The following is a 57,671-nucleotide window of genomic DNA, read 5'->3' on the forward strand; positions in this document are numbered from 1 at the left end:
AGCTATCAGTTGACAGTTATCAGTTGACAGTTATCAATTATCAATTATCAATTATCAATTATCAATTATCAATTATCAATTATCAATTATCAATTATCAATTATCAAAGTAAATATTTAATTTTTATTAAATTCATAAAAAATTCATAAATTTTTTGTAGATAGAAGATAGATAAAATACCTAAACTAGGAAGGAATTATGTACAAAATATTAACTCTTGAAAACGATAAATTTCTGCTGGAAGTTTTATCGGAATGGCTTATGGAAATGGGTTTTTATACCGTAAAAGCTCATACAATTCAAGAAGGTTATGAACGGCTAAAAGAAGAAGATCCTGATCTCATTTTATGTAGTTACACCCTTCCTGATGGGAATGGATTGGAATTGCTCAAAAAAATTCGCAGTGATTTTAAGGATGAAAAAATGCCGTTTATTTTAACCACTGGATATGAATTAAAAACCACCGATAAATGGCAAACTAATTACTTACCCAATGCAATTTTATACAAACCATTCTGGCCGGAAATGTTGTTAGAAACTTTGCATTGTTATTTGCCGGATAAACCAAGATAAAGCTAGTTTATGCCTTTATTAAAGTTTGCTAAATTGCCAGATTAATCTTAGATGTAAATCATTAGCGTTATTCTTGAGTCCCTAATTAATCATCAAAACTATGTATTCCTACTCACAAGATTTTGAAATGACGATTAATATTGCTATTGCGTTACTGAAAGATCAGAACGTCAATAACCTTTCTATTCTGAAAAATTTTCTCAGCTTTATTCCTAATCCCAATCATATTAAACAAGTCTTGATCAAGGCTGTTCAAGCCGTCGTTAATACCTGTCCTCAAACAACTCTTTGGTTATTACAGCATCCCCACTGTTTAGAACCAGAAGTTAATGTTAGGGACGTGATTCATCAAGAAATCTCTAACAAACTTCTGTTTTTAGGATTAACCTTAGAAGATTTTACATTTGATTCCGAAGGTTATCTCGTCCTTGTTGATTCTTTAAAAGCAGAGTTATTAAAGTCTTCTAAATTTCCCCTTCCGAATGAAGATATCACGCTGATTCTTACCGTTCTCCGTCACTCAGATTTAGACCAGAAAGAGCATCAAGAATAAAAAACTATCGCCATTTTATCTAAAATATCGAAGCTTCAATTTGTCGAACAACGGTTAAAGCGGAATAAGAAACCCCTGCGGTTCCCTCACCCGGATGGGTAGAATCTCCCACTAACCAAAGGTGTTTAATGGGGGTACGATTCGCTAATCCAAACGGCCCAAAGGTGGAAAGTCGTTGACCCACTCCCCCAACCACTCCTTGATCACGAGCAGTATAGCGTTCAAAGGTGCGAGGGGTGGCGGCTTCTTGGTAAATAATTGTTTCTGGGGTTAAGTCAAAGTAAGACCTTAAACGGTTAATGGCGGTGTCTGTATACTGTTGTTTTAATTGTTGATAATCTGAACACTGCCACCATTGTTGAGTATCGGTAAAACTAGAAGCAATAATTGTGGCTTGTCCTTCAGGTGCTCGTCCGTCTCCGGGGTGGCTGACTGACACAAATAAAGAATTATTTTCGCCAATAACGCCTTGATAATCATAGAGAAATTGTAAATGGGGAGGACAATTAGCCGGAATCGCTTGTTGTTGCACTCCTAAATAAATCACAAATGCGCCAGATGCCGGAGGTAATTTTTCAATTCGTCGTTGATATAAAGGGAATGAAATCGATAAGGTCGGGCGGGATTTTTCAGGTTTTTCATCTAACAATTGAATTAAATTTTGTACCGTGACATTAGCAACAATTTGATCTGCTGTTTCTCGCCAAACTTCTCCGGTTTTTTGATTTCTAATTTTAACAGCTACGGCTTGACCGTTTTCTGTTTCAATTCCTTCAACGGTATGCCGCATTAAGAGTTTACCGCCATCTCGTTCTAAAGCTTCAACTAAGCGATCGCTTAACACCTGCATACTGCCTTGAAGATGGGATAATCCTTGAGGTTCCTGAGACACCCCTAACGCCGTTGCTGCGTACAATAAAGCCGTTTCTTCCGTATCAACTTGAGAATATAATTTCAGTTGTAAATCTAAAAAGGTTTTGAGGCGAAGATTGTCCTGTAAATTATACAACCGTAACGCATCAGCCACCGTCATCAAGGCAAAGGGTAAGGTGATTAAGGTATCGGGACGCACCGCTTGTATTAACTGTCCCAAATCCCATAAATTCCGAGGCGGTAACACGGGGTCACGGCTTTGAAACCGCCAACTCGCCTCAAATAACGTCGCCATTAACTGCCAAAACGGTTCACTCCCCGGAAATTGTCGTTGTCGTTCCTGTTGCCATTTTTGCGGGGCTCGCCACACTTGGATGGGTTCGGTTTCTCCGGGTAAAAACACCGCACAAGCGGGATCACAGGGAGTTGCGGCGGGCAATTCTATTCCTAACTCCGTGAAAATGCGGTGATGAATGCCACCCGGTTCGAGACCTGCTACCTGAGTCGCCCCGACATCAAAGGTAAACCCCCGACGTTGAAAAGTGGAAGCACATCCCCCCGGTACGATGGCTTGGTCTAAGATTAAAACGGAATATCCCCGATAAGCTAATAACGCCCCGGCGGTTAATCCCCCAATTCCCGCCCCGATCACAATCACCCGTCGTCCTGTGTTCACCCGTCCTGATCCTCAATGGCTTAACAGTTCTTAATATAGAGTAATCAAGAAACCGGGTTTTTATCCAGATTTTGATGCTGAGTATTAACTTAACTCAAAAACCCGGTTTCTGAAAGTTACAAAACTTAATATCGTTTTTGAAAAAAAATTTTAAAGCTCGCTTCGCTCGCTAAGGGTAAAAAAAAGAAGGGTAAAGGGCAAAAGAGCTAAAGAGCAAAGGGCTAAAGAGTCCACGCAGGCGGGAGGGAAACAACACGAAATCCGAAGTACCTGTTCCGACTGTCCGGCCCGAGCCTGTTACGATAGGCACCGCGGCAATACCAGGGATTGTCGTACCACGAACCTCCGCGTATCACCCGGTTTTGATTGCTGCTTAATAATTTGGTTAAATTTTCAACGTTATAAATTTGATAACGATTATCATTATTATTCTGTTCATCCCAAACTTCTCCTTGTGTTGGAGCTCCTTCATAGTTGCCATGCCAAGGATCGGCGCACCATTCCCAGACATTGCCATGGAGATCATATAATCCAAAGGCATTAGGCGGAAATTCACCGACCGGGGTAGTTTCCTCTCGATATTTCCCTTTCGGTTCATCTGCATAGGTGTAGTTGCCATCATAATTGGCTAAATCACTGGTTATCGTTTCCCCAAAGTAAAACGGGGTGGTAGTTCCAGCACGACAAGCATATTCCCATTGGGCTTCTGATGGTAAACAATAGGGGCGTCCGGTGTGTTGGAGTAGTCGGGTACAAAATTCTACCGCATCGTACCATTGAACATTTTCTACAGGTCGGTTATCCCCTTTGAAGTCAGAAGGGTCTGGTTTGAGATCTCGTTGAATTTTCGGCCAGTTCGCAACGACTTTCCATTGCGCTTGGGTGATGGGATATTTGGCCATGAAAAAGGGGGGGACTGTAACTCGATGCTGAGGGCGTTCATAATCGTAGCTGCCTTTTTCCGTTTTCAGTGAACCCATGAGGAATGTCCCCCCAGGAATATAAACCATGTCTAAAGTGACTCCATCCCCCAGGTCTTCGATGAAGTATCGCGCTTGTTTGGTTTCCCGTTTGATGATTTCACCCTTTTTGTTAACAGTAACGGTTTCAAAGGAGAAGGTTATTGACACTCCCACCCCTGCGCTACGCTAAAGGGGTGGGATTCTCGTATCTAGTCCAGTCAAGCAGAGACAGTTGAATATACTCTTGTTTGACTGTATTCACCGAGTTCAGGGGTGTGCCAAGCACCCCATCAGTTAAACCGGATGAATCCATTACAGAAGCATCTCTCTGTAGGTCTAACTGACAAGAAAAACCGTCCCATTGAGCTAGGTTTTTCGCAGCATTCAAATCAGAGTTATGGTAGTGACCATTAGGGCAATTGAAATCATGTCGATTTCTTTTACCAATAAAACCACAGGTTGAACAGGATTTGGAAGTGTATGGCGCAGGTCTTTTAATTAATTTCAATCCTTTAAGAGCCAACTTATAATTAAGTTTCTGTTCCAAAGAATAATAAGACCAATTATGTCGAGATTCACCGGAATCAGAACGAGATTTTTGGCTCTGTTTCATTGTGCTTCGACATCCTTCTAAATCCTCAATAACAACATCAGCATTATGGTATTCGGCAAAACGAACAATTCGACGGCTGATTGTATGATTGATTGCATCCATCCATCGTCGTTCTTTTTTGTCCCATTTCTTTAATGCTCGAAACTTTTTAGCTTCTTGAAGTTGTTTTCTTCGTTGTTGAAAATAACGTCTCCGATGCTTAACGCTTTGACCATTAAAGAACTTACCAAAACCCTGTTTAGGTGCAACTACCGCTAAATTATTCTGTCCTCGGTCACATCCTAATCTTTTCTCCGTCTTAACTTCTGGAACATCCTCAGTAATTGACAGATAGGCATACCACTTATTTCGATGTTTAATTAATTTAAAAGAACCCCCTTGAATTGTTCCCTCTAACAATCCGTCTAAAACAGGTTGCCAATGGGGAGATGCAACTTCAATGGGAATTCTTTTTTCACCTTTAAGGGTTGGAAAACTAATTGAATAAGTATTCCCTTTTAGGGTTAACTTCCAGTTTTGGTTGTTAACTTCCACAGGAAGAACTTTATATTGTTTGGTTTTACGACCTGTGGGTGATGTGGTATGTCGGATTACTTGGTTAACAAGGGCAGATTTTAACTCGGACATAATTTTAGCTGTTGTCATTTTACGCCGTTCTTTAATCGGCAATGACAACAGCTTGTTGGCAACCCGTGTGTTTTCTGCCGTCATTTGCTCAAACACCTGAGCTTTACAACGGTTGAGATCCACGAATTTCAATTTAATCGTCCGAGTTATTTTTGTCATGTCATCCATGATAACATAAGGTTGATGAATCGTGTGTATCGACAATGACAGAAAATCAATATAGAAGAAAAAACACATCAGTTAGTCTGATCAACTATCATTTTGTCTTTTGCCCAAAAAGGAGGAAAAGGGTGTTGGTTAACGGAGTGAGCAGAAGATTAGAGGAAATTATCTACCAAAAAGCAAAAGAGCTAGAATGTGATGTCCTAGCTCTGGAGATAATGCCTGATCATGTGCATTTATTTATTAGTTGTCACCCTTTGATTGCTCCACATCAAATTATGTTCAGAATCAAAGGGGCATCATCAAGAATATTAAGAAAAGAATTTCCTCATTTACTTAAACTACCTTCTTTGTGGAGTCGAAGCTATTATTGTGGGACGGCTGGTTCTGTTTCTAGTGAAACTATCAAAAAGTATATTGCTAACCAAAACTCTCACTAGCCTTCACTCCGCCTAAAGGCGGGTATTCTACATCCCACGCTTGAAAGACGTGGGCTTTGAATACGGTTATTGTAAATTTTCAGGAAGATCGACATCGGGTTCTGGTGTCGGAAGTTCGGGAACCGGTAACGAAATTCCCTCAACCACAATAGGAGCTTGACGATTCAATTCCCTAGCCACTTCTAGCTTTTCTTGTGAGTTACTTTGGTTATATTTTTTGATACTTCGACCATAAGTTAACAAGGGTTCAAAACCATTATCAATCAGGGGTTCTGCCAAGGACTCGACAACCGAAATCAACCACATTTGTTCCGTTTTATTTTCATAAGCTGCTGACAAAGCTTGAGCAATTTCTTGAGCAGCAGGTTGAGGGTTTCGTGCATAACTGAGTGCTAACCACCGTTGAGATTTTGCTAAATCTTGCTGAATGGGGTTAAGACTAGGTTGCAGCTTTTTTTCGACATAAGTTAAGAGAAAATCTGATAACTGATAAAAGCGTTCTATGCGAAAATGCTCATCGTTTTTTAACTGCATGAGTAACTCATTCCTGACTTCTGGATCTATTCGATATAAGCCATCATCAACAGATTTACATAAACTCGAAAGCAATAAATTAGCAACCGCTTCCCAAGGAATATCTAAGGGATTATTTTGGCAATCTAATGTAAAATTTTTCCATAAGCAGTAAGCCAAATCAGGGGTTAAAGTTAAAGGGAAAGCAGCGTGATAAGCAAAATAGAGATGGGATTGACCATAGGTTTCATAAAAATATTTTATCCTTGTTTTTGTAATATTTTCATTGGGATCAACTCTGGATGATTTTAGTTCTTTTCTGTTTGCTTGAATAGCTATATGTTTATGTTGATATCTCTTAACTTTTTCTCCCCTGAGTACCCGAATAGCATCTTGTAACCCTTGATAACTTAACTCAAACATAGGGACAATATTAGCTATTTTTTCTGCAAGTGTTCCCCACCATTGATATTCAGGTAATGGGTTTAACCAAACGATTTGACGCACTCGTGGTTGTTGATTTTGACCTTCTTGAACGATAGAAGCATCTACACCTGTAAAGTCAGATAAAGCAATACCAGGAACCAATTGATGTAAAAATGTTTGAATTTCTGCTAGTTGTTGACGGTTTTTACTTCTTCGTCCTGCACCTGCATCACTAATAATCAAAACCACCGTTTTTTGAGGATTGAGTTGAGACACTATCGCGCTAATTCGTTCACCTTGGCGATGATAAGGATCTCGATAAAGGTGCTCATTAGGATATTGCTCAAAATAGTAAAGATTAATTTTACTAAGATTTTTTCCTGGTAGTAATGTTTCTTGCAAGCGTTCAGTTAATGCTTCAAAGGGAATCATTGCACCGCGATGATCAATTAAAAGTAATAATTGAATTTGATTAACTCGCTTGGGCTGTAGAACAGGTTCTAAATAAACTCCTTGGCGAATAATTTGATCAACAGTCGCTTCTAAATTTAATTCTTCTGGTCTTCCTTCTCGTTTCAGTTGTCGTAAATTTCGCCAAGTTTTTTTCATTTGTTGACGACTAACGGGTAAATAATCGGAAACTTTAAAATAATGGGTTTTAACCGCAGCAACAACTTGAACTTCATCTTCAATGTCTAAAATTGCTGTTATCGGAAGTTCTGTTAAATTAGCGGATACTGGAACTGAATTTTCAGCTATTTCTCGATTAGCTAATTGTTGAATATCATTTTCCTTACTACAATCTATATTTTGGTGTTGATCAAAAGATTCAAGAATAGATTCTGCGGGTAAACGCTGTGGTTGTTCAATTGGGGTTATATGAGTTGGGGATGAAATTTCAACAGCAGATAAAGGGGAATCTGAAACCTTGCCAGAAATTCGTTTCACGCTTTGGTTTTTCCAATCTAAAATCAGGGAGTCAAAGCAATCATTAAAAATCCGTTGTTGTTCGTCAGACTTAACCCACAGGGTTTGACATAAACGTTTTAAAGCCGATAAATTCTCGACACCAAACCCACGTTTTAAAGATTCTATTAGTAATTGATATTCATCTATTCCTAAAGAAAACCCCGCTTCACGAAGTTGAGAAAATAATTCATAGAGAGGAAGTTCACTCATCTAATTCACCTCTTTCTAATAGATAATTCTGATGATCTTCCCAATTCTTGAGCAGAACACTAGAAAAGGGTAATCCACCCTTATTTAATTCTTGAATGACTTGATCTTTATCATAGCGTTTTAAAACTGTAAACCAGTCAATTAGTTCACTGGTGCTAACTTTTTTTCCGCTCATTTCCTCTCGTAGAGTTTCAAATCGTTCAATTACAGTTTTCACTAAATTCTGATCTAGCACATCATCAAAGCGACTTTCTAAAATTTTTTCCAGTTGGTCTGGGTCAGGAAATTCAAGAAAATAAACTAGACAACGCCTTAAAAACGCATCGGATAAATCCCGTTCATCATTACTAGCAAGAAAAATAATAGGGGAATATTTAGCTTGAATAGTTTCTCCTATTTCTTCAATCACAAATTGTTTTTTTTCCAAAAGTTCCAAGAGATCATTCGGAAAATCTAAATCAGCTTTATCAATTTCATCTAACAAAACAACTGCCCTTTTTTCAGTTTCAAAAGCCTGCTTAAAAATCCCTGGTATGATATAGTTAGAAGGCTCATCTAATTGTTTAATTTTTTCCTCTGAAAGCTGATTAAGTTGAGCTAAATTAGCATCTCTAAGTTGTTTAATTCCTTCATATCGATAGCATAAATCTGAAGCTCGACTGGTAGATTTAATCGTGCGCTCAAAATAGGGTAAATCTAATTCATAAGCAACCGTCGCAGCTAAACAACTTTTCCCGCATCCCGGTTCACCTTTTAATAGTAAAGGTCGATCTAATTCCATCGCTAAATTAACAGCCTCTATTAACCCTTTTTTAGCAATATAGGGATAAACCTTTTTGTCAGCGTACTCCACAGGTTTTTCGGGTTTTCTTCCTGTGTAATGATAGCGAGCATCGAAAATAGCATATTCCATACGTTTTACCTCATTTTAAGATTGAATAAGACTCAAGTATTGACTGATCATACTGGCATAAATCACTATAAATATACATTAAAACAGCTTCAGGAACTCCCTGATTTGTTTTAGATAAAATCTCTTGAGCCGTTTTCCGAGGATTAACTGTTAACTGTCGAGGAAGATAATCAGTTTCTTGCTTTAGCCAAGGAATTAAATCATCTTCTGGACAAATGGGTTTAGGTTCTGGTAATTGTATCGGCTCTGTTATTGACCAATTTTCATTAATATTGCTGACCCAATTTTGACACCAATTTTTAATTTCAGGTTCATCAGCTAATAAAAAAACTAGGAGCTTATTACAAGAATTAGGCTGTGCTTGTTGTGAAAACAATCGATTACATAAGGGAACCCAAAATTGATCAATAAATTCTTGAGGATATTCTAAGCTATTTGCTTGTAAATCCGTAAAAATCAAAACAATATTGTTATATTGAAGCTGTTCTTTTAAAGCCTTAATAATCCTAAGTTGATTTTCTTCTAATAATTGTTTCCTATTAAATTGTATTCCGATTTTTTCACTTAGCCATTTCCATAGTTTTTTTGAATCAGATATATAGGAGCTAAAAGAACAGGTATAAAACATTCTTTTAGAATATTTTGGTTTAGTCATCAATCTTCTCATAATCCATTCTTGACCATGCTTTTTTTTGCCATAAACTAATAAACAAGCAGCAGGTTTATTCTGTTGTTCCCAATCCGCAAAAATACCGGAAGACTTTCTAAAATCAAGTCGTAGAAGCGATTGATAAACTTGTTCTGCTTGTTCATCCTCCTGATTTGAGCCTATATGTTCTGTCAGATATTGCTGAAACTCAGGACTTGCATATTGAGTTTGTAGCCACTCCGAAAATAAAGTTTCTCTTTCATCTCTTTGTGTTTCACAGAATTTAGGTAAGTCCTGTTCTTGCTTGTCTTTATTTATTTCACCAACTGATTTACAAATTCTTTTATAAATATTAAGAGTAGTTCTATTACAGACTTTTTTTAATCTATTGTTTACTTCTGTATCCTTTAAAATTTTACCATCACAACTTAAATATTTTGCTTTTAAAATTTCTCTATGCAAAAGAGTTAAAGTTAAATCATATTTTTTGTTTTTATATTTTTCTTGTAACCAGTCAAAAAAAATATCTGGATGAAGGACTCTCATATTGGGTTGACAACTTAGGTTAGACACACAGGAATGAATTTGACAAGTAACTGGAAAAATTTTCCGCTCTTTTCCTCAACAGTGGAAAGTTTTTCCAATTTATAGAGGATATCAAAAGCCCGTTGTACATTGTGTTTAAAGGTTGAGACATTAGCAAAACCGAGTTAGTTTCCTGAACCTCACCGAACCTCGAAAATTCGATAGCACAACGGTTTACCTCTCTGTAGGAAAGCCGTTGATCACTAATTGACCAACGACCAAACAAATTTACTTATGTCTAGTTTAACAGCATCAGAGATTCGATTTCAATCGATTTTCTCTTTCTTTGCAAGGGCAAAATCTAGTCCCAACTATCGGAAACGGTTGGCTATTCACTATCTGAAGTGCAAGGGTGATACCCTCAACCGTCGTGATCAAAAAGGATTCAGTGAATGGATACATCACTTGTTTTTACAAGTACCATTTCCGGTCGAATATATTGCGGGACAACCGTATCAATCGGCTGCTGAAATGACTGAAGATGTGCGTCTAACAGGGGTGTTAAAGATTAGCACTGATTTCAATGATCCGGTTGTTTTGTCTCGTGAAGATAACCTTTTGTATCGGGCGATTCATGACAGTCATCATATCTTAGGCGGGTGGGATTTTTCTTGGGAGGGAGAGTTAGCAGCTTGTCAATATTTCTGCTCTCTGACTAACAATCGATTATATCACAGAATTCTGTTTTCCGAGTTGATTTTACAGGCAGCAGCTTATCTTTATTTGGGGGATTTCCCTCAAGAACAAAAACTCGTTTTAACCTTGCCCTATTAAACCAAAATCCGTAGGGGCGAGGCACGCCTCGCCCCTACACAAGCTATCGGTAAACTGAATTAGGAGGACGGATGACACTGCAACACATTCAACAGATTATGCTAGAAATGGCACAAGATGATTCCACCTTAAAAACAGCATTTGAACAATTAAATCAAAATGCGATCGCCTTTCCCCAAAACTCCGTTATTGTTCCCCCGATTTTAGAGATTATCCAGTCTTCATCCCCTAATATTGGCTGTTGCGAATCCTGTATTGCTATCCCTTTTCCTCAACAGTATTCTAATCAAATTCAAGGGTTATCAAGGGATGTTGCGGATAGTTTAGGCGGTGCAACAGTCTTACCCCATTTTCTGGGATGGTGGAAAAACCAAAACGGTGAAATTATCCCTGATCAATTGGTTGTGATCAAGTCTTTTACTCAAGTTAAAAAATTAGTGAATAACTGGGAAAAACTCTTAGCTAGTATTCACTATTGGGGGAAAATGTGCCAACAAGAAGAGATCGCTATTGAACTCAGTGTTTTTGCATTAGGAAGTGTTTTGTTATTGATTTCTATTGAAAGTTAAACAGGAGGTTTTATGGAATGTCGCAAAAATCGTAAAGGTGAAAAAATGTGTCATATTGTTACCCATCCTGATAAAAATTGGGAAAGCTTTTGCACAGAATGTAATAAACGCTTTATCAAAAAAGATGATGGTTGGGATTTTGATGGGGTTTGGGGGGTGATTTGTGTTCTATTTATTCTCCTGTTCGTTTTAATGTTAGTAGGTTGCGAAAAACCCGCTAAATCTGTTAACGAACTCCCAAACAACTTCTCAACAATTTTAGGAAAAAGGAAATAAACTTGGTGCTATAACATTTTATTGTTGGGGTTGGGTCTTCCAACCCCGTTTGCGTCTGGGTTAGGAGACCTAACCCCTACAGGGATTGCTATATATTTTTATATAGCAAAAGTTAAGTTTTTTGCAAGCTATAGAATGGCTTCTAACTTCCCCCACTTCCGAGAATATACAAACTCAACAAAGTGCCACTATTCCATAGACCGTGCATGAACATAGAGGCTAATAAATTGCGCGATCGCGTATACACAAACCCTAGCACAATTCCTAACGTCATTAACGGTAAAACTTCCGAAATATTTAAGTGGGCTGCGGCGAATAAAAACCCACTTAAAATAATCGCACTTCCTAGGGGTAAATAACGAGTTAAGGACGGTAATAAAAATCCTCGAAACATAATTTCTTCAAAGATTGGGGCGGCGATGGAGGCGGTAATAAAAAAGATCGTTAACGCCACACTATCGCGACTTTCTAATGCAATCGGTAATAACGGATTACTGCCCCCCTGTCCATCCCAAAGTTTCTGATTAATTAAAGAAACTAAAATCACCAACGGTAAAGCGACGAAATACCCCCCTAAACCCCAAAGAAACCAATTTCCTTTAAAGTTTAGGGTAAACCAGCCTTCGGGCAACGGAAAATAGGGTTTAATTGAAAAATACAAAACCGAAAATCCTCCTATCATTAATAATAGATAGGTGATTAAAATATAAACCGCTTGAGTCCTAATTTCAAAACTACTGGGTTGAATATTTAACTCTTGGAAAATCGCTCTTAAAGTTAGAGGAATGAACAGTTGACCGAGTAAGGCAAATCCCACCACAAAAACTTGTAAAATTGTTTCTCCATTCCAAGGAATTAACCAAGCAACATCCATATTTGTTGCGAGGATAGAAGACTTACCTTTGAGGAGGGTTTGAATGCCTAAAGCAATAGCTAATAAAAGCCCAATAACTAATCCCATCCCTGGAATTGCACTCACAATTATTAACTTAACAACTGCTTGTTCTGCCCGTTGTTGTTCTTGGGTTTCTAAAGCCACTAATGCTTCTGGACGCTGTTGTAAGGTATAGAGCTTAACTAAAGCTTGATAACGAAACCAACCGTCTAACTGTTTTTGTAAAATTGGTTCAGCATCGGGTAATAATCGGGCTGGAGTTTTCCATAATCCCGTTAATACTTGTGCTGTCATTTTTTCAGTCGGAGAAACGAGAAATTCACTATCTTGAGGTTCGATTAAATCCTTCCAGGTTTTTAAGGCTTTATCGGGTTGACCTAACTGAGTTTGTAAGATGCCAATTTGCAATTGTAAATCCTGATTCAGTTGTTGTAATTGTTTTAAAGAATCCGGTGCAATTGAAGTTTCATTAGCTTGAACTTTGGCTAAACTTTTTTCAGCAGATTCTTGTACCTGTTGATATTGCTTATAAGCTTCCTCTACAGGAGTTTTGCCAATTAAATTATCCTTCAATGTCATTAAACTTTCCTCTTGCGTTCCCTGGCCTTGCCATTGGGAGGCATGAAGCAGTAAATTGGTTTGATATAATTCCAAACGGCTTTGAATTTGCGGTTGAGTCCAACTATCAAGTAAAGATAAACTCAAAAAGCTAACCGCTACTACTGTTAAAATTGCTAAAATCCAGCGTTTCAGTGTCATGAGTTCCAAGCGTGAGGGTAAAACATTACCGAGTTTGAGCTAGAAACACAATATTTTAACTGATGCTGTCCTAAACAAGGTACAATGGCATCTGGCTTAAATTCGGCTCAACTCTAGTTTAAAAGTCCAACTCCTCAATTAAAAAATGACGACCCGTGTAATTCTTGTCCGTCATGGTCAAAGTACCTATAATGCCCAACGTCGAATTCAAGGTCGCTTGGACGACTCTGTTTTAACAGAAAAAGGTTCTGTGGCGGCGCAAAAAGTGGGTGATGCCTTGACTGGTTTGACGTTCGATGCCTTGTATTGCAGTCCCCTGCAACGGGCCAAACAAACGGCTGAAATTATTGTAACGCGCCTGTCAAACCCACCTCAACTTCAGCCGCATGATTTGTTGATGGAAATTGATTTACCATTGTGGGCGGGGATGGAACGTCAAGTGGTTCTCGAACAGTTCCCCGATGAATATCAAGCTTGGCAAGAATGTCCCCATGAGTTTTCGATGCGGGTTCCAACACCGGAAGGGGAAAAACAACATTTTCCGGTAATCGCATTATTTGAACAAGCCAAACAATTTTGGCGCGAAATTTTAAGCCGTCATCAAAATCAAACGGTTTTATTAGTAGCTCATAATGGAATTAATCGCTGTTTAATTGCGACAGCTTTGGGCATTGAACCCCAATTTTACCAAGCTTTGCAACAATCTAATTGTGGCATTAGTATTTTGAATTTTACTAATGTTATCCCCGGAGAATTACCGAAACCTGCGGATGTCCAATTAGAGTCCATGAACCTAACCACTCATGTCGGCCATAAATTGCCTTCGGTGCGCCCCGGACATCAAGGGCCACGATTATTATTAGTGCGTCATGGGGAAACGGAATGGAACCGCATGGGGCAATTTCAAGGGCAAATTGATGTGCCGTTAAATGATAATGGTCGAGAACAAGGTCGCAAAGCCGCAGAATTTTTAAAAGACATTAAGATTGATTTTGCCGTAACAAGTCCGATGGCACGTCCGAAAGAAACCGCCGAGATTATTTTGCAAGAACATCCAGGGATAGAATTACAATTAGAACCGGAATTTTGCGAAATTAGTCACGGGTTATGGGAAGGTAAATTCGAGACGGAAATCGAACAGCTTTACCCTGGATTATTACAGGAATGGAAAATAGCACCCCAAACGGTTCAAATGCCGGAAGGGGAGAATTTACAACAGGTTTGGCAACGGTCTTTAGTGGCTTGGAAAAAAATTGTTGAAACGTATAATCATCAACCTGTAACAATATTAGTGGTTGCCCATGATGCCATTAATAAAGCCCTTTTGTGTCAGTTATTTAATTTACCACCGGAGCATTTTTGGAATTTTAAACAAGGGAATGGTGCGGTGACAGTGATTGATTATCCTCACGGAATTGAGGGTTTACCTGTATTACAAGCTGCTAATATTACAAGCCATTTATCCGGTAGTATTCTCGATAAAACTGTGGCTGGAGCGTTATAGTTATCAGTGTAGAGACGCGCCATGGCACGTCTGTACCAGTTATCAGTTATCAGTTATCGGTTTAACTGTTTTATTCTGAATATGAATTGTCAACTATTAAAGCAAGTTCGTGTGATTGATCCGGTTTCTAAACGAGATCAAATTGCTGATGTTTTAGTGATGGATGGTTATATTAAGACCATTGAATCTTATATTAATGATTACCCGGAAAATACCCACATTATTAATAGCGAAGGGTTGATTTTAGGCCCTGGATTAGTTGATTTATATAGTCATAGTGGAGAACCAGGATTTGAGGAGCGGGAAACTTTAAATACCTTATTAAATGCCTCCGCAGCCGGAGGATTTACTCGGTTAGCGATTTTACCGAATACGATTCCCGCTATTGATAATCCAGCAACAGTAACCTTATTAAAAGAACGATCTCGGAAAGTTTCTATAAATTCTGGATTTTCGCTTCCAAACTTGCATTTTTGGGGCGCATTCACCCAAGAAGTTGCGAGTCAAAATATGACAGAATTTAGCGAATTAGCTAATGCAGGTGTTGTCGGTTTTGCCGATGGTCAACCGTTACAAAATTTAGCCTTATTACGAAGAATATTAGAATATTTAAAACCTTTAAATAAACCCTTAGCCTTCTATCCTTGCGATCACACATTAGTTGTTAATGGAGTCATGCGAGAAGGCAATGATTCTATCTTATCCGGTTTACCCGGAATACCAGACTATGCTGAAACCGCAGCCTTAGCCGCTATATTAGAGTTAGTTGAAGTCACACAAACCCCCATTCATATTATGCGGGTTTCTACGGCGCGAAGTGTAGAATTAATTGCCCAAGCGAAAGCTCGTCATTTACCAATTACAGCCAGTACCACCTGGATGCACTTATTATTAAATACAACATCCATTAATCGCATTTGGAATCAACCTTTAGAAGATGCTAAAACCTTAGAAAATCTAACTGTTGTTAATTCTATTCCTCTCCCCTATGATCCTAACTTAAGATTAGATCCGCCTTTAGGAAATCCCTCGGATCAAAAGGCTTTAATTCAAGGAATTGAAACAGGAGTTATTGATGCGATCGCTATTGATCATACTCCCTATTCCTATGAAGAAAAAACCGTCGCTTTTTCCGACGCTCCTCCGGGTGCAATTGGCTTAGAATTAGCCTTACCCTTATTATGGAAAACCTTTGTTGAATCTGGGCAATGGTCAGCCTTAGATTTATGGCGAGTCTTAAGCAGTCAACCTGCTCTTTGTTTACAACAAACACCCCCTTCTATTCAACCCGACCAACCCGCAGAAATGATATTATTTGACCCTCAACAGCCTTCGATAGTCAATGCAAATACCCTGAAATCTCGCTCTATTAATACCCCTTGGTTGGGACAAAAAATTACAGGTCGAGTCATTAAAACCTGGTGTCCGACTTAAAAGTGCATAAGTTCAGAACGGCTGGAGATAAATCTTAACAACAACATAGTTTCAGTGGAGTGCATAAGCTCAAAATAGCTGGATATACGTTGTTAACAAGAGCGTAGTTTCAGTAAATTTGACGAGGAACTGCGGACTGTAATTTTGGGCTCCAAAACCATCTCAGTAATTTTAACCAGGAGTGTTTTAACATGGCTACTATTTACGGTACAACTTCTCCCGATGATCTTTACGGAAGTTCACTGAATGACTATATCTATGGCTATGAAAGTAACGATACAGTCTACGGTCGAGGTGGGAATGACCTAGTTTATGGTCATAGTGGGAATGACTCTCTCTACGGTGATGCGGGTAATGATTCCCTCTACGGAGGTGCAGGAACCAATTATCTTGTTGGTGGTATAGGAGATGATCGTTATGTCTTGGAGGCAGGTTCTGTTAATACCGTCGTTGAAGCCGCCAGTTCTGGAACGGATGCAGTAACGTCTTCTCTAGTGTCTTATACTTTGCCCAGTAATGTTGAAAACCTGGATTTAGGAGCAGGTGCTGTTAACGGTTTTGGAAATACCTTAGCAAATATAATTAATGGGAATAGCTCTGCAAACTACCTCTGGGGTGGAGATGCAAATGACTCCCTCTATGGTGGTGCCGGGAATGATACTGCTGTTGGTGGTGCAGGAACCAACTATTTAGCCGGAGGTGCCGGGAATGATAGCTATATTCTAGCTGCGAGTTCTGTTAATACCGTTGTAGAAAATGCTGCTGAAGGAACTGATTTAGTAACCTCTTCTCTAGCATCTTATATTTTGCCCAGTAATGTTGAAAACCTAACTTTAGGAGTGGGTGCTGTTAACGGTTACGGAAATACTCTAGCAAACACAATCAATGGTAATACTTCTGCTAACTACTTATCTGCTAGTAGCGGTAATGATACTGTGATAGGTGGTGATGGTAATGATACTCAATTTGGAGGTAGTGGTACAGATAGTTTAAATGGTGGTGGTGGTAATGATTTTCTGCAAGGGTATGGCTACACATCTGGAGAATATGATTCTCTCACAGGTGGTACTGGTGCAGATAAGTTTATTTTAGGCGATACTTCCGGTGTGTTTTATGCTGGAACTAACGTTGGTTATGCCGTGATCACTGACTTTAACTACGCAGAAGGGGATAAGTTTCAAGTTAAAGGCCCCCTTAGCGATTATGGCTTGAAAAAAGATACCAACGTTCTTGGAGGAGCAGCACTGGACACCATTATTTACTATAAAGGTGCCCCAGGTGAATATGTTGCTGTTGTCCAAGATAAAACGACTCCGTCGTTATCCTTGGATTTTATCGTGGTGTAAGGTTTTAGTCTGCATTTGTGACCCTTAACTATCCCCTCTTAATACTGCATTTAAACTGTGTTACAGTTTGGCAGTATCGGGGATTTAGATCCGGAGCAATTGACCTAGATTTTAAGAGAAGCATTGATTAAAATTCCCCCTTTTTAAGGGGGATTTCAACGTAAGATCAAAACAAAAATTCTCGGCTAAAATTAATACTAATTATTCATAATTTAGCCTAGAAACCGTCTTGATTTTATTATTTTATTATTTTTGTTCATCGGGGGGATAATCAGGATCACCGAGTCCACCCATGCGGTCAGGAGGCCAAAAACGAACGGTAGCTCGACCGATAATATTTTCACGGGGGACAAAACCCCAATAATGGCTATCGTAACTATTATTACGGTTATCACCGAGCACTAAATACTGGCCATCTGGGACTGTTCCTGGCCCCCAATTATATTGAGGTTTTTCCGCAATATATTTTTCCGGGAGAGGTTCACCATTAATAAACACTAACCCATTTTTTACCTCCACCGTTTCCCCGGGTAAACCGATAATTCTTTTGATAAACGCATCTTTATATTGTTTTTTGAGTTCATCTGTGGGGCTAAACACCACCACATCACCCCGATGGGGTTCTCCCAACTTATAGCCAACTTTATCAATAATCAATCGATCATTAATTTCCAAAGTTGGTAACATTGACCCAGAGGGAATGTAGCGAGCTTCAGCAACAAAGGTGCGAATGCCTAACGCCAAAAAGATGCTCAAAGTAATGGTTTTGAGGATTTCTACCCAAGGGTTCTCTTGCTGTTGAGGGGAAGGTTTAACGGGATTTGGCTCTTGATTGGGCGGGCTACTCATACGCAACGGATCACTGGACAAGAAACTACATTCATCATATCAAATTTGTCTGCAATTGGGGAATGATAGTTCCTGATCATCAAAAGACAAATTTGAGGTTAAATCGTTTAATAGTAGATCGGATAAAGCAAATTATGTCTAATTCTTATGGTGTCTTCATTCATCAAGCTCGGATTTTGTTACCGAATGGTGATTTTCTGCTCGGAGATGTCGCCCTTGTTGATGGCAAAATTGTTGAGATTGCTTCAGAGATTGATCATCATGCTTTGGGTCGAAATGATTGGGAAATGATTGATGCAGAAGGGTTAACTGTGTTACCGGGTGTGATTGATCCGCAGGTGCATTTCCGAGAACCAGGTTTAGAATATAAAGAAGATTTATTTACAGCGAGTTGTGCTTGTGCAAAAGGGGGAGTGACTTCATTTTTAGAAATGCCCAATACTCGCCCGTTAACAACAACACAAGCAAATTTAGATGATAAATTAAGACGAGCTTCTGAAAAATGTATTGTTAATTATGGCTTTTTTATTGGGGCGACAGCCGAAAATTTACCCGATTTATTAGACGCTAATCCGACTCCGGGGATTAAAATATTTATGGGGTCAATGCACGGAGATTTATTGGTTTCTCAAGAAGAAATATTAGACCAGATTTTTGCAAAAGGCGCTCGCTTAATTGCGGTTCATGCTGAAGATCAAGCTCGAATTAATCAACGTCGTCAAGAATTTGCCGGAATAACTGATCCAGCCATTCATTCTACCATTCAAGATAATTTAGCTGCCTTACAAGCTACTCAACTCGCCTTAAAACTTTCTAAAAAATATCAACGGCGTTTACATATTCTGCATTTATCAACGGGAGATGAAGCGGAGTTATTGCGTCAAGATAAACCGGAATGGGTAACGGCAGAAGTCACCCCACAGCATTTATTATTAAATATTAATGCTTATGATCAAATAGGAACTTTAGCCCAAATGAATCCGCCATTGCGATCGCCTCAAGACAATGAAATATTATGGAAAGCATTATTAGATGGGGTGATTGATTTTATCGCCACAGATCACGCTCCCCACACGTTAGAAGAAAAAGCAAAAGGCTATCCCAATACGCCATCAGGAATGCCCGGAGTTGAGACTTCTTTACCTTTAATGTTAACACAAGCAATGGCTGGAAAATGCACGGTTCAACAAGTCTCTAATTGGATGTCTACGGCTGTAGCAAAAGCGTATAAAATACCGAATAAAGGCAAAATAGAAGTGGGTTATGATGCGGATTTAGTATTAGTAGATTTAGAAAATTATCATCCGGTTTTGCGGGAAGAAGTAGTCAGTAAATGTGGTTGGAGTCCCTTTGAAGGGTGGGAGTTAACCGGATGGCCTGTTTATACTATTGTTGGGGGTCAAGTTGTTTATGCCCAAGGAAAATTAAATACAGAAGTTCGGGGTCAGGCGTTAAGATTTGATGCGTCTTAGGATGTACTGAATATCTTATAACCGCTTACTTAAATAGTAAACAACAAACTGGCAATACTCATTATATTGCCCTTTTTTATTTCTATTTTGCCATTCATTAATTTTTTTTCGCAAGAATTCTTTAGACCATGTTTTTCCTGTAAACCTTAATTCTGGATATTGATCAACGGATTGAGGTTTGAAATGTTCAATTTCCATGTTCTCTTCGGAAATCCGTTTCATACAATAACAGCAAATATAACCTTGTTCTTCCAGTAATGCTTTTTTGAGGGGGTCTTTTGGTCGATAATCCTCATAGGTTGCATTTGCAGTTTGCCGATATTTCAACAAACAAGAAGGTTCTGTTCTTTTAATAATTCGCTTCATTCTTTTTGGTTAAAAAAATTGATTAGGGTGTAAGCTCTAACCAATTCTGGATCGTCTTCTCCCAATAAACTTGTTAATTTTTGTAACTTTATTTCTGCTTCTTTAATTTTGTTATTATCAATCAGTTGGAAGCATTCATCTAACTGTTGTTGAACTTCAAGGGGACGTTCTGTAACTCCCATCAGTTCATAAAGGATTGAATTACTATCTTTTCCAAAAGTATAAGGGGTCTCTTCAATAACTTCATAATTTTCTAAGATGAACACATTTTCTTTATGAACTCGGCTTAATACTTGAGGTGAGTGTGTAGTAACGATAAATTGGCAATTGGGGAAGGTATTAGTTAATGCTGGAACAACAATTCTTTGCCATTGGGGATGTAGATGTAAGTCAACTTCATCAATTAAAACAATCCCTTTTCCTTCTAATACTTTTGCAGGTTCCTCTACTGATGGATTAAGTATTGCTAATCGTCTGGCTAAATCTGTTACAACCATTCGATTAGTTTTATAATAGACCAATGCTGGGAGACTTAAGGATGGATTTTGCTCTAAAGCTTCTAAAGTTTTTTTATATGGCTTAATAATTCTTCTGCTTCAACTTGTTTAATGGTTGAATTATCTTTACTTTTTCTAATTGACTATGAAATTTTTTGATGAGGTTCAATAATAACCCGAATTAAATTTTCAGATTCTTGAGCATTGATATAAATATCATCTTCTGTCAACCCTGTTTGATCACTTAATGTTGAGTTTTTTCGTCGTCTTTTTAACTGTGGTTGATTGATATAAATTGATAAAATTGATAAAAAAATAGCGATCGCATCTAAAATAGAAGATTTCCCCGAACCATTCACACCAATAATAACAGCTAAGTTCCGGGGAAACTGAAGCTTTAATTCTTTAAATCCTCTAAAATTTTGGAGATGAAGTTCCTCAATATACATACATAAAGACTATCAAGGTTAACCTGAGTCTAATGATATCATATTAATCTGGATATGACCTGTCGAATAGATTATTTCTATTCGGCTGACAATGTGTATTGATTTTATATTAACCTTTTTATACAAAGAATTAAAAACTAAATTTATCCTTAACCTCCAAATAAATACTGCAATTTAATATTAATATTAGTATTCTCTCCTGCCACGACAACAGCCGCATCATTAAATTTTGGTGGCCCTGTGAGAATAGCGGGATTTTTAGAGAAACCAAATCCTTCGGTGGGAATTCCTAACCCATTACGGTTAGCTGTTTTGTCGTTATTCGCATCATGAAGAACCGCAATAGCATAACTACCCGGTTGTAAATTATCAAAAGTCATGATGACAGGAACTTCTGTAATACGGGTACAACGTTTTTGAATCGCATCGTCTCCATTACTGGGAAAGCCTTTATTACTCGCAAATAAACTCGCACAAACTTGTCCATTTTTATTTTTTAATCCGTCAATGCTCAGAGTAATTTTGCTTTTAGTTTGAGCTTGAACCGTAACAGATGCCGAAACAATACTCAGAGAAACAAAAGCAGCGAGAAATACTAAGGGTTTTGCTGGGTGAATCATGGGGTTATTTTTGCAATCGGTTAGACTGGAATTCAAGACTAGAATTTCGGAGGTAAAAAAATGGAAATTCCCAAGAAACGCAAAGATCGAGAAAAGTTACTCAGAAGTTGTAAAAAACCGAATGGCGAATGGAATATCAATCAGTTAAAAAAATTAGGGATTCCTTTTTCTTATAGACGGGGATGGGAGCAGGCATTTATTCAATATGGGGAAGATTGGGATCAGTATGTTTAAATTATCCTACAATTGGATGAGTTTGTAAAGTGATTTGAGGATTGCATTTAGTTTCAGTCAAGCTTGAACATTAACAATCATTCCCATTGAGGTTAAAATCTCCCTGACCCATCTTAAAAATGGTGATGATTCGCTCACCTGTTTCTGTATAGGTTAATTCAATTTGCAGATAACTTTCGGGTTTATAAGGTAAACGGTCGGCCCATTCAATGGCAACAATTCCTGGTTCTACTTCGATTCCTTCCCAATATTGGTCTAAATTCAAGTCTTCAATTTCCCAGCCTTCTAGCCGATATAAATCTAAATGATATAAGGGAATTCTGCCGTTTAGATATTCATTAATCAAGGTAAATGTAGGGCTTTCAATCGATTCGGGAATGCCTAACCCTGCTCCTAATCCTTGGACAAAAGTTGTCTTTCCGGCTCCTAAATTTCCTTCTAATAATAGAATACTATTGGCAGGGAGCGATCGCCCTAATTTTTTTCCGAATTCACGGGTGGCTTCAGCGTTGGGAAGATGAAATTGAGTCATATTCAGTTATCAGTTATCAAGTATCAGTTATCAGTTGGGGCGAGGTTTTCTCGCCCATCGTCAGTTATTAATTATCTAGGATAAAGTTAGTTTTTGTTATACCAGCGTAATAGAATTTGAGCTAAACGATAGGGATTATGGCGTAAATATCCTGTCTTTTCGTTAACATCCATAATATTACTCATCACAATTCTTCGGCCTAATTGTTTAACGTTATCTCGATCTAATACAACCGGGTGAGAATCTTCTTGAGCATAACGAATTAAAGCTTGGGCTGGGGGAACTGTCCCTTGAAGTAACACCGCATCAAAGAGTTGATAACCGCAAGCTTTATCAATGGCTTTAATATGATCCGAAACACTGTAACCGTCCGTTTCTCCCGGCTGAGTCATAATATTACAAACATAAATCCGGGGAACATTTCGAGAAGCTACTGCTTCGGCAATTTCAGGTACTAATAAATTGGGAATGACACTGGTATATAAACTCCCAGGGCCGATAATAATAAAATCTGCCTCTAAAATCGCTTGTACGGCTTTGGGAAGGGCAGGAGGATTCGGGGGAATACAACCAATTGTCACAATTTTTCCCTTCGCTTCGGTAATACTAGATTCCCCATGAATGCGCCGACCATCGGCTAATTTTGCCCATAAATGAACGTCTGTTAACGTGGCGGGTAAAACTTGACCTCGAATGGCTAAAACTTTAGAACTGGCTGCAATTGCTTGTTCTAAATCTCCTTCAATTTCTGACATTGCAGTTAAGAATAAATTCCCAAAACTATGTCCGGTTAATCCATCTCCTGCGGTAAACCGATATTGAAATAATTCCGTTAATAATCGTTCTTCATCGGCTAATGCTGCTAAACAATTGCGAATATCTCCCGGTGGTAAAACCCCCATTTCTCGACGTAATCGACCAGAAGAACCTCCATCATCTGCAACCGTAACAATGGCGCTAATATTAGCGCTATATTCTTTCAATCCTCGCAATAAAGTCGATAACCCAGTTCCACCGCCAATGGCTACAATTTTTGGCCCCCGTAATAAACGGCGATGACTTAATAACCGATCAATTAATTGTTCATCTCCGGCTGGATGAAACGCTTCACTAATAGAATTTAAACTCCGGGTTTGACTCCACAGAATCAAAAGAATTCCCAAAGCAATCATCAATGGCCCTGAAATATAATTCGGAATAACAGTGGTAATCCATCCTAAGAAATTTTTCAGCAATTGTAGGATGTAATAAATCGGGGTCATTCCCGTCCAAATCGCTAACCCCAAACTGGTCACTAACACCCCGGTAGCGCTAATCGCCATCCAGCGTTTTACAAATAGTCCGGGTGCTAACCATTTAAACCATTGATTGACCATCCGAGGAGAACGCGAGTTGGAAAAACCCAGATAGAGTCTGAATTTCATCATCCTGCGAAGGGTGTGTTTGAATGAACCAGTTGGCATAAGTATATATCTCAGATGGATAAGCAGGGTTTGACGACCAATTTACAATACAGTATGGGAGGCTGGCCGTAAAATAACGACTAGAGTTGAACTTAACAAGGCTATTTTTCTATCTTATTCTGAGGATTCCCCCAAAAAAAAATCAAGGGGATGAGGGTTATCCTTATTTCGCTCAGAACAAGGGCATAGGGTCAAAGGTACAATGATGAGAAGGGTTTAGCGAGATCATGAAAGACAGCACAACCGGAAAAAGTCATCGAATTGAAGTTGAACCCAGGGATTTGAAAGATAACTTGGTCTTATCTAAACGATCAGAATCCTTAGAACCTTTAATTGAGTTAAAAGGAGTCAGTAAGGCTTTTGGTTCCCAAGTGATTTTAGAGCAGGTTGATTTAACGATTTATCGGGGAGAAGCTTTAGGAATTATTGGCCCTTCAGGAACAGGAAAATCAACGATTTTGCGAATTATTGCTGGACTTTTACCTCCTGATAGGGGGGAGGTTTATGTATTAGGAAAAAAACGGCAAGGATGGGTAGATGATATTACTGATCCGATTGGCATTGCCATGGTATTTCAACAGGCGGCACTATTTGATTCTTTAACGGTTACGGAAAATATCGGTTTTTTATTGTATCAACATACAAAATTACCTCCTCGAAAAATTAGAGAATTAGTCAATGAAAAGTTAGAAATGGTAGGATTACCCAATATTGGCGATCGCTATCCTGCAGAACTGTCTGGAGGAATGCGAAAACGGGTGAGTTTTGCCCGTGCAATTATGCCAAATCCCGAAAATCCCAGGGAGACTCCAGAGGTTATTTTATATGACGAACCTACCGCCGGTTTAGATCCGATTGCATCAACCGTTATTGAAGATTTAATTCGAGATTTACAACAGAGTGGAAAAGGATGCAGTACCTACGGAATTGTGACCCATCAAGATAGTACCATTCGACGCACGGCTGATCGGATTGTGTTTTTGTATCAAGGATTAATTCAATGGCAAGGCACGATTGAGGAAGCTTACACAACCGATAGTGCGATTGTACAACAATTTTTTAGTGGGAGTATTGAAGGGCCGATTAAAGTTGCTCAATAGGATTAAGACCCTATGAATTTCAACTTGAATAATATTTTAACTAATCAGGTGCATTAGGTGGTTCTACTTGTTAGGAATTTCCCTAACAAAGCTTACTCGCCTAACACACCTAATTTTTTATATTCCTAAGTTTGTGAGACTACACTATCCTGAATAAAAAATGAAATTATACTGGAGGTTAATACCCATGAAACTAGGATTTACGTTTCTTTAAAAGGGGGCTTCCTAGTCCAATTAAAGCCAATAAACCTAATGTTGTGGCTGGCTCGGGTACAGAAGTCGGTTGAACTTCCAAAGTCATTTTTGCGAAAGAGACAATCGCATCATCGTCATAACCAGCTTGTAAGCTTCCTTGGCTATCATTAAACGCTGTTAAAATCGTTCCAGCACTGAAAAAATTCAACAAATCAATTTGAAATGATTGCTTATTAGGGGACTTAACTGGGCCCAAGGGTGAAAAATCATTAAACGCGACAGAACCAATTCCCGAAATTGAGAATTTATCCGTTTCATATAAACTAAATGGTGTTAAATCCAAATCCACCAAGGCTTTAGTCACGGTACCCTTAATAGCAGAGACACCAAAATCAAAGTTCCAATTTGTAAACTCATCAGTTCCATTCCCCAACACTGAATTGTAGGGGTTTGGTGTAATGGTAAAACCTCCGTTTTGCAAAGAAGTTGTATTTTTAACTTCTGGCTTTGAACTTCCTACCACCTCATCCGAAATCAGGGTCGCGGCTAAAGCTTGACTCGGTATTAATACAAATAAAAAGAATACAGTTGTTAAGGAAAGCTTGTTCAGGTTATTCATGGGTATAGCCTACTAAAGGGTAAAAATAAATCTCCCATTAGATCAGTATTTAGGTTTAATCTAATGTGAGTTTTTGGGTTGCCTGAACACCATCCTAAATTTAAATTATGAGTCGGTGTTAATAAGTTTGAGGGTTTTACTAAATCTTTAATTTAGGCGGGCTTCCATAAAATATTAAATTAACTTATAATTAAAATTCTATTTTAGCTCAAATTCTTTGTGATCTGTCAATTGAAGCACTTCTAAAGCTAAAAGTATTTTCCATTTAGCTTAAAAAATGTAGGATTCTATCTCTAAAAAGAGTGATTTTTTAAAAAAATTTAATTTAATAATTTGTTGCTGAATTCGATTAGATTTGATGATTTATAAGTGAAATTTATATAGTAGAAACACGGATTAAATAAAGTCATTTTTACAAAACTATGCCTTTAGGTCAATAAATTCTCAGTTGTATGCTACAGTCTGGCTATACTTATTGTTGAGCTTAAAGTGATAGATGGAGTCTAAATTTATAGATTGATTTTAAAAGGGTTGAAGGGTTTGTGTACTGGACTTACGCACCCTACGGGGTTTTATTTAATATATGGGGTAAATCAATTCCGACTTGATTATTGAAAATTTCCATATATCTTAAATCTTGTTTATCAAACTCAATAAATCATTGAAGTATTATATAAAAAATAAATTGGCTTTGTTAAAAGTCGTAGATTAATTTTATTCAACAGAATCTAATAGAGCAGGAATAGGAAAAGGCTTGACAGTCTAGGTTTGCTGAATCAGTCTTTGCCCTAACCTCCTTAGCCGTTGGTATATTAAGTAAAAGTAAAGAAACTTACAAACTCAACTCAATTAAGCTTGAATAAAAACTTAGATGTCTTTCCCTTTTTTCACTTAAGCAATATGAGAAAAAATGTTGTTTTACAGATTTTAGGTAACAATGATGTGAGGGTGGATTCAGAGCAAGGAACCTCCCAACTCGGTGCCTGTTATACCTTAGAAGATGTTCGAGACCTGGCGGCGGACAACGATCAAGAATTAGGGAATGACTTAGATCGGATTGATTTTCCTTTAATTAGAAACCTGTGGGAAAGTCGGGAATCTGATACTTTACTGCATTTTGTCATTCTTTTAACGAATCAGCAAGCTTGGATTGAATATCATCATATTTCTGGACAAGAATTGAGTGATTTAATTACGTCTGATGGATATTGGTGGCGAAATCTTTTGCAAGCTTGGTGTCAAAAACTAGGCATTCCCCATGATTTAATAATTTTAGATATTGATCCTAATTTAGATAATGGGGTTGCTAATTGGGATCAAATGGCAAAGTTTATTGAAGAACAATTAAATCCTAAATTTGCCTTTAATTCCAAGGGTGTTGTTTTCGAGAATACCTCGGATCGTCCTAAGATTAATGCTCAGAAATTAATTGTACAACATAGTAGTGGAACCCCGGCCTTAAGTGGGGCGTTATATTTATGGGGACTTGAACAACAGTTAGCGAAAAATCCGATTGATTTTGTCTATATGTCTCGCCAAGATTCTCAACCGTATTTTCATACGGGAACTCATTGGCAATGGCGGTTAAAAGTTCCACAAATTGAACAATTATTAGAAATACAAGACTTTTTAGGGGTAAAGACCTTAATTCAAGATCATCCTGATAATACCTTAAAAACAAAACTTGAGCAATTAGATCGGGCTGTTTCTTTTAACTTATCGGCAAAACGGCAAAAGCTATCGGCTGAAGAGGATATTTTAGAACGAATTGCAATTGCTTTATGGAGTGAAAAAGCCTTTCGAGAACGGGGTCAGTGGATGCAGTGGTATTTAAGAATTGCTGGGTCTTTTGAATTAGCGATCGCTTGTTTAGTTCAACATCAAGGCGGAAATGCTTATCACTGGGAAAGAGATCATAAAACTCAAAAACCAATTTTAAAATATCAAGAAAAGAATCAAAATTATATAGAATTCAGACTTGATATTTCCCCAACGGTTAAAAATTTGCTCAGTGAGGGAAATGGTTACAATAGTTATCTGCAAAAAACCTACATAACTAATAAAATCAATGATCCGGCTTGGAAGAGTTTTAAAGATTTTTACTGTTCTAACTGGATTCGTATTTCAGATCATAGCAAGAGTTTTCTTGAAATCAGGAATGAACTGTATCACAGTTTATTAGGGGATTTGATTGATCAAATTTTAGACGAAAAAACCAAACAATTAAAAGGTGTCAATCACGCCGACCATCCGGCTCAAATTGCGATTGATTGGTTGAACTATATTGTCAAATTAGCCAATCTCACCACCCCTATTAATAGCAAAATCAAAGAATTTGAACAACTCGTTAATGATGTTAAACGGAGTCTCTAATGGAATTACAAGACTGGCTGAAACAACAACAACAATATTATGCAGCTTTGCCCCCCGATCAACCCACCTTAGCAACCCATCCTAGCTGCGGCACTTGGCAAACTTCAGAATATTTAAAAAATCAATTTTGGTGGGGTGGTGGCGCTTCTGTAGAAGCCTGCGAACAAATTCAACAACACAGCGATCGCACCCTAACTCACATCGGTGTTTTAACCTTTGGCCCGGTGCAAAGCTTCCTCGCTGGAGGTCAACGCCTGCGGGACTGGGCCGTTGCGTCGTGGTTATGCCATTATCTCTGCGGGGTGGTTATTCACCATTGGGAGAAACAGGGAGGAAAGGTTTTAGTTCCCTTGCATCAGTCCTCTCCTTTACTGCAATGGTTAAACGGCGAAACTATTACCGATGAAAGCTTCTGGCAAGCTGAACTCCCGAATATTATTACTGGCTTATTTCCCGACGAACCCCAATGGTGGGAAAACTGCCAAGACATTCTTAAACAAGAATGGCAACGGTTTTTAACGGCCCTAGAAACCGCTTCCATCCGCCATAACCCCCGGTTAAACGGCTTGGGATGGCAAGTTATTCAAGGGGATAACCTGAGTTTTTGGTCGGTTTATGGGGAGTCTACCTTGTTGCGGTCGGAGCACATTGTCGAAGATATCAAACAGTTGCATCATTCCGTTGATGCTCAAAAATTAGGCCGACAATGGCAAGGGAACTGGTGGGGAGGACGCACCAGTCCGAGTTCGGGGAGTTTATCGATCTGGCATCCGGGTCTGCAACCTGTGGAAGCGGGAGGAACTTGGGGACTACCAGATCAGGTATTAAAGGAATGGTGGGAAGGGATAGCGGAAAAAAGCTCTTTAGCGGGGTTATTTTCCGAAAGCGATCGCCTCAATAGCTTGGAAATGGTGAAACGCTTGGCTTCCGTCCCTGAAATTATCGTTCCCACCTTAACAACTTTATGGGGACAAGAACCCCCCCGATGTCCTTGGGATCAATTTCCAGATCGCACGGCGGCGGCGGCGGCTTGGGTGGCTGATATTGTGGATGCGGAACGCTGGAATACTGAAGTTGAAGCGCTGAGTGAATATTATCAGTCTGGATCGCCTTTTAAACCTTGGGGTATTCCCCAAATGGATCGTCAGTCTCCCCCCTATGCTCATCCGAGAGTTTTAGAGCGTCGCAATATTGATGCTGAGGAGGTGGAAGGTTGGGAAAATGATCTTCCCAACGGGTGGGAAAGTCCCGTGGAATGGACAGTGGGATGGCGCGGCGATGGGGACAATATGGGCAAATGGCTATCCGGTGAACAATATAAAAAACTGAAATTACCTTGGTCGAACTGGCATCCCAACGCCTCAACTATTGAACAATATCAACTCGGTTTTTCACCGCCTAATTTACCGGATCTAACTCGCCAGATGGAACTTCCCCATACTTTAGATCTATCGGTTTTGTTTGGATATTGGAACCGGGTGTTATACGACCTGACGGAACATCACCACAACGGACGGGTAATTTTTGCGGGTGGGGATGACTTCTTATTATTAGGGCCGATCACCGATGCGATCGCTCTCACATCCCAACTTCATCAGCTTTGGACGGGACAACCTACCCCCTTAACTCAACCGCTTGATCCCCCTGTAGCGGGTTGGGTGTCTTATCAAAATCAAATTTATCCTATCCCTAGCCCGAATATGACCTTTAGTTTAGGGGTGGTTATTGCCCAACGGCGTATCCCGCAGTCGTTATGGCATCGGGGGTTAAATGAAGCCTACAAACAAGCCAAACATCTCGGTAAGGATCGGGTTTGTGTGCAGGTTTTGTTTAATAGCGGTCAAAGTTTGGACTGGGTTTGTCCTTGGGTATTGTGGCATTTGTTAATGGCCGTTGAACCCGTCGGGGAGGACAAAACGGATCTGAACTGTTGGGAAAAGTTGTTGTTTTATTTGGACAGTACCCGCCTGGAAGAATATTCTCCCTCAACGGTTCGTTCCCTCATGGATACCCTGTGGGCGAGTGTGCATTTACCCCTGAGTTGGCAACAGATCGACCTTCTCGCCATCGGAAACACTAAGAGTCTGAAAACAGAGTTAGGAAGTTGGCAATGGTGGAAAAACTGGATCGCCCTCCGGGGTTTCTTAGCCCGTCAACAGCGAGAACGAAATAACTGGCTTTCTCGTTTCTAGGTTCTACCTAGAAATGCCTCTATGCAGGCTCCGCCTGCTGAACACGGAGGCTCTGCCTCCCATAGACATTCCCAGGCGGGAGCCTGGGAACCAGGGAAATTGCCTCTTGCCTGTTCCCTTTCTTAAAGGAGATTAACCCATGACAGGATGGTACAAAATCATTCCCACAGGCCCGATCACCATCGGCAACTTAACGCCCGTCGGACAAAATAGCGGTCAAGTCGGTTGTCGCTGGCCCCCGAATGGGCATCAGTTGGCAGCTTGTTTGAATTTACCCAGTCAAAGTCAACTCTGGGGGCCGTTTTGGGAATATAACTCTAATTTCTATGTTCCCTTACCCTTGCCCGTTTATACCCTCGATGTTGATATTGCCTCCCCGAACTTACCCACGAACCTGTATCGAATGCAGTGGAATGAACAGCAACAATGGCAGGTGCAACCGGAACACCAAGGAAAAGATATTGAAGTGATCGGGGGTCAATATTTAATACCGGGTAACACTTTACAGCTATTTTGGCAGGAGCAAAAGTGGATTTTTAAGTCCGGTAACGCCCCCGATAACGTGCTTCAGCCTTTACCTTGGTCGTCTCTCACCCTCAGCCATAACCGTCGCCAAGACTTTCAAGTCGTGGACGAGGGGGGATTTTTTGCCGAACAAACGACCTTAATGGCCCCCGGATGGTCAATTTTAGTCAAAATTATCGGCGACTATCAACCCCCCGACTGGGGAATATTGGGGGCGGGAACCCCCGTTACCGTTAGCCCTATTCAGGAAAAAAATACTTGGAAGTGGTTAACGGCCTCCTGTCCCCAACCCCAAGGGGGAATTTTACTGACGGCGGCTTTATGGCAACAACCCGGACGGAAAATTTCTGTCCCCAAACCCCCAGGGGTCAAGGGTTACGCGGCAGAAATGGGCATTCCTTGGCAGTCGTGGAAGAAGGTACGCGATCGCAAAGACCCTAACCGTCGGGTTTCGGTATTGACACCTGGGGAATGGATGACGCCTGCGGGGGCGGTGTATTTATGGGAAGGGACACCTCCTTTATCAGAGTCGGGGCCATATCCTGATGCCTTTCATCGGGATGCCTTGGGTTATGGACATTTATGGTTATTTTAAGGATTGCATCATGACTACAGAATGGTTAATTTGTCAAGAACCTGTACATATTGGCGGGGCGGATAGTAGCAGTCGGGGAAATAATAACCCGATTTTTCGCCTGAGCGATCGCACTCCCGCTATTCCGGGGAGTTCCCTGCGAGGTGCTTTACGGGAACACGCGGAACACACCCACGCTAATTTTGTTAATCATTGGTTTGGGGGTCAGGATAACGCTATTTCCCCAGGGGCGATCGCTTTAGGGTGGGGTTGGCCCGTTTGGTGGCCCGTTCATGTGTTGGGTTATGGTAACTGGTGGGTGAGTTGTTTACAATGGTTAAATCGTTTTCAACAATTATCTCAACAGTCGCCTTTGAATTTAGATCGAAATAAGGTTTTGATCACGGATAATTCGTTAAATAATCAAACGGTTTATTTGCGGTGGTTGAAGTTAGAAAAGGTACAATATCGCAACCCGAATGAAGGGCAAAAATTGCCTGTTCCCAGTTCTATTCCCAGCGATCGCTTAATTATTGTTCCTGACACCAGTATTAATTTATTAGTTGATATGGGTTTAGTCCGTCAACCCCGTGTTAGTTTGTTTGATCAACCGGACGAAAAAGGCAATTTAGTTAAAAATTTGTTTGGGGTGGAAGGGTTTCCTCCGGGGGCGGTTTTTTTAACGTCTTGGACTACACGGGGTCAGGTTCAAAACGTCGAGGACTGGGAAAAGTTTCTCCACGATGAACATTATTTAGGGGGGTTATGGAGTGTGGGTTTTGGTCGAATTTTAATTGAAAAGATTTAAGGAGGAAAGATCATGTCGGTGACATCCTATGAGTTAGATCGAGAGGTTTTTACCCTCTTAAATGCAGGGGCAAATTCTCTGGGAGACTGGCAAGGCGCCGCCAGTGGAATTAGTGACTATGTGGCAAGTTGGGGCATGGAACGATTTTGGGCGATGTCTCGTTCTTCGGTGTTATTAGGAGGCGGTGTTCCCAATGCTGCGGGGGGTTCAGACGAACAACGCCGTTATTTTGCTTGGGGTGTGGCGCGAGTGGTGTTGTGTAAAATTGTCGGATCTCACCTCAATATTAAGGCGGAGATGACGACAGAACAATTTCAAGAACGGTTCAGAAATTTGAATTTTAATCAGCAGGTTTTATTAACGGATTTGTTAATAGAAATTTCTGATACAATTCAATTCTGGACAATGCGAATTAAGGACGCGAAAGACTCTAAATTGCCTGTTTAATCTCGGTTAAATTAAAGTAGGGGCAATTCATGAATTGCCCCTACTTAAAATATCTTAGCCCTGAACTAAAGTTCGGGCTAAAAGCTAACGTTATCTAAAGATAACTCAAGACTGAATTTTATTAACCCGTTTTAACGGGTTTTCGCTTTTAGCCTGAAATTTATTTCAAGGTTTTTGGCTTCCTAATGGAAGTCGCTACATTAATAGAAGACTTCGACTAATTTGTATTGGCTACGTTTCAACACCTTTTCTTCCTAATAGAAGTCGCTACTGAACTGACAATGAGTTTTTGGAAAACATTCCGAGTTTCAACACCTTTTCTTCCTAATAGAAGTCGCTACCTCCGAGGTACCAGAACCCGCTTATGGGAACTGGATTTAATGTTTCAACACCTTTTCTTCCTAATAGAAGTCGCTACTTGTGAACTCCGGCAAGAACTGAACAAACTCTATGACAAGTTTCAACACCTTTTCTTCCTAATAGAAGTCGCTACAAAACACATCTTCGGAAGAAGAGATAGAAGCCATCCTTCCCTAGTTTCAACACCTTTTCTTCCTAATAGAAGTCGCTACTATTTGACGATATTTTATCCGAGTTAGGGACGGTAACCACGAAGTTTCAACACCTTTTCTTCCTAATAGAAGTCGCTACAGTTTGTTCCGATGTTTATTGATGCTTTTGAGCAAGGTTTCAACACCTTTTCTTCCTAATAGAAGTCGCTACTTGAACGACCAAACTCAAGCATTAGACGTACAAGAGGTTTCAACACCTTTTCTTCCTAATAGAAGTCGCTACAGTAAATGGGTGACATTGTACGAACATCCAGATCTGTTTCAACACCTTTTCTTCCTAATAGAAGTCGCTACTCCTTTGGAACCTGTTATCAATACAAAGTTGAGTCCCTTGAGGTTTCAACACCTTTTCTTCCTAATAGAAGTCGCTACACTTTATAAAATGCGATCGCTTTTCTTTAATTAAACCGTTTCAACACCTTTTCTTCCTAATAGAAGTCGCTACCAACCCTTTTCCGTTGCTAACTCCTGCCAAATCTGGTTTCAACACCTTTTCTTCCTAATAGAAGTCGCTACAACAAATGCTTGAATGGATTTCGGCAGGAGCCGAAGCTAAAGTTTCAACACCTTTTCTTCCTAATAGAAGTCGCTACAAATCTAACTCCACACTCGGTCGTCAATCTGTTGTTACTTCTCCATGTTTCAACACCTTTTCTTCCTAATAGAAGTCGCTACACATATAACTGTTTTGTTCATAATGAGGACGAAAGTTATAACAGTTTCAACACCTTTTCTTCCTAATAGAAGTCGCTACAGAGTCAATTGTAATTACTTCATTTAATGGTTAAGGAGAAGTTTCAACACCTTTTCTTCCTAATAGAAGTCGCTACCATTGGGTATTCTCCCTTGATTACTCCCAACAACAATCCCTGTTTCAACACCTTTTCTTCCTAATAGAAGTCGCTACCAGCCTGGTTGGGCTTCATGGACAATATGCCTAATCCATATAGTTTCAACACCTTTTCTTCCTAATAGAAGTCGCTACGTTTGAGTAAGTGTGGTTTAGCTAGAGATATAGTTACACCAGTTTCAACACCTTTTCTTCCTAATAGAAGTCGCTACATACAGAATTTCTGTTAATCCAAGCAGTGGATTATCCAGTTTCAACACCTTTTCTTCCTAATAGAAGTCGCTACGCATTGATAAGACCATCTTTGTGATGGCTTATACAGAAGAAGAGTTTCAACACCTTTTCTTCCTAATAGAAGTCGCTACGCACGTATCGAAATCCTTGTGGCTGAAATGCCATTGAACGTGTTTCAACACCTTTTCTTCCTAATAGAAGTCGCTACAATGCTTCTTATGGAGCTGGAGCTATAATAGCTCTTGGTTTCAACACCTTTTCTTCCTAATAGAAGTCGCTACAAAACGACCAAGAACTCATGTTGTCGAAAGACGACATTGGTTTCAACACCTTTTCTTCCTAATAGAAGTCGCTACATTCTACAACTCTCAGAAAGGAATTCTCATTTGTTGTTTCAACACCTTTTCTTCCTAATAGAAGTCGCTACCCCTCTATTCTACAACCTAGACGGGGCAATCTATCCAGACGCCGTTTGCGAGGCTCAGAAAAATCATCCCCTCAAACCCGATTTTCCCCAACATCCAAAACGCCACAACCCTTACCCAGAGCAGCAGCGAGGCTCCCAACAGCAGAATCGACATCACAGCCATTTTCCCTCAGCCTCGCAAAACTCAACCATAAATTTTTCTAAACTCCAAGTTCGGTAAACTTCTCTCCACATTCGGATCAAAAACCGTCACCAAACAAAAACCCGAATGTTCCCGCACCCCATACCCCGAAGGTCGGTTATTAGAACTCCCGCACCAAACCGGACGGTTAGCCGCCTTAGTGCTACACACCCCATGCACCAACTCTTCCCAGGCGTCCGCTTCCCCCCGCCAAATACTGTAAATGCGTCCCGGTTGCGGCGTTTTAGTCGGTTGAAAACCCCAAACTTTCGCCAGTTGACGCACCTGCTGATCAATACTGTGGCTAAGTTGCTTTAAATAGGAAGCCGGATCACTCGTAAACCCAGAGTCCGACGCCAACTGTGTCACCGTAAATTCACTTCCGCGAAACCCACCAAAACGCTCTAAACGATGGGGAGGACGTCGCCAACCGGGGCCAACTCCCCCCAAACGACTCGCTAAATTTAATAAATCTCCCACTAATTGATGATATTCCGAGTTACAATCCACATTAATAATCCAAGTTTCATGGGCCGTTTTAGCCGGAATATTCGCATAACCATTTCCCCCAGAATTTCCCTGAACTCGATACAGATAACTCGTTAACCGCAATTTTGCTAAAGTTCCCAACCCTCCAAACAATTTTTCCGTTAAAAGTTCAGCCTGTTTCCGGGGTAAAAAATCCAAAGCAAAACGGATAAAATAACCCCTTAAAGTGGCTCGTAAAACTTGCGGGCTCCAGCGATATTGTCCGGTTTGATTTTTGCTAGGATTATGCGATCGCACACAAGGTTTCATTCCTGTTAAATGAAGTTCCCATTTTCCCGTCGGAACACTTGTCGCTAACCGTCCAAACCCCGAAGCCGTCCCCCGTCCTATTCCTCGGCGTTCTAACATTTCCTTGAGACGAATTTCTAACCAAGTTTTTTCCGCAGGTTTCGGGGGATTTTTTAATAAGACTTGTAAGCGAAAGCGATCAGGATCAGGATGGGGAGGTTTAGGAGAAACTTGCCATTGTAAACTCAAGTTATTACTTTTTTGATCAAAAATTTGCCATTGCTGTTGAGCATAAAGAGGAAAAGCTTTTAAATCTTTCAATAAAATACTTTCAAACCGGATTTTTAGAGGTTGCCAACCGTTTAAATTGGGTTCTAAAAGCGTTAACCAAAATTGTTGTTCTTCATGAGGAATTTCTGACCAAATGGTTCTAATATATTTTAATAAAGAACCCCGCACACTGGAACCGGGAATATAGGGAACGCCGCCAATTTGTGCTGGTAAAATTCCGCCTTCTGGAAAACTTCCTCCACCCACTTGAATGGGACTAAGAATCTGTAATTTATCTAATTTTACCGTAAAATTTTTACCCGCCTCTGGGTAAATTTTCCCATTCCAAGCGTCTCGGACTTCGAGTAAATCAACTTGATTTGTTTCCGGTGTCCAGCCTGTTTCTTTTCCTTTTTTAATCTCGTACTCGTACCATTTCGGTAATTCTGTCGGTAAAGATGATGGCATAATATTAACCTCAAATTGCCCTATTTTTTATTATATAATAATATTGTCTATATTCAACATTAAATCTAAAAATTCGTAGGGGTTGGGTCTCCCAACCCTCTTGGTACTATTGGGATTATAAATTGATCGGAAGGGCGAGAAAACCTCGCCCCTACATTGATTGATCGGAAGGGCGAGAAAACCTCGCCCCTATATTGATGGGAAGGGCGAGAAAACCTCGCCCCTACGGGGAAATCATATATTAATCTTAATATTGGTGGTGCGTGCGCTGCGCTTACGCACCCTACGGGTTAGGTTTTATTCAATACATGGGGTAAATCAATCCCGACTTGATTATTGAAAATTTCCATATATCTTAAATCTCGTTCATCAAAACTGACTTTTAAATAATCAGGAATATCATAAATATCTTTCGGATGATAAGGGGGATAATTTCCGGGTTTGCGTTTATTCAGTAATTGCGTTACTCCTAATAATTCCCCATCAAAACTTAAAATTGGCATACACAATAAACTACAAGTGCGATAACCCGTTTCTTGATCTGTTCCTTTTGCAGTTTGGGACTCAGGATGATCATAAACATCAAAAGGAATCATAATCGGTTTTTTCATTTGGGAAACTTTTCCTGCAAATCCTTCATTTTTATAGATATAAAAGGTTTCTATTGTGCCATCAATTCTCGGAATTCTTGTCCATAATTTATCAGGATCATAAGCATCGACTAACCACAGGGTACTGCGATCCGCATTGGTTAATTTTTTAGCAGATTCTATCACTGTATACAGAATTTTTTCAGGATCAAAGCCAATTTGACGCACGGAATTAATCGCCGATCTTAAAGTATCTGTAGCCCGTTGTTTTTGCAGGGTACTAATTTCTTGATGGAAAGATTGACATCCCTCTAAAACTTTAATAATAAATTCTGAGCGTTTGTGAAGTTGTTGGAGATCGTCGGGGGTAAATCCTTCTTGATTAATTTGCTCAGAATTTAAAACGGGAGAATCTATTAATTTATTCAGCAGACGAATAACTGCAATTACTTGTCCGTCAGAATTAATAAACGGAAAAAATAAAGCATTGTGTAACTGTTCGCGTAAATCAAATCGCACCCCAACTTGAAGCCAAGGATCATCTAAGTTAGAAATCGAGTTCAGAACTAAGCTAGAATTAGAATTAAGGAGTCTTTCAGCTAAATTAACATCAGCCTCAATAATCACTTCAATCAGAAGGTTAGAATTATTGCTATCGGGAATAATTGACCAAAACTCATGTTTATCACTATTAAAAATAAAAATATCCGTTTGAGCAACCCTTAGCAATTTACTAATCGATTGCATCATAAATTCTAAAATATTATATAACGTGCTATAAAGTTCTTCATCTTTCTGGCTTCCCACCGCTTGACTTAACATAGCCAAGGTATGATAAACTACCTTTTGTGATTGAAATTCGGCTAATTTTTTTAAGCGTTCATGCACTTTTGCATATTGTAAAATCACCCCGACTCGTTCATTAAAAACCTGCATGGACTGGCGATCATTTTTATCAAAACTAGCTTTAAATTTTTCGGGAGCTTGGGGCCATAAAGCCGGATTATAATCGGGATAATTACCCGAATTTAGTTTATTAACTAATTGAGTTACTCCTAATAGTTCCCCATCGGGATTTAAAACAGGCATACACAATAAACTACAGGTGCGATATCCCGTTTCTAAATCGGTTTCTTTAGAGGTTTGAGAGTCAGGATGTTGATAAACATCAAAGGGAATAATAATCGGTTCTCTCGTTCGTGCCACTTGACCCGCAAACCCTTCATTAATATGAATTCGTTTTTCAATTAAAGTACCATCCATTTGTCGAATTTTTGTCCAGAGTTCCTGTTTTTCTTCATCCACTAACCACAAGGTACTACGGTCAGCATTCATTAAGTTTTTAGCCGCATCCATCACCCGTTGTAAGATTTCTTTTGTATCTAATTGACTCCCATCTAAAGAACGAGTCGCTTCTGCTAAAGCGGCGGTTGCTTGTAATTTTCGGCTGGCTTGACGACAGGATTGACAACTTTCTAAAAACCGTCGAATATGAGGATCAAATCGCGTTAATTGTTCTTCATCCGCTTGGTTAAATCCTTCTTCTTTAACCCGTTTAGCTAAGGGTTCGGATTCAAACAGATTAGCTTTGAGTTTATTCAATAATTGAATAACCGCCACAACTTCTTTCGCGTGATTACAAATAGGATACGCTAAGACATTATAGGTATGATAGCCATATTTTTGATCGGCTAATTTGACTAAATTAGAACGAGGATCATCATAGACATTGTGAGGAATATTAATAATTTTTTTGGTTTTTGCGGCTTGTCCAGCAATTCCTTCTCCAACGGGAACTTGAATATTGAGAAATTCATTCGTTTGATTTTCAGCGACTAAAGACCACAGTTCTGTTTTTTCTGCATTTAATAGATAAATGGTAGCGCGATCTGCTTTTAATAAATCTCCTAATTTTAAGGTAATTTGCCGTAATACTTCATAAATGACTTCATCGGAACTGGTTCCCTCGGCGACTCGACAAATTTGGGTTTCTAAGAGTTGAACTTTGAGTTTAGCCAGGGTTTGGATAAATTCGGGTTCAATAATCGCTAATTCATCGCGTAACTCCGCTAAGGCTTTTTGACACCAACTGGAAGTAAATACCTCTTTATAAATCCGATTTCTAATTTCTAAAATTCCTTCTCGTTTACTAACTAAACCCGATAACCGTAATTCCATTTGTTCCAAACTATTATCAGCTAATATTTTTCCTTTTTCTCTAATTTTTTGATATAATTTTAATAAGTCAATACTGCGATTTTTTTGACGAAGGAGCCGATCTCGAATGGTTCTTAAATGTTCTGGTTCGTCTTGGTGTTCCCAATTATTAATCACCTGCGATCGCACAAATTTCTCGACCCATTCCGCCTCGGAACCCAGGGGAATCTGATCAGGACATTTAACAATTAATTTACAAATTTTTTGGGTTAAAAAGGGTTGTCCTGATGTCCAATCAAGAACGGCATCTAATAACGCTTGGGGATGTTCGGATTTCAGTTTTAATCCTTCCGCAATGGGTTGAGCTTCGTGGGATTGAAACCCATGTAATTCAATGCCATAACCACAATCAAAAGGTAAACTATTATAGTTGGCATCCTTCATCAAATCATAGGGAGAAGCCACCCCTAAAATGGCAAAGGTTAAACGGTTATATTCGGGAAGATCGGCACGTTTATTATAACAAGCTCTGAGTAATCCTAAAAATTCATTGGCTAAGTCTGGTAATCTCAATAAACTATCAATTTCATCAATAAAAATTATAATATCTTTTTCAAGTAATAATGGATGTTTTAATAAAATATCATGAATAAATTTATTAAAGCGATTCATCGGGGATAAATCAGATTCTCGACAGCCCTCCTTAAAGCTCTCAATGGATTCTAAAAGATTAAAGTTCTCAGCTAAACTATCAATAATATCCGCATAAAATTGTTTGCGGGTTAAGTCGGAACTAATAATAGCCGTTAAATCAATAGACGCACAAGCTAACCCTTGTTCTTGCAGTTTACGCATGGTTTTAACGCGCAAACTAGATTTCCCCATTTGACGACAAGTTAACACATAACAAAACATTCCTCCCATGAGTTGATGATATAATTCATGATCGGCTTTTCTCCAAACATAAGTCGGAGAATCGGGGGGTAAACTGCCACCAACTTTATATTCATAATTCATAAATTGCCTCCCTCAAATTTAATGTAAAATTAATACCTTTATTCCACTGAAATCTGATAAACCTGCATAGAACCAATGCCTTTTAACTCTCTAAATTCACTCTTAATAATATTCAAACCCAGATGACGTTTAACAGCTTCATAAACCATTGAAGAAATACAAATTCCCCTCGGATACGCTTCAACTTGCAAACGTGCTGCAATATTGACCCCATCTCCATAGACATCATTCCCATTAAAATAAACCTCGGCGAGATGAATGCCAATTCGATGTTCCAAAACCGCATCAGAGGGTAATTCAGAGGCAGCGGTTATCAATGTTTTTTGAATTTCTTGAGCGCATTGAACCGCTTTTACCACCGAAACAAAATACATCAGTAACCCGTCTCCTACTGATTTTAAGACCTGTCCTTCAAATTGTTGACATAATCGCGTCATTAAATTCAAATCTCTAAAAACAGCCGCTAAGGTAGGTTCTTGATTTTGATGATGTTTTTGTGCGGAATCTTTGACATCAGTAAACATAATAGCCGCTAAAATATTTCTCGTCTGCTCAGGAATAAGTTCTAGGTTTTCTAATCGTTTTTCTGCTGAAGGCAATGTGAGCAGGGAAGATTTTAAACGATCTCGAAAATATTCTCGATATAAGATTTTTCTAATTTCTACTTGATTTCCTTGCAAATAAACTAACCCCATACTATTGAGATCAAAGGCTAATTTTGATTTTAACTCAATAGGTTGTTCCGATTCAACAACGGTTCTAAATGCTTGTGCGAGTTCAGGATATTTTTCTAAATTCCAAAGGTGTAATCGTAAATAATCCGCATAAATTCCCGTATCCTTGGGAGCGTCTTCTAAAATTTGTTTTAAACTTATTTTTTCTCGCACCATTTTATAAAAAGCAACCCGCAATAAATGGGGATGTCCTCCCAACATCTCCATCAATTTCTCTATTTCAAAAGGCGTTAATTTAAACCCATGCCTCCGAGCAAGTTCCTGGACTTGTTGGGTATTTAATTCTGGGAGTTTGGCATCTAATCCTACATTAAAGGGAGATTGATGAATATCTAAGGGAATATAAACTTCCGTTCCGTGAGCAATAATTAAATGCAGGTTTTTCCAAATCTCAATTTGTTTAGATTTTTCATGCCAAGCTCTCAGTAAACCAAAAAAATCATCAGCAATTTTTTCATGTTGAAAAATTCGATCAACCGCATCTAACCCTAAAACCAAAGGCTGTCCTAATTTGGGTAATAAATACCGAGCAAAATAGTTTGTACAATTATTTTTACTTCCTAATTCTTCATCCCAATATTGATTGAGTTGCATGGGGAGTTGTAAATCATCCGCCACCATTGCACAAAAACGCCGTAAGAATCGATTCAAATCCGCAAAAACTTCATTATCCGTTAACTCAAAATTCACAACAACGGTACGACAACCTTGACGTTGAGCATGGTTTAAGAGTCTCGCCATTAAAGAAGTTTTTCCCATCTGTTTTGGCCCTTTAATGCGAATTAAACTTCCGGGTTTGATAATTTCTTCATAAGCTTGAGATTCAATCGGAGGACGTTCAATATAAAAAGGAGAAAATAAATTAACTTGACCACCGGGTAATTCTAGCTCAAAATTTAGGGTTTCCTGAGATTTTTCTAAGGCTTGATTTGAGGAATTAAATTTATTTTGTTTTTTGAATAATTCTTGTAAAATTAACCGCACCGTTTTAATCCCAACTCTTTCTCCCGTTGCGTCTGAAAGTAGTTTCCATAAGTTGGGAGCTAAAATTGTTTGAACCGTATTTTCACTATACCCGATGATCCGAATTTCCTTGAGTTTAGCACCCAGCAGTGCTTGTCTGAGGATCGCCTCTTGAACTTGATCCAAAGGATTTTGAGTTCGATTAATAACCAGATGTTTAGCAAATGTAATTAGCTCTAAGACCTCTACATCCATGATCAGGCCCTCTTGCTTCCCCTTTTTCTTTTACTCTACTTTGAAATTTAACCCGATTTTAAAACCCTACCAAGTTATTTAACTTTAGTAGGGCTTTAGAAGGTTTAGCGTTTAAACCGCTTCAGTAACTCTGAGTAAAGCAAATTAGTAACCTTGCTCATCAATTTAGCAATGATGTAATTGATGATAAACCACGCCAATTGCATTATTTGACATCTGAGTTAAGTTTTTTCGTCCACTTTCGCCCAATAATCCTCCTAAATAGTGCCTAAATCCTTTTTTTTGAGATGGATTCTTCAATATATCATCGAACCTAGCACACCATCTCTCAAAGCATGGTGGCATAGCCGAGGGAGTGGTTTCTTTCATAAGGGTTACTCAATGTGAAATACTTACCCTATTGATATTATAGGCGTTTTATTCCTCTTTTTTGTTTAAGTCCCGCTTAATTCTCAATGCTCAATATCAGAAAGTTAGGCATTTTCGTTGTAGGGATTTGCCTTACAATGAAGGTTTGGACGGAATTTAATTTCAAACAAACCATGAGTGTAGCAGACGAGAAAACCGTAGTTCGGGATTATTTTAATAGCACAGGATTTGATCGGTGGCGACGAATCTACGGTAATGGTCAAGTCAATAAAGTTCAACTGGATATCCGTCAAGGACATCAACAAACCGTTGATCGAGTCATAGATTGGTTGAAAGCCGATGAAAACCTACCCGGTTTAACCATCTGTGATGCGGGATGTGGGGTTGGCAGTTTGAGTATTCCCTTAGCAGAAGCCGGTGCCGTTGTGTATGGGAGTGATATTTCCGAAAAAATGGTAGCGGAAGCCTATGAACGGGCTAAAAACCGCCTCAGCGTGATCCAAAACGTTACCTTTACGGCTCAAGATTTAGAAACCCTCCAGGGTCGGTATCATACTGTGATTTGTTTGGATGTCTTGATTCATTATCCTCAAGATCAAATTCCTGAGATGATTTCTCATCTGTGTTCCTTAGCAGAGTCTCGTGTAATTTTGAGTTTTGCGCCAAAAACCTTAGCCTTAAGTGTTCTCAAAAAAATTGGGGAATTATTTCCAGGGCCGAGTAAAACCACTCGTGCTTACCAACATCGAGAAGCAGATATTGTTAAAATTTTTAGAGACAATGGTTTCTCCATTCAACGACAAGCTATGATTGGCACACGCTTCTACTATTCGCGCTTAATGGAAGCAACACGCACTTAAAATTAGGGTCGGCAGGAGGGAGATCAAAGATCAAAAGATTGTTCTGTATCTTCCCCTGTGATTGTTGCCTTGATGAGTGTTCTGCTCTCTCTGCTGGGGAGGAAAAACAATGCAGTTCCTGAAGGTGATCACTGCGAGTTTATTAGTTCCGGTTGGAATGGGTTGTCTCTTGGCGATCGCCACTGAATTGATCAATCCTCATTCAACGGCTGATAGCAAACTCAGTATTATTTTAGGCGGATTAATCTTAGGTTTACCGTCCTTGGGAATCGGCGGATGGGTGGCTTGGGATTGGTATCAAGAACGCTCTCAGAAAATTCAAGCTCGTTCTCGACGGATTCGTTCTATTTTTTGGCATCTAGTCCAAGTTCAAGGCGGAGAAATTACGGTTCAAAAATTAGCACAATATACCCATTTATCTCGTTTTGAAGCTAAAGCATTTTTAGATCAAAAAGCCCAAGAATTAAATGGCACATTTGAAAAAAAATCAAATGGGGAAATTATTTATCATTTTCAGGTCGAATAAACTTGAGTTTAACATTCTACTTAAACGAATAAATCGGCAAGGATAACCAGAAACATGACTTTTAAAGCTTCCAATTTCTTGAAATCCGGCTTTTTTATAAAACGCGATCGCTCGTTGATTTCCAGCCATAACAATTGTATAAGCGGGGGAACCAATCAGCTTTAAAGCTAAGTTTAATAACCGTTTACCAATGCCTTGATTTTGATAATCAGGATCGATATATAATAAAGCAATACAGTTGCGATCTATTGCAACAAAACCAACAATCGTTTTCCCTTTACAAGCTACAAATTTATCATAAACATAGCAAATTTGATTCGCATTGGGATTGTGCGCTAGAGGGGTCATCGCCCTTAAATCACAAGATCCCAAAAATTCCGCAGGTTGAGCGCGATCGTGAACGCAACAAATTAGTGGCCAATCTTGATCTAAATAAGGGCGAATTTTAATCATTTTTGTTCATTATTAAACAAATTTTGGGCGTTCTAAACCTTGAGAAAATAACGTTTTAAACTCAGCTTTTTGGGTTTCTGATGTCATCATTTGTTTCCAGGTTTCATAGAAGAAAAAGGATGTTCCTGCAAATTTGCGATCACGGGTTAGTTGGATTTGTTCTTTTACAGTAGCAAAGGACATCGGTTTAATTCTAAGCCCCGTTAAAATGCCAATACTCACAGGAATATGGCTTTTGGCTTCTAACAGTTCAGGACGTTTTAAATCGGCTAAAAAGCCATTCATATCCTCTCGATAGACTTGTAAGACTAATTCTTCTAAATAGCCTTCCTGTTCCCAGGTTTTCCAATCTTGTAAAAATTGAGAATAAGCATACAAATAAGGATTGGGAGATAAAGATAGAATACAATTCGGTTTATAATCTTTAATTACCCAGAAAATTCGAGTTAAAAATTCCGTAATTTTTTTCGCCCTCCAACTCACCCAATTTGCCTCTTTAAAATCCCCTGGAGGAGTTGAATTTCCCGTTTCTTTCTGATATAATTTAACGGTAAATTCATCATAGCCTAAATCAACGGGTAAACCAAAGTGATCATCGAGTTGAATTCCATCAATATTATAGGTTTTGACGACTTCAATAATTAATCCTAAAATAAATTGTTGCACTTGAGGATGGAATGGATTTAACCAAACTTGATTAACTTGACTTTCTTTATATCCTTTTGTCCCATCTTGACGACAAGTAATCCAATGGGGACGAAGTTGTGCAATTTTAGAATCTGGGGGAACCATAAATCCAAATTCCAACCAAGGAATGATACTCATGTTCCGTTCTTTAGCTAAAGGAATCATTTCCTGAAGAATATCTCGATCTTTTAATTCAGGAATTGGCTCTATTTTAATTCCCGTGAATCGTTCCATTAAAACGCTGGGATAAAGGGTATAACCTTCATTCCAAATGGTCGGATAAATAGTATTAAACTTGAATTCTGCTAATAAATTAAACGCTTCTGTTAACGCATTTTTAGACAACAGAACATCACTATCAATATTGGTTAACCAAACTCCTCTTAATTCTCCGGTGGGAACGGAAATAATGGGCGGTTTCACAATATATTGTTCTGGAATGGTTAAAGGTTCATTTTGTTGACGCAAAGCTTGACAAAAAAATACAGCCACTTCCCCACGAGTTGCAGGTTTATTAGGGTTTAAAAGCTTCACCTCTGGATAATTAACCACTAACCCAGATTCAATCGCCGCAGCAACAGCATTTCTCGCATAATTGGGAATATCTTTAGCATCATTTAAGCTTTCATTTAAGGTTTTAACAATAGATTGAGTGGGTTCATAATTTAATCCCTTAACTAATGCGACTAAGGCTTGAACTCTGGGAATATTTTGTTGCGGTTTAAAACTTTGGTCTTCATACCCACTCATAAACCCAGTTCGATAGGTTTTTTGAATCACACTATGAGCCCAAAATTGCGACGAAACATCCTTAAATTCGATGGGTTCTCGATTCTCTAAAAGTTGAGGAAAAGCTTTAATCAGCATTGTCGCAAATTCGGCCCTTGTGACGGGTGCATCGGGTTTAAAACTGCCATCTCGATAACCTGTGATGATGTTTTTATTGGCTAAATTTTCAATACTGTCTTTAGCCCAATGAGTGGTTATATCTGTAAATTTTACAATAACCGTATTCAAAGCCCACGTCTTTCAAGCGTGGGATGTAGAATACCCGCCTTTAGGCGGAGTGAAGGCTAGTGAGAGTTTTGGTTAGCAATATACTTTTTGATAGTTTCACTAGAAACAGAACCAGCCGTCCCACAATAATAGCTTCGACTCCACAAAGAAGGTAGTTTAAGTAAATGAGGAAATTCTTTTCTTAATATTCTTGATGATGCCCCTTTGATTCTGAACATAATTTGATGTGGAGCAATCAAAGGGTGACAACTAATAAATAAATGCACATGATCAGGCATTATCTCCAGAGCTAGGACATCACATTCTAGCTCTTTTGCTTTTTGGTAGATAATTTCCTCTAATCTTCTGCTCACTCCGTTAACCAACACCCTTTTCCTCCTTTTTGGGCAAAAGACAAAATGATAGTTGATCAGACTAACTGATGTGTTTTTTCTTCTATATTGATTTTCTGTCATTGTCGATACACACGATTCATCAACCTTATGTTATCATGGATGACATGACAAAAATAACTCGGACGATTAAATTGAAATTCGTGGATCTCAACCGTTGTAAAGCTCAGGTGTTTGAGCAAATGACGGCAGAAAACACACGGGTTGCCAACAAGCTGTTGTCATTGCCGATTAAAGAACGGCGTAAAATGACAACAGCTAAAATTATGTCCGAGTTAAAATCTGCCCTTGTTAACCAAGTAATCCGACATACCACATCACCCACAGGTCGTAAAACCAAACAATATAAAGTTCTTCCTGTGGAAGTTAACAACCAAAACTGGAAGTTAACCCTAAAAGGGAATACTTATTCAATTAGTTTTCCAACCCTTAAAGGTGAAAAAAGAATTCCCATTGAAGTTGCATCTCCCCATTGGCAACCTGTTTTAGACGGATTGTTAGAGGGAACAATTCAAGGGGGTTCTTTTAAATTAATTAAACATCGAAATAAGTGGTATGCCTATCTGTCAATTACTGAGGATGTTCCAGAAGTTAAGACGGAGAAAAGATTAGGATGTGACCGAGGACAGAATAATTTAGCGGTAGTTGCACCTAAACAGGGTTTTGGTAAGTTCTTTAATGGTCAAAGCGTTAAGCATCGGAGACGTTATTTTCAACAACGAAGAAAACAACTTCAAGAAGCTAAAAAGTTTCGAGCATTAAAGAAATGGGACAAAAAAGAACGACGATGGATGGATGCAATCAATCATACAATCAGCCGTCGAATTGTTCGTTTTGCCGAATACCATAATGCTGATGTTGTTATTGAGGATTTAGAAGGATGTCGAAGCACAATGAAACAGAGCCAAAAATCTCGTTCTGATTCCGGTGAATCTCGACATAATTGGTCTTATTATTCTTTGGAACAGAAACTTAATTATAAGTTGGCTCTTAAAGGATTGAAATTAATTAAAAGACCTGCGCCATACACTTCCAAATCCTGTTCAACCTGTGGTTTTATTGGTAAAAGAAATCGACATGATTTCAATTGCCCTAATGGTCACTACCATAACTCTGATTTGAATGCTGCGAAAAACCTAGCTCAATGGGACGGTTTTTCTTGTCAGTTAGACCTACAGAGAGATGCTTCTGTAATGGATTCATCCGGTTTAACTGATGGGGTGCTTGGCACACCCCTGAACTCGGTGAATACAGTCAAACAAGAGTATATTCAACTGTCTCTGCTTGACTGGACTAGATACGAGAATCCCACCCCTTTAGCGTAGCGCAGGGGTGGGAGTGTCAACATAAGGAATTCAATTGATCAGGGGTTTTCAGTTGAGGAAGAGATCGTTTATAGGTTCCAGTTTCAGGGTTAATCTTTCAGAACAAAACTACACAATAAGTTAATTTCGCATCAAATTTCATTCTAAAAGAATATAATATAAGTAAGAATTTTACCCTAAAGTAGGATAAGTTACAATCCTTGAAGATGTTAACTTATTCATAGCCTTTCAGTTATTGTTTTATAGCTTCAGGTCTAAATTATGAAATTCATTTCTACACTGGTTTCTGGAATCACAACCGCCATGACAACTCTCACGTTAGTGACAAGCGTGGGAATGGCTCAAATGGCCGAAGTCCCAACACCTAATGCTAAAGGGGATTTTATCACCGCAAAAGTTCAAGGAAATCGAGGACTTTATAATAATATTCATTGGTTGGTTGTTGACCCCGAATCTCTCAACTGTCGGAATACTCCTGAAGGAACCGTTAAAGTTAAATTAGTGACTGGTGCAATTATTAATGCTATTTTTTCTAATAATGGCAAAGGAGATGCAATTGTTCTCAAAAATGGTCAACCTTGGATGAAAGTAGAAAGTATTAATCCGGCTGGCTATCGGTTTAATTCTGGAGTGTGTTATGTTCGGGCTAATTCAAAATATATTGCTCCCATTAATGGAGATTATTTGGATATATTCAAAAAGGAATAAAAGCGATGCGGTTTATTAATCCTAAAACAGATTTTGCCTTTAAAAAAATCTTTGGATCATCGGAAAGTAAGGATATTTTAATCAGTTTCTTAAATGCACTGGTTTATAATTCTGACTCAATAATTCAGGATTTAGAAATTTTTGATCCTTACTTTTCTCCTAAGATTACTGGATTAAAAGATACCTATTTAGATGTTAAAGCCCAACTCAATACCGGTGAAATTGTAATTATTGAGATGCAGGTTTTAAATGTAGAAGCCTTCACCAAACGAGTGTTATACAATGCAGCTAAAACCTATTCATTGCAATTAGATGCTGGACAAGGCTATCGATTTTTAAAACCTGTTATTGCTCTAACGATTACCGATTTTATAGAGTTTGAAAATACTGATGAACTCATTTCTCGCTTTGTATTTAAAGAAAAAGTTCAAAACTTTAATTATTCCGAGAATGAATTAGAGTTAGTATTTGTGGAATTACCTAAATTTCAGAAATCCTTAGAAGAATTAGAAACGTTAACGGATAAATGGATTTATTTCATGCAAAGGGCTAGATTATTAGAATCGGTTCCTGAAACGTTGGAAAGTGTCCCTCAAATTCAACGGGCGTTTCAAATTGCTAATCAAACCAATTTAACCCGTGAAGAATTGGATGAAGTTGAAAAGCGAGAACTGTTTCTACAGGATCAAAAAAATGCGATTACTTTAGCTCAAAATGAAGCAAAACGTGAAAAAGCAATAGAAATTGCTCGTCAACTCTTAAATATTTTAGATGATCAAACCATCAGCCGAACAACAGGATTGAGTTTAGAAGAAATTCAAAATTTGCGTTATTTCCGTTCTTAAACTCTTAACTATCAACACAGATATCGACCATATTTTGCAATAATAGGGGTCTTATTTTGTTGTTGATTCGTTAACCAAGCCCATAATTGATCTCCCCAGGAAAAATGCCACCATTCATTCGGATGTTGTTGAAACCCTGCGGTTTTCATAACTTTGGATAAAATTTGACGATTTTGATGATAGTTTTGTTCCGTTGGGTCTGAACTGTTTTCAAAATAGTTGGGGTAAGATCGAGGAGAAATTTCATCAATTTCCGAACCCATATTCACCCATGTTCCCGTTTCATTCACTAACGTAATATCCAGTGCTGCACCTGTACTATGGGGAGGCGGTGTGGCGGGATCTAAACTCGGAGCAGCCCAAAATTGATAGACTTCTGTTAAGATAGACTGGTGTTGTTCTGCGGAAAGAGAGTGTTGATTTAATCTCCGTTCTTTTAATAACTGATTAAAAGAATAATCTACCATAAATTGTTGCACTTCTACGGGACGGTAGGCATCAAAAATGAGGATTTTCCAGTTAGGATAATTGTCTTGTAAGAGCAATTGTGCGGTTAGTAAACGCTCTAAAACACTTTGTCTTAAATAATAGGGAGAATCTATCGCCGAAAGATGATAAGGCGCACCTAATTTTTGATACGCATGGGGAGTTTCTACGACAAATGTTTCTAAGGGAATCTTAACAAGAGGTTCACCGCAGTCTTGAATAATAATTTGTTGATAAGGTTTCATAATATTTGTTAATTTTAAGTAGTAAACCCTGAAGGGCTTAGAGTCCTGAAGGGCTCACTACGGTTAAGAGTTTCGGGATGCAATGACCGCATAAAAGGGATCGCTTCCTCCCATTCCTAACATTTGCATAAACAGAGGCGTTTTAGATTGGTTAGAAATAACTTCTGGGGAACTAAAACCGGGTAAATGATTGATTTGAACTGAATTAAAATATCCTTTTACTAATTCAATACGATTTGCTTCTGTTTCTTCTCGCCAAGCTGCGATCGCTTTTTGATAAAACATTCGATTAGAAAAGCTAATAATGGAAATTCCACCGGGTTTTAAAATTCGATGAATTTCTGAGACAATGGCTTCAGGATATTGTAAATATTGAATTGAGACACAGATTAAAACCGCATCAAACTCTTGATCTGATAGGGGAAGTTTAGGATTTTGATTTAAGTCTTGAATAAAATAATGATCGAGTTGAGAATTTTTTGCTAATTCTTCTTCGTTCATTCCATGTCCTTCAACATGAGCAAATTCAATATCATTGGGAAGATGAGACACCCAACTACTCATTAAATCTAAAATGCGTGTTTGGGGTTTTAAACGGTTTCGATAGAGGGTGGTTAACTGATCAATAAAGGCTTCATCGACGTGGGTAACAAAACGAGGGAAAGAGTAAAATAGAGAGTCGTCTGTCTCGTCTAATTTAATCCGTTGATGACGTTGCAGTAACATAATGGGATTGATTAAGCGTGAGTTCAATTTGATCTGGCAATCTGAATATTAAGAATTGTATCCTATTTTCAATTAAATGGCTATAATGATTCTAATATTGATTTATTAGTCAAAAAATAAGATTCAGAATCGATCTGAAACATACGATAGAAACTCATGCCTCGTACACCTATATTAACCTTTGATCGGGGTACATTATTATTACATCCACCTCCACAGGGAAAAAGTTGGATTGATTTTGCCACCTGGGATGATCGGGTGGAAAAATTTAGAATTCCAGCTTATTATTATCGTAGCTTAGTGGAAACATTACGCAAGAATCAGGTTAATTTTATTGATCAAGCTCAGGGTTTTAATACTTTAGAATTAACCCCTAGTTTTGAAATGCCTCCCTATGTTCATCAACAGGAAGCCTTAGAAGCTTGGCAACAGGTGGGAAGCCAAGGGGTTGTTGTTTTACCCACGGCTTCTGGGAAAACTTATTTAGCTCAATTAGTCATGCAAGTGACAGGATATAGCACTTTAATTTTGGTTCCGACATTGGATTTAATGCACCAATGGTATGCCCATTTATTGGCAGCTTTTCCTGATATTGAAATCGGATTATTAGGGGGAGGATCGAAAGATAGAACCCCAATTTTAGTGGCAACTTATGATAGTGCAACGATTCATTGTGAAACGTTAGGAGATAAATATGGGTTATTGATTTTTGATGAATGTCATCATTTACCAACGGATTTCTATCGCGTGATTGCTGAATATTCCCTCGCTCCTTATCGGTTAGGATTAACAGCAACCCCTGAGCGTTCTGATGGTAGGCATAGTGATTTATCAATCTTAATTGGGTCTACCGTTTATCGAAAAACACCGGAACAGTTAGCCGGGGGAGCATTAGCCAGTCATAAAGTTGTTCAAATTTTAGTTAAACTTTCTCCTAAAGAACGAGAAATTTATCAAGAACAAATGAAAATTAGAAATGAATTTATTAAAGACAATAATATTAAATTATCGAGTTTAGACGGATGGAAACAATTTGTGATGTTAAGTGCGCGATCGCCTTTAGGAAGACGGGCAATGTTAGCCCACCGACAAGCGAAAGATATTTCATTATGTACCCATGGAAAATTAAGAATATTAGCTGATTTACTGGCTCAACATCATCCTGAAAAAACCTTAATTTTTACAGTCGATAATTCTACGGTTTACCGAATTTCTCAAGCCTTTTTAATTCCAGCTATTACCCATCAAACCCCCATTAAAGAACGCCATGAAATTTTAACTAAATTCCGAGAAGGAGAATATAAAACCCTGGTTGCATCCCATGTTTTAAATGAAGGGGTTGATGTTCCCGATGCTAAAATTGCAATTATTTTATCAGGAACCGGATCAGAACGGGAATATATTCAACGGTTAGGGCGAGTTTTACGCAAGGGAAATACCCCCAATAAACAAGCGATTTTGTATGAAGTCGTTACGGAAGATACCAGCGAGGAACGTACCGCCCAACGTCGTAAAGGAGAAACGAAATCTAAACCCCAACCCCCGAAAAAAGCCTCGAATTCTGGTTATCAACAATTAGATATTTTTCAACCGACTCCTTTATATAGTCGCCCCAATTCTCAAAGCAAACGAGTTGCTGAATCTTCTGAACAATGGAATTCTTCTGAAGAATCTGAATATAATAGGGAACAGGGAACAGGGAACAAGGAACAGGAAGACGGAAAAGACTTTAATATCTAGTTTTTTTGATCAGTTTTTGTTAATCACTGTGTTTGTCTGACTACTCTATGATATGATTTAAAAATATAATTTTTTACAACAATCTTGTGAATTTAGGAACCTTAATTTCTAATGCTACCTTCTGAACTTTTAAGTTATAAACAACAGGGAGAAACGGTTATTCCCCTCCGTTTAAATATTGATACAAAACATATCAATCTAGCAACGGATGTGATTCAATGTTTTGAAGAATCTGTGAATCAAACCCAAGGAGAACTGAATAAAAAGTTACAGGAATTTGAAGGGGATAGTCCTGACTATCGGTTGAAACGAGGATTAGCACATTTATTAAGGAGTAGTTTTTGTACCTTTGAGGTTGTTAGTCCCTTAGAACCTGTAGAATTACGACAAAAAGTATTTGCATTAGCGGCGAAAACTGTACCCAGTTCGGTGGCGACAGAACACACCTTAGAACAGGTAGCGACTCAACTCAGCCAAGACTTAAATCGAGAGGTTTTACCTTATCAAATTTTAGCGGGTCTTTATGCAGATTTACAGGAAAATCGGATTTTAACCCAATTAGATTCTCCCACTCCAGAAGCGTTATTACATCGGTATAATTTATCTCAAGTTCAGGGTATTTTCTATCAAGCCAGCCAAATTATTATTAACGCCTATCGCAATGACCCAGGGGAATATAAATTATTATTTCGTTATTTAAAATTATTCCAATTAATGACTTATATTGAAGGAGATGCAGATCAAGGATTTACCTTAACCATTGATGGGCCGACCAGTTTATTTAAAGCTAGTACCCGCTATGGTTTATCTTTAGCTAAAATGATTCCGGCTTTACTTCATGTCACAAAATGGAGTTTAAAGGCAAAATTACAACAACGTGACCCCTATACTCGTGTGGTGAGAACGGGTTATTTTAGTTTGAATTCGGATTGCGGTTTGGTCAGTCATTATCCACCGGGTAAACCCTATGATAGTATGATTGAACAATCCTTTGCTGAACGTTGGAATAAGTTAAAAACAGAATGGAAATTAGAACGAGAAGTGGATTTAATTCCGCTTCCGGGGAGTGTAATGATTCCTGATTTTCGGTTAGTTCATCCTGATGGACGAGTGTTTTTATTAGAGATTATTGGCTATTGGCGACCGGAATATTTACAAAAGAAGTTTTATCAGGTGCAACGTTCTGGATGTGATACTTTAATTTTAGCGATTTCTGAACGGTTGAATTTAGAAAATGCTGGAATTAATATTAATCGTCTCCCGGTTCCTGTGGTATGGTTTAAGGATAAGTTATCGCCTAAAGCAGTATTAGATATTTTAGAAAATCAAGCCTAAAATATTAATCATACCCTGATAAAGATTATAGTCAATTTCAATCTATGTAGTAAGCCCTTCAGGGCTATCTTCTTGTAGTTTCAATCCCTGATAGGGATTATAGTCGATTTCAACGAAATCATAGCATGAAATTAAAAAAGGCTGAATCAGAGTTTCAATCCCTATCAGGTGCTGAAACTCTGATTTCAACATCGAGTTAATTAGTTTCGTATATCAAGGATTATGTTTCAATCCCTGAAAGGGATTATAGCTGATTTCAACTTACCAAATTCAATGGAGCAAAAAACAATGTTTTTGTTTCAATCCCTGAAAGGGATTATAGCTGATTTCAACCATCATCTTAATTCCTTAAAGGCTTCAGACTTAGAGGATCATCTCGTTTCAATCCCTGAAAGGGATTATAGCTGATTTCAACTTCCTCCCTATCCTTAATTAGCCTAAAGGCTTTTTTGTTTCAATCCCTGAAAGGGATTATAGCTGATTTCAACGGGGATTTTGGATGGAGTCTTTGCGGGAGGGATGTGTTTCAATCCCTGAAAGGGATTATAGCTGATTTCAACCAGCTTGCATTAAGGCGGAGGTCATGTCATTAGTGTTTCAATCCCTGAAAGGGATTATAGCTGATTTCAACAATCGAAGTAATCGTTGAGCATCTTCCCCTACAGCGTTTCAATCCCTGAAAGGGATTATAGCTGATTTCAACGCCGAAACAATTGAGAAGTGGGAAAAGCAGATATTTGGGGTTTCAATCCCTGAAAGGGATTATAGCTGATTTCAACCGGTAGTCCGAAACTCCCACCAGAAGCCAGCGAGGGTTTCAATCCCTGAAAGGGATTATAGCTGATTTCAACCGCAGGCTTCTGAGAGCCTTAATCTATGCAGTTTTCAAGGTGCGATCGCGCTAACCTGATCTGAATATACCATTTCAGCCATCGACTTAGCAACAGGCAAAAATCAAAAAACGCTAAAACCCTCTTCAGATATAGCGTTTAAGAATTGCGACAACCTAATTTAACCTTGAAGAAGCCCCAAACCCAGAACAGACAACAGTTTCAGACGTGAATTTCAGCCCTGGTAATTTCAACAGCGATAGGTTAGCGCAACTTCGGGGGATGCTCAAATATTAGAGGATGAGACGGTTTATGACTTCAATTTGAATAATCTCTTAATTTTGTTGAACTCGGATAAATTCAATATGGGGTAAAAGGGGATCTTTAATCATACCAATTCCCGCAAAACCCCAGCGCTGTAAAATCGGTTTAATTTGCGAACCTGTAATTGATTCTACCGCAAATCTATCTTTCAAATCCCCCGCGTGTTTGTTTAAATAACCCAAGGCATCAAATTGTTCTGAAAATAATAATAAATAACTTGATGGCTTATCCGGGTCAGGACGGGCGGTGACATAACGGCCATCAGATCTCGCTCTAAGAATATAATAAACTTCTGAAAACATTTTAACACAATCCTCAGCGTTTTAAAACAAGATGAAACGATGGAGAACCCTCGGATTTTAACGTAAATCTTCTAATTTTATTCGAGGGTCAACGGCTTTTAAGAGTAAATCTGCTAATAAATTACCGATAATTAACATCACCGCCCCCATCATTAAACTTGCCATAACTAAATATAAATCCTGCTGTTGTACCGCTTGCAAGATTAATTTACCTAATCCCGGCCAATTAAAAAAGGTTTCCGCAATAAAAGCTCCTCCTAATAAACTGGCAAATTCAAAGCCTAATAAGGTAATTAAAGGGTTAACTGCATTGCGGAGGGCATGAATATAAATAACACGATTTTCAGGGAGTCCTTTCGCCCTAGCGGTTTGAATATAATCTTGACGTAAAACATCTAAAAGCTGCCCCCGCATTAACCGTTGTAACCCGGCAAAACTGGTAATACTTAAGGCTAAGGTTGGTAAAATACTATGCCAAGCAATATCCGCTACTTTTCCCAAAGGAGATAAATCCGGGAAATTAATACTGGTCATCCCACCAACGGGAAATAAGGGGGAGGTTTTTTGAGCTAAAAACAATAATAATAAAGCTGTGATGAAACTGGGGAAGCCTTGTCCGGTGTAACTAATCACTTGCAAAAATCGGTCAATGAAACGGTTTTGATGAACCGCCCCAACAATGCCTAACGGAATTCCAATTGCCCAAGTGATAATTAAGGATAAAATTGCTAATAATAACGTAGCCGGAACTCGTTCTAAAAGCAAAGAGGTAACAGACCGTTGATTGGCAAAACTATAGCCAAAATTGCCGTAACCAACAATTTGCCCTAACCAAAACCAATATTGTTCTACAGCCGATTTATCAAGGTGAAATTTTACTCGCAGTTGGTCTAAGGTTTCCTGGGAAATTTGAGGATTATTTGAAAGGTTATCTAAATAATCTCCAGGGGCAAGCTGAGTAATGGTAAAACATAAAGCGGAAGCTAAAAATAGCGTTAAAATGGCTTGTAATAATCGCTTACCAATATAGACAAATGTTTCATTCATCATCTGGCTTTTCCCCTTTTATAACCTGCAAATAACGTCACGGAAAACCGATAAAAATTAATCGTATTCTAACAAACTAATCACCGGAACATCGGGCAATTGTACCCGACCGTTTAAACCCGTGAGTTCCACAACAAAACAAAATCCAGCAACGGTCGCCCCCGCTTGTTGAACTAATTCAGCCGTCGCTTTTGCTGTCCCACCTGTGGCAATTAAATCATCTACAATTAACACCCGATGTCCTGATGAAATTGCATCTTGGTGCATTTCTAAACAATCCGTGCCATATTCTAATTCATATTCAGCCCGATAGACGGCCGACGGTAATTTTTTCGGTTTACGGATAGGAACAAACCCCACGTCTAATTGATAAGCTAAAGGCATTCCAAATAAAAATCCCCTCGACTCCATTCCGAGAATATAGTCAGGAGACAAAGGACGACATTTTTCCGTTAAACAATCAATGGTATACCGCAGTCCTTGGGGGTCTTGTAACAAAGTCGTAATATCTCGGAATAAAATTCCGGGTTTAGGAAAATCGGGAATTTCCCGAATGAGAGACTTTAAATCCATGAGTATTGTAATCAACGAGAAGATCGAATAGACTCAGGGAAATTGTCTCTCATTCTGTGCGCTCTGTCGAGTTATTTTTTCCCTTTGTGTTTGCTGTCTTCATCAGGAAAACGAATAATATCATCGTCCCCCAAATATTCGCCATTCTGCACTTCAATCATCACCAAAGGAATCACCCCAGGATTTTCCACGCGGTGGGGGGTATTCATGGGAACATAGGTGGACTGTTTCGGAAGCAGTAAAGTTTCCTCACCCCCACAAACGACTTTAGCGGTTCCTGCCACTACAATCCAGTGTTCACTGCGATGATAGTGCATTTGGGTACTGATATGATAACCTGGATTGACGACAATGCGATTAATTCGGTAGCGATCGCCTTCTTCAAGTAAACTCACCTGACCCCAAGGCGGTGTCCGAGTTGTACTTTCTTCGGAAATAGGGGTTTGTGCAGTTTTATCTGTGCTCATAATTCTTGTCAGTATCAGAGAATACCAATTTTATAACCTAATTTTGGGGTTAAAATCCCTCTTCATCTTACCTATTCATGAATCCGAATTCAACAATTATTGTTCAAATTCAAGAATCTGGTCAAAATATTTACCAAGGACTGCCAATTAAAGTAAACGCTGACCAATAATAAGGATGAGTCAAAGTTTGAGGCGGTAAATTTCCCAGTTCTGGCGGCAGCAGAATCCTTTGTTTCTCATCGAGTTGTAAATAACCTGCTTCTAATTTTACCTCCCCTTTCAAAAGTTTAATTTGAGCTTTTC

General features: G+C 38.8%; 52 protein-coding genes, 1 pseudogene and 2 CRISPR repeat arrays (1 of these 55 running past the window's edge). Of the genes and pseudogenes, 24 read left to right on the plus strand and 29 right to left on the minus strand.

The annotated features are described in order from the left end of the window. Positions 1-198 precede the first annotated feature (198 nt). Positions 199-573 carry a response regulator gene (locus PL9214_RS18725; protein WP_072720287.1) on the plus strand — a complete coding sequence of 125 codons (375 nt, stop codon included), beginning with the start codon at positions 199-201 and terminating at the stop codon, positions 571-573. A 100-nt stretch (positions 574-673) separates the two neighbouring features. Then, positions 674-1,126, plus strand: a complete 453-nt coding sequence (locus PL9214_RS18730; protein WP_072720288.1) for a hypothetical protein — start codon at positions 674-676, stop codon at positions 1,124-1,126. A gap of 19 nt (positions 1,127-1,145) precedes the next feature. On the opposite strand, the gene crtD is transcribed toward PL9214_RS18730, so the two are convergent. The 3 genes from crtD to PL9214_RS18745 form a co-directional block, all read right to left on the minus strand. Then, positions 1,146-2,675 (minus strand): C-3',4' desaturase CrtD, encoded by a 1,530-nt coding sequence (gene crtD / locus PL9214_RS18735; RefSeq protein WP_072720289.1) that lies wholly within the window; start codon positions 2,673-2,675, stop codon positions 1,146-1,148. 221 nt (positions 2,676-2,896) lie between these two features. After that, positions 2,897-3,805 (minus strand): formylglycine-generating enzyme family protein, encoded by a 909-nt coding sequence (locus PL9214_RS18740; protein ID WP_245824288.1) that lies wholly within the window; start codon positions 3,803-3,805, stop codon positions 2,897-2,899. Positions 3,806-3,818: 13 nt separating this feature from the next. Next, complete coding sequence (locus tag PL9214_RS18745) at positions 3,819-5,045, minus strand: RNA-guided endonuclease InsQ/TnpB family protein (protein WP_222425192.1); 1,227 nt, start codon at positions 5,043-5,045, stop codon at positions 3,819-3,821. Positions 5,046-5,080: 35 nt separating this feature from the next. Between PL9214_RS18745 and tnpA (PL9214_RS18750) the strand changes: the two genes are divergently transcribed. Continuing rightward, positions 5,081-5,479: an IS200/IS605 family transposase gene (gene tnpA, locus PL9214_RS18750; RefSeq protein WP_072717176.1), complete on the plus strand. Its 399-nt coding sequence runs from the start codon at positions 5,081-5,083 to the stop codon at positions 5,477-5,479. Between the two features lie 66 nt (positions 5,480-5,545). Here tnpA (PL9214_RS18750) and PL9214_RS18755 read toward each other — a convergent pair whose 3' ends face one another. From PL9214_RS18755 to PL9214_RS18765, 3 genes are read right to left on the minus strand one after another with little or no spacing between them, the layout of a single operon-like run. Further along, positions 5,546-7,597 (minus strand): hypothetical protein, encoded by a 2,052-nt coding sequence (locus PL9214_RS18755; RefSeq protein WP_072720291.1) that lies wholly within the window; start codon positions 7,595-7,597, stop codon positions 5,546-5,548. Then, positions 7,590-8,510: an AAA family ATPase gene (locus PL9214_RS18760; protein ID WP_072720292.1), complete on the minus strand. Its 921-nt coding sequence runs from the start codon at positions 8,508-8,510 to the stop codon at positions 7,590-7,592. The genes PL9214_RS18755 and PL9214_RS18760 overlap by 8 nt, the downstream gene beginning before the upstream one ends. Positions 8,511-8,520: 10 nt before the next feature. Further along, positions 8,521-9,705 (minus strand): hypothetical protein, encoded by a 1,185-nt coding sequence (locus PL9214_RS18765; protein WP_139295110.1) that lies wholly within the window; start codon positions 9,703-9,705, stop codon positions 8,521-8,523. 273 nt (positions 9,706-9,978) lie between these two features. Here PL9214_RS18765 and PL9214_RS18770 point away from each other — a divergent pair, with 273 nt between their 5' ends. From PL9214_RS18770 to PL9214_RS18780, 3 genes are all read left to right on the plus strand, one after another. After that, positions 9,979-10,518: a hypothetical protein gene (locus tag PL9214_RS18770; RefSeq protein ID WP_072720294.1), complete on the plus strand. Its 540-nt coding sequence runs from the start codon at positions 9,979-9,981 to the stop codon at positions 10,516-10,518. Between the two features lie 71 nt (positions 10,519-10,589). Continuing rightward, positions 10,590-11,087, plus strand: coding sequence for a hypothetical protein (locus PL9214_RS18775; protein WP_072720295.1), 498 nt, complete (start codon positions 10,590-10,592; stop codon positions 11,085-11,087). A 12-nt stretch (positions 11,088-11,099) separates the two neighbouring features. After that, the gene (locus PL9214_RS18780; RefSeq protein ID WP_072720296.1) at positions 11,100-11,363 is read left to right on the plus strand and encodes a hypothetical protein; all 264 of its coding nucleotides are present in this window, start codon (positions 11,100-11,102) and stop codon (positions 11,361-11,363) included. 142 nt (positions 11,364-11,505) lie between these two features. Here the strand turns inward: PL9214_RS18780 and PL9214_RS18785 are convergent, their stop codons facing one another. Further along, complete coding sequence (locus tag PL9214_RS18785; RefSeq protein WP_072720297.1) at positions 11,506-13,017, minus strand: CPBP family intramembrane glutamic endopeptidase; 1,512 nt, start codon at positions 13,015-13,017, stop codon at positions 11,506-11,508. Between the two features lie 145 nt (positions 13,018-13,162). Between PL9214_RS18785 and PL9214_RS18790 the strand changes: the two genes are divergently transcribed. The 3 genes from PL9214_RS18790 to PL9214_RS18800 all read left to right on the plus strand — a co-directional run bounded on the left by PL9214_RS18790 (position 13,163) and on the right by PL9214_RS18800 (position 17,301). Next, entirely contained in the window at positions 13,163-14,521 is a 1,359-nt protein-coding gene (locus tag PL9214_RS18790) for a histidine phosphatase family protein (protein ID WP_072720298.1), read from the plus strand. A gap of 81 nt (positions 14,522-14,602) precedes the next feature. Further along, on the plus strand, positions 14,603-15,955 hold the full coding sequence (locus PL9214_RS18795) for a dihydroorotase (protein ID WP_072720461.1): 1,353 nt from the start codon (positions 14,603-14,605) through the stop codon (positions 15,953-15,955). A gap of 191 nt (positions 15,956-16,146) precedes the next feature. Continuing rightward, positions 16,147-17,301 (plus strand): calcium-binding protein, encoded by a 1,155-nt coding sequence (locus tag PL9214_RS18800; protein WP_072720299.1) that lies wholly within the window; start codon positions 16,147-16,149, stop codon positions 17,299-17,301. 246 nt (positions 17,302-17,547) lie between these two features. Here PL9214_RS18800 and lepB read toward each other — a convergent pair whose 3' ends face one another. Beyond that, positions 17,548-18,150 carry a signal peptidase I gene (gene lepB, locus PL9214_RS18805; RefSeq protein ID WP_072720300.1) on the minus strand — a complete coding sequence of 201 codons (603 nt, stop codon included), beginning with the start codon at positions 18,148-18,150 and terminating at the stop codon, positions 17,548-17,550. 134 nt (positions 18,151-18,284) lie between these two features. Here lepB and PL9214_RS18810 point away from each other — a divergent pair, with 134 nt between their 5' ends. Continuing rightward, a complete protein-coding gene (locus PL9214_RS18810; protein WP_072720301.1) occupies positions 18,285-19,622 on the plus strand; it encodes a dihydroorotase in 1,338 nt (445 codons plus the stop codon). Between the two features lie 15 nt (positions 19,623-19,637). Here the strand turns inward: PL9214_RS18810 and PL9214_RS18815 are convergent, their stop codons facing one another. The 4 genes from PL9214_RS18815 to PL9214_RS18830 all read right to left on the minus strand — a co-directional run bounded on the left by PL9214_RS18815 (position 19,638) and on the right by PL9214_RS18830 (position 21,554). Next, positions 19,638-19,988, minus strand: coding sequence for an HNH endonuclease family protein (locus PL9214_RS18815; protein ID WP_072720302.1), 351 nt, complete (start codon positions 19,986-19,988; stop codon positions 19,638-19,640). Next, the gene (locus PL9214_RS18820; RefSeq protein WP_083580090.1) at positions 19,985-20,485 is read right to left on the minus strand and encodes an AAA family ATPase; all 501 of its coding nucleotides are present in this window, start codon (positions 20,483-20,485) and stop codon (positions 19,985-19,987) included. Before PL9214_RS18820 ends, PL9214_RS18815 begins: the two co-directional genes overlap by 4 nt. A 143-nt stretch (positions 20,486-20,628) precedes the next feature. Continuing rightward, complete coding sequence (locus tag PL9214_RS18825) at positions 20,629-20,934, minus strand: AAA family ATPase (RefSeq protein ID WP_072720304.1); 306 nt, start codon at positions 20,932-20,934, stop codon at positions 20,629-20,631. A 149-nt stretch (positions 20,935-21,083) separates the two neighbouring features. Continuing rightward, positions 21,084-21,554 carry a DUF2141 domain-containing protein gene (locus PL9214_RS18830; RefSeq protein ID WP_072720305.1) on the minus strand — a complete coding sequence of 157 codons (471 nt, stop codon included), beginning with the start codon at positions 21,552-21,554 and terminating at the stop codon, positions 21,084-21,086. 60 nt (positions 21,555-21,614) lie between these two features. Between PL9214_RS18830 and PL9214_RS31400 the strand changes: the two genes are divergently transcribed. Further along, positions 21,615-21,788: a hypothetical protein gene (locus PL9214_RS31400; RefSeq protein ID WP_186440405.1), complete on the plus strand. Its 174-nt coding sequence runs from the start codon at positions 21,615-21,617 to the stop codon at positions 21,786-21,788. A 70-nt stretch (positions 21,789-21,858) separates the two neighbouring features. On the opposite strand, the gene tsaE is transcribed toward PL9214_RS31400, so the two are convergent. Together tsaE and PL9214_RS18840 are read right to left on the minus strand one after the other, a co-directional pair. Beyond that, the gene (gene tsaE / locus PL9214_RS18835) at positions 21,859-22,320 is read right to left on the minus strand and encodes a tRNA (adenosine(37)-N6)-threonylcarbamoyltransferase complex ATPase subunit type 1 TsaE (RefSeq protein ID WP_072720306.1); all 462 of its coding nucleotides are present in this window, start codon (positions 22,318-22,320) and stop codon (positions 21,859-21,861) included. Between the two features lie 86 nt (positions 22,321-22,406). Further along, positions 22,407-23,783, minus strand: coding sequence for a gluconeogenesis factor YvcK family protein (locus PL9214_RS18840; protein WP_083580080.1), 1,377 nt, complete (start codon positions 23,781-23,783; stop codon positions 22,407-22,409). Positions 23,784-24,010: 227 nt separating this feature from the next. Here PL9214_RS18840 and PL9214_RS18845 point away from each other — a divergent pair, with 227 nt between their 5' ends. Further along, positions 24,011-24,883 carry an ABC transporter ATP-binding protein gene (locus PL9214_RS18845; RefSeq protein ID WP_083580081.1) on the plus strand — a complete coding sequence of 291 codons (873 nt, stop codon included), beginning with the start codon at positions 24,011-24,013 and terminating at the stop codon, positions 24,881-24,883. Between the two features lie 193 nt (positions 24,884-25,076). On the opposite strand, the gene PL9214_RS18850 is transcribed toward PL9214_RS18845, so the two are convergent. Continuing rightward, the gene (locus PL9214_RS18850; protein WP_072720307.1) at positions 25,077-25,697 is read right to left on the minus strand and encodes a PEP-CTERM sorting domain-containing protein; all 621 of its coding nucleotides are present in this window, start codon (positions 25,695-25,697) and stop codon (positions 25,077-25,079) included. Positions 25,698-26,597: 900 nt separating this feature from the next. On the opposite strand from PL9214_RS18850, the gene PL9214_RS18855 reads away from it, so the two are divergent. The 5 genes from PL9214_RS18855 (at position 26,598) to PL9214_RS18875 (ending at position 32,616) form a co-directional block, all read left to right on the plus strand. Further along, a complete protein-coding gene (locus PL9214_RS18855) occupies positions 26,598-28,070 on the plus strand; it encodes a hypothetical protein (protein ID WP_072720308.1) in 1,473 nt (490 codons plus the stop codon). Beyond that, positions 28,070-30,262, plus strand: a complete 2,193-nt coding sequence (locus PL9214_RS18860; RefSeq protein ID WP_072720309.1) for a Cas10/Cmr2 second palm domain-containing protein — start codon at positions 28,070-28,072, stop codon at positions 30,260-30,262. Before PL9214_RS18855 ends, PL9214_RS18860 begins: the two co-directional genes overlap by 1 nt. A 139-nt stretch (positions 30,263-30,401) precedes the next feature. Continuing rightward, the gene (locus PL9214_RS18865; protein WP_072720310.1) at positions 30,402-31,382 is read left to right on the plus strand and encodes a hypothetical protein; all 981 of its coding nucleotides are present in this window, start codon (positions 30,402-30,404) and stop codon (positions 31,380-31,382) included. Between the two features lie 10 nt (positions 31,383-31,392). Then, entirely contained in the window at positions 31,393-32,169 is a 777-nt protein-coding gene (locus PL9214_RS18870; RefSeq protein WP_072720464.1) for an RAMP superfamily CRISPR-associated protein, read from the plus strand. Between the two features lie 12 nt (positions 32,170-32,181). After that, on the plus strand, positions 32,182-32,616 hold the full coding sequence (locus tag PL9214_RS18875; protein WP_072720311.1) for a hypothetical protein: 435 nt from the start codon (positions 32,182-32,184) through the stop codon (positions 32,614-32,616). Between the two features lie 235 nt (positions 32,617-32,851). Further along, positions 32,852-34,699: direct repeats of the CRISPR family, unit length 36 nt; unit sequence GTTTCAACACCTTTTCTTCCTAATAGAAGTCGCTAC. Positions 34,700-34,883: 184 nt separating this feature from the next. On the opposite strand, the gene PL9214_RS18880 is transcribed toward PL9214_RS18875, so the two are convergent. From PL9214_RS18880 to PL9214_RS18895, 4 genes and pseudogenes are all read right to left on the minus strand, one after another. Beyond that, positions 34,884-36,395 (minus strand): RAMP superfamily CRISPR-associated protein, encoded by a 1,512-nt coding sequence (locus PL9214_RS18880; protein ID WP_072720312.1) that lies wholly within the window; start codon positions 36,393-36,395, stop codon positions 34,884-34,886. 290 nt (positions 36,396-36,685) lie between these two features. Continuing rightward, positions 36,686-40,159, minus strand: a complete 3,474-nt coding sequence (locus tag PL9214_RS18885) for a GAF domain-containing protein (RefSeq protein WP_072720313.1) — start codon at positions 40,157-40,159, stop codon at positions 36,686-36,688. Positions 40,160-40,197: 38 nt separating this feature from the next. Continuing rightward, the gene (locus tag PL9214_RS18890; RefSeq protein ID WP_245824289.1) at positions 40,198-42,111 is read right to left on the minus strand and encodes an AAA-like domain-containing protein; all 1,914 of its coding nucleotides are present in this window, start codon (positions 42,109-42,111) and stop codon (positions 40,198-40,200) included. Positions 42,112-42,282: 171 nt separating this feature from the next. Next, positions 42,283-42,480 (minus strand): annotated as a pseudogene (locus tag PL9214_RS18895) (IS701 family transposase); the annotation flags it as partial. Positions 42,481-42,653: 173 nt separating this feature from the next. Between PL9214_RS18895 and bchM the strand changes: the two are divergent. Both bchM and PL9214_RS18905 read left to right on the plus strand, forming a co-directional pair. Beyond that, positions 42,654-43,340 (plus strand): magnesium protoporphyrin IX methyltransferase, encoded by a 687-nt coding sequence (gene bchM / locus PL9214_RS18900; RefSeq protein WP_072720465.1) that lies wholly within the window; start codon positions 42,654-42,656, stop codon positions 43,338-43,340. Positions 43,341-43,449: 109 nt separating this feature from the next. Next, on the plus strand, positions 43,450-43,866 hold the full coding sequence (locus PL9214_RS18905) for a hypothetical protein (RefSeq protein ID WP_072720316.1): 417 nt from the start codon (positions 43,450-43,452) through the stop codon (positions 43,864-43,866). Here PL9214_RS18905 and PL9214_RS18910 read toward each other — a convergent pair. The 3 genes from PL9214_RS18910 to tnpA (PL9214_RS18920) are packed head-to-tail and all read right to left on the minus strand — an operon-like array spanning position 43,828 to position 46,478. Next, positions 43,828-44,319, minus strand: a complete 492-nt coding sequence (locus PL9214_RS18910; protein WP_072720317.1) for a GNAT family N-acetyltransferase — start codon at positions 44,317-44,319, stop codon at positions 43,828-43,830. The genes PL9214_RS18905 and PL9214_RS18910 overlap by 39 nt on opposite strands. 12 nt (positions 44,320-44,331) lie before the next feature. Beyond that, positions 44,332-46,023, minus strand: coding sequence for a glycoside hydrolase family 10-like protein (locus tag PL9214_RS18915; RefSeq protein ID WP_245824290.1), 1,692 nt, complete (start codon positions 46,021-46,023; stop codon positions 44,332-44,334). Positions 46,024-46,079: 56 nt separating this feature from the next. Further along, complete coding sequence (gene tnpA / locus PL9214_RS18920) at positions 46,080-46,478, minus strand: IS200/IS605 family transposase (protein ID WP_072717176.1); 399 nt, start codon at positions 46,476-46,478, stop codon at positions 46,080-46,082. Positions 46,479-46,513: 35 nt separating this feature from the next. Between tnpA (PL9214_RS18920) and PL9214_RS18925 the strand changes: the two genes are divergently transcribed. The 3 genes from PL9214_RS18925 to PL9214_RS18935 all read left to right on the plus strand — a co-directional run bounded on the left by PL9214_RS18925 (position 46,514) and on the right by PL9214_RS18935 (position 49,293). Then, complete coding sequence (locus tag PL9214_RS18925; RefSeq protein WP_222425192.1) at positions 46,514-47,740, plus strand: RNA-guided endonuclease InsQ/TnpB family protein; 1,227 nt, start codon at positions 46,514-46,516, stop codon at positions 47,738-47,740. 261 nt (positions 47,741-48,001) lie between these two features. Further along, positions 48,002-48,448: a hypothetical protein gene (locus PL9214_RS18930; RefSeq protein WP_072720318.1), complete on the plus strand. Its 447-nt coding sequence runs from the start codon at positions 48,002-48,004 to the stop codon at positions 48,446-48,448. A gap of 5 nt (positions 48,449-48,453) precedes the next feature. Continuing rightward, complete coding sequence (locus PL9214_RS18935; RefSeq protein WP_072720319.1) at positions 48,454-49,293, plus strand: Rpn family recombination-promoting nuclease/putative transposase; 840 nt, start codon at positions 48,454-48,456, stop codon at positions 49,291-49,293. An 11-nt stretch (positions 49,294-49,304) separates the two neighbouring features. On the opposite strand, the gene PL9214_RS18940 is transcribed toward PL9214_RS18935, so the two are convergent. Both PL9214_RS18940 and PL9214_RS18945 read right to left on the minus strand, forming a co-directional pair. Then, positions 49,305-50,024: a M15 family metallopeptidase gene (locus PL9214_RS18940; RefSeq protein WP_072720320.1), complete on the minus strand. Its 720-nt coding sequence runs from the start codon at positions 50,022-50,024 to the stop codon at positions 49,305-49,307. Between the two features lie 63 nt (positions 50,025-50,087). Beyond that, positions 50,088-50,750: a class I SAM-dependent methyltransferase gene (locus tag PL9214_RS18945; RefSeq protein ID WP_072720321.1), complete on the minus strand. Its 663-nt coding sequence runs from the start codon at positions 50,748-50,750 to the stop codon at positions 50,088-50,090. Between the two features lie 156 nt (positions 50,751-50,906). Between PL9214_RS18945 and PL9214_RS18950 the strand changes: the two genes are divergently transcribed. Beyond that, the gene (locus PL9214_RS18950; RefSeq protein ID WP_072720322.1) at positions 50,907-52,490 is read left to right on the plus strand and encodes a DEAD/DEAH box helicase; all 1,584 of its coding nucleotides are present in this window, start codon (positions 50,907-50,909) and stop codon (positions 52,488-52,490) included. Positions 52,491-52,601: 111 nt separating this feature from the next. Then, on the plus strand, positions 52,602-53,825 hold the full coding sequence (locus tag PL9214_RS18955; protein ID WP_072720323.1) for a DUF790 family protein: 1,224 nt from the start codon (positions 52,602-52,604) through the stop codon (positions 53,823-53,825). Between the two features lie 224 nt (positions 53,826-54,049). After that, a CRISPR array of direct repeats spans positions 54,050-54,676; the repeat unit is 37 nt; unit sequence GTTTCAATCCCTGAAAGGGATTATAGCTGATTTCAAC. A gap of 314 nt (positions 54,677-54,990) precedes the next feature. On the opposite strand, the gene PL9214_RS18960 is transcribed toward PL9214_RS18955, so the two are convergent. The 5 genes from PL9214_RS18960 to PL9214_RS18980 all read right to left on the minus strand — a co-directional run. Further along, a complete protein-coding gene (locus PL9214_RS18960; RefSeq protein WP_072720324.1) occupies positions 54,991-55,281 on the minus strand; it encodes a hypothetical protein in 291 nt (96 codons plus the stop codon). Positions 55,282-55,338: 57 nt separating this feature from the next. Further along, complete coding sequence (locus PL9214_RS18965) at positions 55,339-56,331, minus strand: ABC transporter permease (protein ID WP_072720325.1); 993 nt, start codon at positions 56,329-56,331, stop codon at positions 55,339-55,341. 54 nt (positions 56,332-56,385) lie between these two features. Beyond that, positions 56,386-56,901 (minus strand): adenine phosphoribosyltransferase, encoded by a 516-nt coding sequence (locus PL9214_RS18970; protein ID WP_072720326.1) that lies wholly within the window; start codon positions 56,899-56,901, stop codon positions 56,386-56,388. A 71-nt stretch (positions 56,902-56,972) separates the two neighbouring features. Next, positions 56,973-57,368, minus strand: coding sequence for a phosphomannose isomerase type II C-terminal cupin domain (locus PL9214_RS18975; protein ID WP_072720327.1), 396 nt, complete (start codon positions 57,366-57,368; stop codon positions 56,973-56,975). 130 nt (positions 57,369-57,498) lie between these two features. After that, positions 57,499-57,671, minus strand: the end of a protein-coding gene (locus tag PL9214_RS18980) for a CHAT domain-containing protein (RefSeq protein WP_072720328.1). The gene runs 1,843 nt beyond the window's last position; only the last 173 of its 2,016 coding nucleotides appear in the window; the start codon falls outside the window, past its right edge; its stop codon occupies positions 57,499-57,501.

This window comes from Planktothrix tepida PCC 9214, assembly GCF_900009145.1.
GTDB lineage: Bacteria > Cyanobacteriota > Cyanobacteriia > Cyanobacteriales > Microcoleaceae > Planktothrix > Planktothrix tepida.

Excerpts from the sequence above, each read along its gene's own strand:
- PL9214_RS18875 (WP_072720311.1), top strand. The coding sequence starts at position 32,182 with ATGTCGGTGACATCCTATGAGTTAGATCGAGAGGTTTTTACCCTCTTA.
- PL9214_RS18935 (WP_072720319.1), top strand. The coding sequence starts at position 48,454 with ATGCGGTTTATTAATCCTAAAACAGATTTTGCCTTTAAAAAAATCTTT.
- PL9214_RS18910 (WP_072720317.1), bottom strand. The coding sequence starts at position 44,319 with ATGATTAAAATTCGCCCTTATTTAGATCAAGATTGGCCACTAATTTGT.
- bchM (WP_072720465.1), top strand. The coding sequence starts at position 42,654 with ATGAGTGTAGCAGACGAGAAAACCGTAGTTCGGGATTATTTTAATAGC.
- PL9214_RS18890 (WP_245824289.1), bottom strand. The coding sequence starts at position 42,111 with ATGGATGTAGAGGTCTTAGAGCTAATTACATTTGCTAAACATCTGGTT.
- PL9214_RS18755 (WP_072720291.1), bottom strand. The coding sequence starts at position 7,597 with ATGAGTGAACTTCCTCTCTATGAATTATTTTCTCAACTTCGTGAAGCG.
- PL9214_RS18765 (WP_139295110.1), bottom strand. The coding sequence starts at position 9,705 with ATGAGAGTCCTTCATCCAGATATTTTTTTTGACTGGTTACAAGAAAAA.
- PL9214_RS18960 (WP_072720324.1), bottom strand. The coding sequence starts at position 55,281 with ATGTTTTCAGAAGTTTATTATATTCTTAGAGCGAGATCTGATGGCCGT.
- PL9214_RS18775 (WP_072720295.1), top strand. The coding sequence starts at position 10,590 with ATGACACTGCAACACATTCAACAGATTATGCTAGAAATGGCACAAGAT.
- PL9214_RS18870 (WP_072720464.1), top strand. The coding sequence starts at position 31,393 with ATGACTACAGAATGGTTAATTTGTCAAGAACCTGTACATATTGGCGGG.
- PL9214_RS18730 (WP_072720288.1), top strand. The coding sequence starts at position 674 with ATGTATTCCTACTCACAAGATTTTGAAATGACGATTAATATTGCTATT.
- PL9214_RS18955 (WP_072720323.1), top strand. The coding sequence starts at position 52,602 with ATGCTACCTTCTGAACTTTTAAGTTATAAACAACAGGGAGAAACGGTT.
- lepB (WP_072720300.1), bottom strand. The coding sequence starts at position 18,150 with ATGAGTAGCCCGCCCAATCAAGAGCCAAATCCCGTTAAACCTTCCCCT.
- PL9214_RS18975 (WP_072720327.1), bottom strand. The coding sequence starts at position 57,368 with ATGAGCACAGATAAAACTGCACAAACCCCTATTTCCGAAGAAAGTACA.
- PL9214_RS18855 (WP_072720308.1), top strand. The coding sequence starts at position 26,598 with ATGAGAAAAAATGTTGTTTTACAGATTTTAGGTAACAATGATGTGAGG.
- PL9214_RS18965 (WP_072720325.1), bottom strand. The coding sequence starts at position 56,331 with ATGATGAATGAAACATTTGTCTATATTGGTAAGCGATTATTACAAGCC.
- PL9214_RS18820 (WP_083580090.1), bottom strand. The coding sequence starts at position 20,485 with ATGGTTGTAACAGATTTAGCCAGACGATTAGCAATACTTAATCCATCA.
- PL9214_RS18830 (WP_072720305.1), bottom strand. The coding sequence starts at position 21,554 with ATGATTCACCCAGCAAAACCCTTAGTATTTCTCGCTGCTTTTGTTTCT.
- PL9214_RS18885 (WP_072720313.1), bottom strand. The coding sequence starts at position 40,159 with ATGAATTATGAATATAAAGTTGGTGGCAGTTTACCCCCCGATTCTCCG.
- PL9214_RS18930 (WP_072720318.1), top strand. The coding sequence starts at position 48,002 with ATGAAATTCATTTCTACACTGGTTTCTGGAATCACAACCGCCATGACA.
- PL9214_RS18850 (WP_072720307.1), bottom strand. The coding sequence starts at position 25,697 with ATGAATAACCTGAACAAGCTTTCCTTAACAACTGTATTCTTTTTATTT.
- PL9214_RS18815 (WP_072720302.1), bottom strand. The coding sequence starts at position 19,988 with ATGAAGCGAATTATTAAAAGAACAGAACCTTCTTGTTTGTTGAAATAT.
- PL9214_RS18760 (WP_072720292.1), bottom strand. The coding sequence starts at position 8,510 with ATGGAATATGCTATTTTCGATGCTCGCTATCATTACACAGGAAGAAAA.
- PL9214_RS18940 (WP_072720320.1), bottom strand. The coding sequence starts at position 50,024 with ATGAAACCTTATCAACAAATTATTATTCAAGACTGCGGTGAACCTCTT.
- PL9214_RS18825 (WP_072720304.1), bottom strand. The coding sequence starts at position 20,934 with ATGTATATTGAGGAACTTCATCTCCAAAATTTTAGAGGATTTAAAGAA.
- PL9214_RS31400 (WP_186440405.1), top strand. The coding sequence starts at position 21,615 with ATGGAAATTCCCAAGAAACGCAAAGATCGAGAAAAGTTACTCAGAAGT.
- tnpA (WP_072717176.1), top strand. The coding sequence starts at position 5,081 with ATGACAGAAAATCAATATAGAAGAAAAAACACATCAGTTAGTCTGATC.
- PL9214_RS18745 (WP_222425192.1), bottom strand. The coding sequence starts at position 5,045 with ATGGATGACATGACAAAAATAACTCGGACGATTAAATTGAAATTCGTG.
- PL9214_RS18810 (WP_072720301.1), top strand. The coding sequence starts at position 18,285 with ATGTCTAATTCTTATGGTGTCTTCATTCATCAAGCTCGGATTTTGTTA.
- PL9214_RS18970 (WP_072720326.1), bottom strand. The coding sequence starts at position 56,901 with ATGGATTTAAAGTCTCTCATTCGGGAAATTCCCGATTTTCCTAAACCC.
- PL9214_RS18905 (WP_072720316.1), top strand. The coding sequence starts at position 43,450 with ATGCAGTTCCTGAAGGTGATCACTGCGAGTTTATTAGTTCCGGTTGGA.
- PL9214_RS18865 (WP_072720310.1), top strand. The coding sequence starts at position 30,402 with ATGACAGGATGGTACAAAATCATTCCCACAGGCCCGATCACCATCGGC.
- PL9214_RS18880 (WP_072720312.1), bottom strand. The coding sequence starts at position 36,395 with ATGCCATCATCTTTACCGACAGAATTACCGAAATGGTACGAGTACGAG.
- tsaE (WP_072720306.1), bottom strand. The coding sequence starts at position 22,320 with ATGACTCAATTTCATCTTCCCAACGCTGAAGCCACCCGTGAATTCGGA.
- PL9214_RS18795 (WP_072720461.1), top strand. The coding sequence starts at position 14,603 with ATGAATTGTCAACTATTAAAGCAAGTTCGTGTGATTGATCCGGTTTCT.
- tnpA (WP_072717176.1), bottom strand. The coding sequence starts at position 46,478 with ATGACAGAAAATCAATATAGAAGAAAAAACACATCAGTTAGTCTGATC.
- PL9214_RS18770 (WP_072720294.1), top strand. The coding sequence starts at position 9,979 with ATGTCTAGTTTAACAGCATCAGAGATTCGATTTCAATCGATTTTCTCT.
- PL9214_RS18800 (WP_072720299.1), top strand. The coding sequence starts at position 16,147 with ATGGCTACTATTTACGGTACAACTTCTCCCGATGATCTTTACGGAAGT.
- PL9214_RS18860 (WP_072720309.1), top strand. The coding sequence starts at position 28,070 with ATGGAATTACAAGACTGGCTGAAACAACAACAACAATATTATGCAGCT.
- PL9214_RS18725 (WP_072720287.1), top strand. The coding sequence starts at position 199 with ATGTACAAAATATTAACTCTTGAAAACGATAAATTTCTGCTGGAAGTT.
- PL9214_RS18950 (WP_072720322.1), top strand. The coding sequence starts at position 50,907 with ATGCCTCGTACACCTATATTAACCTTTGATCGGGGTACATTATTATTA.
- PL9214_RS18925 (WP_222425192.1), top strand. The coding sequence starts at position 46,514 with ATGGATGACATGACAAAAATAACTCGGACGATTAAATTGAAATTCGTG.
- PL9214_RS18785 (WP_072720297.1), bottom strand. The coding sequence starts at position 13,017 with ATGACACTGAAACGCTGGATTTTAGCAATTTTAACAGTAGTAGCGGTT.
- PL9214_RS18845 (WP_083580081.1), top strand. The coding sequence starts at position 24,011 with ATGAAAGACAGCACAACCGGAAAAAGTCATCGAATTGAAGTTGAACCC.
- PL9214_RS18790 (WP_072720298.1), top strand. The coding sequence starts at position 13,163 with ATGACGACCCGTGTAATTCTTGTCCGTCATGGTCAAAGTACCTATAAT.
- PL9214_RS18840 (WP_083580080.1), bottom strand. The coding sequence starts at position 23,783 with ATGCCAACTGGTTCATTCAAACACACCCTTCGCAGGATGATGAAATTC.
- PL9214_RS18780 (WP_072720296.1), top strand. The coding sequence starts at position 11,100 with ATGGAATGTCGCAAAAATCGTAAAGGTGAAAAAATGTGTCATATTGTT.
- PL9214_RS18945 (WP_072720321.1), bottom strand. The coding sequence starts at position 50,750 with ATGTTACTGCAACGTCATCAACGGATTAAATTAGACGAGACAGACGAC.